This window comes from Streptomyces sp. NPDC033270 (assembly GCF_055576575.1).
The window spans coordinates 1-57,318 of sequence record NZ_JBVIRA010000020.1 but is presented as its reverse complement, the minus strand read 5'-3'; the positions used below and the strand labels follow the sequence as shown (position 1 = coordinate 57,318).

Sequence of the window (57,318 nt, the reverse complement as noted above, 5' to 3'; positions counted from 1 at the left end):
CGTGGGGCCGCGGCGGATCAGTTCGCCGAGCGTGCGCCGCACACCGGTGTCGTACTCGGCGAAGGTCCGGCGCAACAGCGGCAGTACGTCCGGGAACGCGGCGTCCGGCACGCCCGTCAGCCAGCCGTCGACCAGCGCGAGCAGCCGTTCGTCGTGGACCAGGAGCATGCCGCCGTCCCCACCCGCGCCGCCGGCGAACCCCTCGATCCAGCCGGCGGCGTCGGCGGGCGCGGTGCCCGGTGACAGGGCGAGCCGCATCAGCCGCTCGGCTCCCCCGTCGCCCAACTCGCCGTCGTCCAGCAGGAGCCGGGTGGCCCGGCCGCGGATCACCCCCGCTACGGCGTCCCGTTCGCTGACCGCGCGCAGCACCTGGGCCCAGCGTGCCCGCAGGCCACCGGGCTGCGTCGGGGGCGGGGCGAGGAGGGCGACGGCGTGGTGCGTGGCGTCGAGATGGCCGCGCATCTCGGCCGCGCCGTCCGCGTCCAGGCCGAGGCAGGCCGGCGGCAGTCCGACGAAGATCCGCTCGGCCAGGCCCGTCGCCACCTCGCGGAGCGCCGCGGCGTCCGTTCCGCGCACATCGCCGTAGCGCACGGACCGTACGAGTGCGGGCAGCGCCTGCGCGAGATGGCCGACGTCCGCGTCGAGCGCCGCGCGGTCCGCCAGCGCGCGCATCACCAGTGGCAGGGCGTCGGGGAGCTGGGCGAGCAGACAGTGCTCGGCGAGCGCGGTCACCTCGGCGAGGGTGGCCGCCCCGGATGCCTCGGACGCGGCCTTGGCGGTGGCCGCGGCGTGCACGGTCGTGCCCCACATGCCGGCCTCCGCGACCCGCACCGCCAGCTCCGGTGCCCAGCGCAGCCGCCAGGTCTCGCGGAAGGTGCCGGTGCTGCCGCGGGAGCGGGCGGGCTCGCCCCAGGGGATGCCGAGCAGCCGCAGCCGGTGCAGCAGGCGGCTGCGTCCGGCGTCGGTCTCCTTGCGCAGGTCGAGCTCCAACTCCCGTTCCAGGTCCTCCGGTTTGAGGCGCAGGGCCCGCTGGCTGCGGGCGATGTCCCGCTGCAGCGGGACCGCGGGGGCGTCCTCGGGGACCTCGCCCAGCACCTCGCCGACCACCAGCCGGTCGTGGATCAGCAGGGACGGTGCGTCGGTGCCGTCGCCCATGACGGCCCGGACGGCGTCGTCCAGCTCGGTCAGTCCGGCCAGGGGGCGGCCGCGGACCGTGGCCAGTGCCTCGGCCAGCCGGACCGCTTCGATGACATGCGCCGACGAGACGGCGTAGTCCTCCTCGCGCAGCAGTCCGGCGACCCTGGTCAGCCAGCGTTCGACGGGGCGGTCGGGGGCGCTGAAGAGATGGCCGTACCAGCCGGGGGAGGCGATGCCGGCGCCGTAGCCGCTGCGGCGGGAGAGCCGGCGGTGCGTCCATGGCACCCAGGTCACCGCCGTCTTCACCTTCGGCAGGCCCTTGAGCAGCCGGCGGTCGGCGGCGATGGTGGTGCGCCGCGCCAGCGCCGGGACGTGCCAGGCCCCGCACACCACGGCGAGGTCGTCGCCGAACTCCCGGCGCGCGGCCCGCAGTCGGAGCCGCATATGAGCCTCGCGCACCAGGTCGGTGGAGGTGCCCGCCGAGCGAGGGGGTCCGTCCTCGGTCGGGGGCTCCTCCGCGGCGGAGCCGGGAGCGCGGGGGTGTCCGCCGTCGTCGTACGTCTCGCGCAGCGCCCCCATCGCCTCGGCCACCGCCGCGAACGGGGCGAGCGCGTCCGCGCCGGGCCCCGCGCCGTCCCGGCGGTGCTCGACGACGTCCTCCCACCAGCGCTCGGGGTCGTCGTAGCCGGCGGCCTCGGCCAGCGCCCGGATCGGATCGACCCGTACGTCGGCGGCGTCGGCGGCGTCGTCCGCCTCGTCGGCATCGGCCCGGGCAGCGCCGTCCGGCTCGTCGGCGGCCAGGGAGTGCGCCGCCGGCAGGTCGATGAAGCGGACGGGGACGCCGCGCTCCAGCGCCCAGCGCATCGCCACCCACTCGGGGGAGAACTCGGCCAGCGGCCAGAACGCCGCGCGGCCGGGGTCGTCCAGCGCATGGGCCAGCAGCGCGACCGGCGGCCGCATGTCCTCGTGCGCGGCCAGCGGTACCAGCGCGTCCGCCTCCGGCGGGCCCTCGATCAGGACGGCGGCGGGTGTGCACTGATCCAGGGCGGCCCGCACCGCCCGCGCGGATCCGGGGCCGTGGTGCCGCACGCCGAGCAGCACCGGCCCGCCTCCGCCGCCCGCCCGTCCGCCGCGCTCGCTCATGCGCCCACCTCCCGGCAGGCGCGGTAGAAGTCCTTCCAGCCGTCGCGCTCGCGCACCACGGTCTCCAGATACTCCTGCCATACGACGCGGTCGGCGGCCGGATCGCGGACCACGGCGCCCAGGATGCCCGCGGCCACGTCGCCGGAGCGCAGTACGCCGTCTCCGAAGTGCGTGGCCAGGGCGAGGCCGTTCGTCACCACCGAGATGGCCTCGGCCGTGGAGAGGGTGCCGGACGGCGACTTGAGTTTGGTGCGGCCGTCGGTGGTGAGGCCGTCGCGCAGTTCGCGGAAGACCGTGACGACCCGGCGGATCTCGTCCATGCCTTCGGGGGCGGGCAGCTCCAGCGAGCGCCCGATCTGTCCGACCCGGCGCGAGACGATGTCCACCTCCTCGTCCGCTGTGGCGGGCAGCGGCAGCACGACGGTGTTGAAGCGGCGGCGCAGCGCGCTGGAGAGTTCGTTGACGCCGCGGTCGCGGTCGTTGGCCGTGGCGATCAGGTTGAACCCGCGGACGGCCTGCACCTCCTGGCCCAACTCCGGGATGGGCAGGGTCTTTTCCGACAGGATCGTGATGAGCGTGTCCTGGACGTCGGCGGGGATGCGGGTCAGCTCCTCGACCCGGGCGGTCATGCCCTGCGCCATCGCGCGCATCACCGGGCTGGGCACCAGCGCCCGGCGGCTGGGGCCGTCGGCGAGCAGCCGGGCGTAGTTCCAGCCGTAGCGGATCGCCTCTTCGGGAGTGCCGGCGGTGCCCTGCACCAGCAGGGTGGAGTCGCCGCTGATCGCCGCCGCCAGGTGCTCGGAGACCCAGGTCTTGGCGGTGCCCGGCACGCCGAGCAGCAGCAGTGCGCGGTCGGTCGCCAGGGTCGTCACGGCGACCTCGACGATCCGGCGCGGGCCGACGTATTTGGGTGTGATGACCGTGCCGTCGGCGAGTGTGCCGCCGAGCAGGTACGTCGCCACCGCCCAGGGCGAGAGCCGCCAGCGCGCCGGCCGCGGCCGGTCGTCGGCGGCCGCGAGGGCCGTCAGCTCCTCGGCGAAGGTGTCCTCCGCGTGCGGCCGGAGCGCTTTCGCGCCGTCGGCTGCCGGCGCGGGGGCGGTCGGGTCGTCAGGTGTGTCGATGGTGGTCTCGGACATGGCTCCCCCTCGTCGCAAGGACTGCGGCCGACACCGCGAAACCCCGCCGGCCGCTTGCGTGAACAACCCTGCACCACGCCACTGACAACGACCTCAAAAGCAGCCTCTGACCTGCACATTCATCGTCTTCTCAGCGCGCTCTGCGGCGATTGTCAGTGGTGCGTCGTAGCGTCGGAGACATGAATCCGCAGGGGGAACGCTGGACGACGGATCAGGTGCTCGCACTGGCACCTGACGAGGCATCGGGCAGGGCCGCCGGCAGGCTCGCGGCGGCCGGGACGTGGTCGGGGACGGGCGCGGGCGGGGGTGCGGTGTGGGGGCTGTGCGAGGGCAGCGGAAAGCAGCCCTACCAAGCGGTCGTGGACATCGAAGGCCCGGCCTTCAGGTGCGGTTGCCCGAGCCGGAAGTCTCCGTGCAAGCACGCGCTGGGGCTGCTGCTGCTCTGGGCGGGCGAGGAGGGAGCGGTGGCGGCCGAGGAGGGGGCGGTGGCGGCCGGGGAGCCGCCGCAGTGGGCGCAGGAGTGGCTGGTCGGCCGCCGCGAGCGCGCCGGGCGGGCGGAGGGTGCGCCGTCGGACGGTGGCGCGGCGTCGCGCGCGCCCGGTGACGCGGAGGCCGCCAGGCGGCGGGCGGAGCGCCGGATGGGGCGGATCGCCGCGGGCGCCACGGAGTTGGAGCGGCGGCTGGAGGATCTTGTGCAGTCCGGTCTGGCCTCCGCCGGCGGGGGCACCTCGGACTCAGGGGGAGGGTCCTGGGACGAGACCGCCGCGCGCATGGTCGACGCCCAGGCGCCCGGACTCGCCGCGCGGGTACGCGAGTTGGGGTCGCTGACCGGGTCCGGCGCCGACTGGCCGGCCCGGCTGCTGGAGGAGTGCGCGCTGGTGCACCTCCTCGACCAGGGCTTCCTCGGCATCGAGCGGCTGCCCGCGCCGCTCGCGGCGACGGTCCGTTCGCGCGTCGGGCTCACCACGGAGGCGGCGGAGGTGCTGACCGGCCCGGAGGCGGCGACGGTGCGGGACCGCTGGCTGGTGCTCGCCCAGCAGGACGGCGAGGACGGCGCGTTGACCACCCGCCGCATCTATCTGCGGGGCGAGCGGACCGGCCGGATGGCGCTGCATCTGTCCTTCGGCGGTGCGGGCCGCCCCCTGGAGGTGACCCTGCCGCCCGGCCTGGTGCTCGACGCGGACCTGTCCTACTACCCGGGCGCCCGCCCGCTGCGCGCCGCCCTGGGCGAGCGGCACGCCCCGGCGGCGCCGGGGCCGGTGCCGCCGGGCTGCGGCGTCGACGCCGCCCTGGCCGCGTACGGCGACGCGCTGCGCGACGACCCGTGGCTGGATTCCTGGCCGGTGGTGCTCGCCGATGTCACGCCGGTTCCGGGCCGCGACGGCGAGGGCTGGCAACTGGCCGACGCGGACGGGGAGTCGGCGCTCCCGCTGGACCCGCGCTGCCTCGGCCGTACGGGCCTGTGGCAGCTGACCGCCATATCGGGCGGTGCGCCGCTCACGGTCTTCGGCGAGTGCGGCCACCGCGGCTTTCTGCCGCTGACGGCCTGGGACCCGACCCCGGTGGCCCTGTGACGCCGGCCCGCGGCCGCGCCGGCCGCGCCCGTTGTGGCACCAGCCCGTCCGTACACCCCATCGACCACCGATGCCTGGAGGAAGGGCATGACGACCACCACCAGCCCTGACACGACCACCGTCCCTGACACCGCCGACACGACCACCGGCCCTGACCCCGCCGACGCGGCCGCCCGGCCCTCGGCCCCCGCGCCCACCGCGACCGCCCCGGCTCCCTGGCCCGATCTGGTCAGCGCGGCGCTGCTCGGCACCGAGCGGCGCCGACCGCCGGTGGCGGTGCGGGCCGGGCAGCCCGCCGCGGCCGCGCTGCTGGACGCGGCCGCGGTGAGCACGGTGCGCCGGCGCGCCGCGCTGCGCCCCGCACCGGCCGGTGAGCGGCCCGCCCCGGCCCCGGCCGATCCGCGGCCCCCGCTGCCGCCCGCCGCGCGCCGCAGGCTGTCGCTGCTGCTCGCGGACCGCGGCGGCGCGGCGGTCGGCAGCCGCCGCGGCACGGCCCCCGATCTCACCGAACTGCTGCCCCAGTGGCTGGCCGCCGCCGACGGCTACGGCTACCGCGCCCCCGACGCACTGCTGCCCGCGCTGCTCGACGCCGCCCGGGCCCGTACGGACCTCCGTCCCGCCGCGCTCTCCCTGGCGGGACCGCGCGCCCTGTGGCTGGCGCGGCTCAACGACGCCTGGCGGTTCGCGCTCCGCGGGACCGGGGGCCCGGCCGCGCTGCCGGGGGGCGGCGACGTCGAGAGCGTGCGGCGGCGCTGGGAGGAGGGCCTGTTCGCCGAGCGGGTCGCCCTGCTGACGGCGCTGCGCCGCCGCGACCCGCGGGAGGGCCTGGGCCTGCTGCGCACGACGTGGGCGACGGAGCGGGCGGAGGACCGGCTGATGTTCCTCGACTCGCTGCGCGAGGGCCTGTCGCCGCCCGACGAGCCCTTCCTCGAAGAGGCGCTGTCCGACCGCAGCCGCAATGTGCGCGCCACGGCCGCCGAGCTGCTCTCCGCGCTGCCCGGTTCCGCGCTCGCGGCCCGCATGGCGCGACGCTCCCGTACCTGCGTCGGACTGGACCGCACAGCCGGCGCGGCGGTGATCGCCGTCGAGGCGCCGCACGAGTGCGATGCGGGCATGCTGCGGGACGGCGTCGCGCCCACACCGCCCTCCGGGCGCGGCGAACGGGCCTGGTGGCTGGGCCAGTTGGTGGAGGCGACGCCGCTGGAGGGCTGGCGGGCGCGATTCGAGGGCCGCGACCCGGTGGCGATCGTCGCGCTCCCGGTGGCCGACGACTGGCGTACCGAGCTGCACGACGCCTGGTGCCGCGCCGCCGTGCGCCAGCGCGACGCCGAGTGGGCGCGGGCGCTGCTGGGCGCGCCGGCCGCGCCGGCCCAGGCCGCCGAGGTCGCCCCGGCCGGCTCGTCGCGGGATCTGACCAAGCTGCTGACCGTGCTGCCGGAGGAGGAACGGGCCCGGTGGGTGGCGGAGTTCATCGCCGCGCACGGCCTGTCGGACGCCTTCCGGATGCTCGGCGTGTGCGCGGTCCCCTGGGCCGAGCCGCTGGGCCGGGCCGTCGTCGACGCCCTGGACATCGCCCGGGACGCGGGGAGCTACCCCTGGAGCTTCAGCGGGGTGATGGGGCTTGCCGAGCGCTGCCTGGACCCGGCCGCGGCGGACCGGCTCGACATGCTCACCGCGGTCACGGACGAGCCGGAGGGCGCCTCGCCGGGCTCCGGCGGCTACTGGTCCGAGGCGTTTCAGCGGCTGGTCGGCACGCTGCGGCTGCGTGCCACGATGCGTGCCGAGCTGGCCCCGCCGCCGTCCCCGGGCGACGCGAACGAGAGCCGGGGCGCGTGATGATCGTCCGCGCCCCGGCCGCGCGCCGCCTTCCCACCGCGCTCGGCCGCGCCTCAGACCGCCAGCGAGCGCACGTTGGCGTTGACCCACTCCACGATGGAGGCGGTCGTCGCGCCCGGGGTGAAGATCTCCGCGACGCCCTGCGCCTTGAGCGGGGGGATGTCCGCCTCGGGGATGATGCCGCCACCGAAGACCTTGATGTCGGCCGCGTCGCGCTCCTGGAGGAGTTCGATGACCTTCGCGAAGAGGGTGTTGTGCGCTCCGGAGAGGATGGACAGCCCGATCGCGTCGGCGTCCTCCTGGATGGCGGTGTCGACGATCTGCTCCGGGGTCTGGTGCAGCCCGGTGTAGATCACCTCCATACCGGCGTCCCGCAGCGCCCGCGCGATGACCTTGGCCCCCCGGTCGTGCCCGTCCAGGCCCGGCTTGGCCACCACCACGCGGATCGGCCCCGACCTGCCTGCCGCGCCCTGGCTCCCCGCTTGCGCCCCGTCCTGCCGAGCCACACTCATCACTGCCTCCAAGCCATGCACGGCACTGTGGTGCCGCCGAGCCGACAATCGATCGCGCGACCGCGATCCGGCGGCCACGAGCGTGAACGAACGTTATCTCCAGCATCGCTTACCCAGCCGTTTCGTGACATCCGGGGAGGGGGAAATCACACGTGGGACACGTTCGCTACGCGCCGCGTTCCGCGTGTCGTCACACCACGGCCACGTGGTGCGGTGCGCGCGGGCCGGGCGCCCGGGGAGCCGCAGCCGGGCCACCGCGCCACGGGGCGCGCATCAGGGCGAGTACGCCGCATGCTCGCCTTCGCAGCCCACGGCTTCCCGCGAGGGCATACGGGGGACGAAGGCGCCTCCCGCATGCCGTTCGGGAGGTCGGCCATGCAGGTCCTGCCCTTGCTCAGCACACCCCTTCTGATCGCGCGCGCCGTGCGCGCACCCCTGCGGTGCGCGCGTCTGCTCCCGGTGCGCTCCGCGCGCCTGCTGGCCCGCAGCACGGTCGTGGAGCTGGCGGTCCTCGCCGGCCATATGCTCCTCTATCCGACCGGCATCCCCCGCGAGCGCCCGCTGCCCCTGCCCACCACCGCCGATGCCCCCGTGCTGCTGCCGACGGAGGGCCGGGCCCGTCCCCCCGTCCTGCTGCTGCACGGCTTCATCGACAACCGCTCGGTCTTCGTGCTGCTGCGCCGCTCGCTGCTGCGTCACGGCTGGCGCCATGTCGAGGCGCTCAACTACTCCCCGCTGACCTGCGATCTACGCCGGGCCGCCGAGCTGCTGGGCCGCCATGTGGAGGAGGTGTGCGTACGGACCGGCCACCGCCGGGTGGACCTGGTGGGCCACAGCCTCGGCGGGCTCGTCGCCCGGTACTACGTACAGCGGCTCGGCGGCGACGCCCGCGTCCGCATGCTCGTCACGCTCGGCACACCGCACTCCGGCACCCGCGTCGCACCCCTGATGTCGGCGCACCCGCTCGTCCGGCAGATGCGCCCCGACTCCGAGGTGATAGCGGAGTTGTCGCTTCCGGCGCCGCACTGCCGGACGCGGTGCGTGGCCTTCTGGAGCGAGGAGGACCAGGTGATGGTGCCGGCCACGACAGCCAGAATCGATCACCCGGATCTGCTCGTGCGGAACGTGCGCGTCCTTGGTGTCGGGCATCTCGCGCTACCGGTCAACGGCGCCGTCGCCGCCGGAATACGTGAGGCGCTGAGCCCTGCGGAGGCAGCCGGGGAGGGGGGCGCGGACGCCGTTTCGGTGGCCTGACCGCCTCCCCCGGCATGACACGGAGTCGAACACCAGTCGAACGGGGCGCCAAGAAGTCGCATGCGGGCTGCCGAAAGGCGGCCAAATGCCCGGTCTTGCCGAGCCCGGTTCCCGTGGAAGATTGTCGCCGTCGCGTACCGCCGGGTACAGTCGCCGCTAATTCTCCTGCTGCCGAGGCGAAAGAGAAGTTGGTGAACGACCGTCACCCATCGGAAGGCCCACTTCCGACCGGCTCCGCTTCCGACGCCTCGTATGCGCACTATCCCGCCTACGACGCCTACGGGCAGCAGCACTCCGGGACCGGCAGCGCCGGTTACGGTGACGGCGACCCCCTCTTCGGCTCGCTCCCCGGCTCCTACGACACCGGGACGTACGACACCGGTTCCTATGCGACCGGCGCCTATGACGCCGTCACCTATGACGCCGGGACGCACGGCAGCGGTTCCTACGACACCGGCAGCCACGACACCGCCGCGTACGGCGCCGGCGTATACGGCACGGGCGGCTACGACACCGGCGCGTACGACACCGGGGCCTACCCGACGGCCACGGGCGGCGGCTACGCCACCGGCATCCACGACACCGGCAGCTTCTCCTCGACACAGTGGGACACCGGCGCCTACGAGACCGGCGGCGCCGCGGGCTACGACCCGTATGCGCACACCGCGTACGACACCCTGGCACCGGGCGCGGCCGCCTACGCCTCCGCGCACGAGTCCGGCGCCTACGAGGCGGCCGCCTATGAGGCCACCTCCTACGGGCACGGCGGATACGACACCGGCAGCCACGACACCGGCGCGTACGACACCGGCAGCTATCCGACCGGGACGTACGAGACAACAGGCGCATATGAGACGGCCGGTGGCTACGACACCATCGGCCGGCAGGCCACCGCGGTCGAGGAGACCGCCGCCTTCGAGGCCGCGGCCTTCGACACCTCGGGCTTCGAGACCCAGAGCTATGAGGCCACCGCGATCTGGCCGGCGGCCGACCAGGAACTGATCGCCGGAATCCCCGCACAGGCCGGCCCGCCGCCGGGCGACACCGACCAGTGGGAAACCGCCACTTGGGAAGCGGCCGAACCGCACGACGACGGCTCCGGCGTCGACGGCGGCATCGACGACGACGGCAGCGCCCGCTTGGACGAGGCCGCCGCCGTGGCGGACGCCATGACGCAGGCGATGCCGGTGACCCCCGCCGACCCCGCCCCCGCCGGCCGCCGGGTCACCGGACCGCCGGCCGGGAAGGCCGTCCGCGGCCGGGGCCGGCGGCGTCCGGCCAAGCGGTCGGCGCTGCTGACCGTCGCCGTTCCGTCCGTCGCCGCCATGGGAGTGTGCGGGGTGGCGGCCGCGTCCGTCGCCGGTATCGGCGGGGACGACAAGGACGAGACGACCACCCAGGCCGCGGTCGACCCGGGGGCCGTCAAGCCCTCCGCGGCCAACAAGAAGCTCGACACCCAGCTCGCCGGGCTCAGCGCCGGCGCCGACGACTTCCGCGACCGTGCCAGCCGCACCCAGGAGCGGATCGACCTCAAGGAGCGCCAGGCGCTGGAGCGCAAGCGCAAGGCGGAGGAGGCGGCCCGCAAAGAGGCGATGCGGCCCAAGTTCGTGCTGCCGGTCAATCAGCACGGGCTGAGCGCGCTCTTCGGCCAGGCCGGTGTGAACTGGATGTCCGTGCACACCGGCATCGACTTCCCGGTCGACTACGGCACCCCGGTCCTGTCCGCCACCGACGGCACCATCCGCACCCAGTGGAACTCCGCCTACGGGAACATGGCGATCGTGACCTCGCCCGACGGCACGGAGACCTGGTACTGCCATCTGAGCAGCACCAAGATCCGCTCCGGGTCGATCAAGGCCGGTGACCAGATCGCCTACTCGGGCAACTCCGGGAACTCCACGGGACCGCATCTGCACTTCGAGGTGCGGCCCGGCGGGGGCTCGGCGATCGACCCGCTGCCGTGGCTGCGCGGCCACGGGCTCGACCCGAACTGACCGCTGCCGTACCGTTCCTGCAACGTCAGGCGGGCCGTTCCCGCAGCGTCGGGCCGGCGCCGCTTCCCCGTCCTGAGCCGGCCCCCGTCCCGCCCGCCTACAGCTTCTCGACGGGCGCGTACCGCAGCAGCAGCCGCTTGGGCTTCTCGCCGCCGAAGTCGATGGTCGCCTCGGCGTTGTCGCCGCTGCCCTTGACGCCGACGACCGTGCCGAGCCCGAAGCTGTCGTGGGTGACGCGGTCGCCGACGGTCAGCGAGACCACCTCGCGGTCCTTGGTGCGCCGGGTCGCGAAGCCGCTCGGGCCCTTGGCGCGGGCCGACGAGAGCGTGGCGCCGACGCCCCCGCCGAAGCCGCCGGTGCCGCTCCTCGACGTCAGGCCGCCCATGGACGCCGAAGGCGTCGCCGGACCGGTCCGGCGCCATTGCACGTAGTCGACCGGGATCTCCTCCAGGAACCGGGAGGGCGGGTTGTACGACGGCTGGCCCCAGGCGCTGCGCATCGTCGAGCGGGTGACGTAGAGCCGCTCGCGGGCGCGGGTGATGCCGACATAGGCCAGCCGGCGCTCCTCCTCCAGCTCCTTGGTCTGGCCCAGTGCCCGCATGTGCGGGAAGACGCCGTCCTCCATGCCGGTCAGGAAGACGACCGGGAATTCCAGGCCCTTGGCGGTGTGCAGCGTCATCAGCGTGATGACGCCGGACCCCTCCTCGTCCTCGTCGGGGATCTGGTCGGAGTCGGCGACGAGCGCGACCTTCTCCAGGAACTCGGCGAGCGTGCCGGCGCCCTCCTCCTCCCCGCGCTCCTGCTCGAACTCCAGGGCCACCGCGGCGAGTTCCTGGAGGTTCTCGATCCGGGTCTCGTCCTGCGGGTCGGTGGAGGCCTGGAGCTCGGAAAGGTAGCCCGTGCGCTCCAGGACGGCTTCCAGGATCGTGGCGGGCCCGGCGCCGGACTCGACGATCGTGCGCAGCTCCTCCATCAGGACGTTGAAGCGCTTGACGGCGTTGGCGGAGCGGGCCGCCATGCCGTACGCCTCGTCGACCCGCCGCAGCGCCTGGGGGAAGGTGATCTTCTCGCGTGACGACAGGGCGTCGATCATCGCCTCGGCGCGCTCGCCGATGCCGCGCTTGGGGACGTTGAGGATGCGGCGCAGCGGGACGGTGTCCTCGGGGTTGGCGAGCACCCGTAGGTACGCAAGGACGTCGCGGACCTCCTTGCGCTCGTAGAAGCGCACCCCGCCGACGACCTTGTAGGGCAGACCGACCCGGATGAAGATCTCTTCGAAGACCCGGGACTGGGCGTTGGTGCGGTAGAAGACGGCGACGTCGCCGGCCCTCGCGTCGCCGGCGTCGGTGAGGCGGTCGATCTCGTCGGAGACGAACTGCGCCTCGTCGTGCTCGGTGTCGGCGACATAGCCGGTGATCTTGGGGCCGGCGCCGGCGTCCGTCCAGAGGTTCTTGGGGCGGCGGTTCTCGTTGCGCTCGATGACGGCGTTGGCGGCGGACAGGATCGTCTGGCTGGAGCGGTAGTTCTGCTCCAGCAGGATCGTCGTGGCGTCCGGGTAGTCCTCCTCGAACTGGAGGATGTTGCGGATCGTGGCGCCGCGGAAGGCGTAGATCGACTGGTCGGCGTCACCGACGACGCACAGTTCGGCGGCGGGGATGTCGGCCGTTCCCCTGCCGACCAGCTCGCGCACCAGGGTGTACTGGGCGTGGTTGGTGTCCTGGTACTCGTCGACGAGCACATGGCGGAAGCGGCGGCGGTAGTGCTCGGCGACGTCCGGGAAGGCCTGCAGCAGATGGACCGTCGTCATGATGATGTCGTCGAAGTCCAGGGCGTTGGCCTCGCGCAGCCGCGCCTGGTACATCGCATACGCCTCGGCCAGCGACTTCTCGAACCCGTCGGCCGCCGTCTGGGCGAAGGTCTCCTCGTCGATGAGCTCGTTCTTGAGGTTGGAGATCTTCGCGCTGAAGGACTTGGGCGGGAAGCGCTTGGGGTCCAGGTCCAGATCGCGGCAGACCAGCGCCATCAGGCGCTTGGAGTCGGCCGCGTCGTAGATCGAGAAGGAGGAGGTGAAGCCGAGCTTCTTGGACTCGCGGCGCAGGATGCGCACACAGGCGCTGTGGAAGGTGGAGACCCACATGGCGTTGGCGCGCGGGCCGACCAGCTGCTCCACGCGCTCCTTCATCTCGCCCGCGGCCTTGTTGGTGAACGTGATCGCGAGGATCTGGCCGGGGTGGACATGGCGCTCGGCGAGCAGATGCGCGATGCGGTGGGTGAGCACCCTGGTCTTGCCGGAGCCGGCGCCCGCGACGATCAGCAGCGGGCCTCCGGCGTGCACCACGGCGGCCTTCTGCTCGTCGTTGAGCCCCTCCAGCAGCGCGGCCGGGTCGACGGGCGGGCGGGCGGCGCCGTCGCGGTAGTACGCCTCGGTGTGCACGGGCGCGTCGAACCTCCCGCCGAAGAGGTCGGCGGGGACCTCCTCCGGGACCGGCTCGTGCTCGTCCTCGGGAGGCGGCGGGTGCTCCTCCTCGCCCTTGGGGCCGAGGTCCGCCAGAAAGCTGTCGTCAAAGAGGCTGCTCATCGCCCACCGAGTCTAGGCCGCCGCACTGACAGCGCGCCGGGGAGTACGCGATTGTCCGCGCCGGGGCAGGTCAGCGGCCGGAGGCGGAGCAGCCGGGTGCCGGCCGCCTACCCGAACCCGACATCTGACGCAACACCCCCCGCAGCGCGTTCAGGTCACGAAAAGGTTTCGGGCATATCGAACATCAGCCTTCACAGGAGCCACACGAATTGGCTAACGTCCTCGCTCAGGCAGCCCGCCTCCCCGCGGTCGACAGCTTCCGCACGGGCCGCCCGCGCCGAGTCCGGCCCTGCCAGCAGGCACCCGGAGCCGGGGACCCACCAGCACCACCGGGGTGAATCGATCCAGCGGCCGTCGTCGGCGACCGCACGGACCGTAGGGCAAGCCTTCCGTCAGCGACACCGCCCGAACCCGACAGCTAACCCGGTAGGCGGTCACGGAAGGAGTTGCCGGCCTTGGCGTCCCATCGCAAGCCGCGCACCAGCGTTCTCATATCGCCCGGGAGCCGTCGTACGGCGGCCGGGCTCACCACCGCCGCGCTCGCCTCGGTCACCCTGCTCTCGCAGTCCGCCGACGCCGCCCCCAGGGCGCCCAGGCCCTCCATCGAAGAGGTCAAGCAGAAGGTCGACGGCCTCTACCGCCAGGCCGAGGTGGCCACCCAGAAGTACAACGCCGCCAAGGAGCGCGCCGACCACCAGAGCGCCACCGTCGACGGTCTGCTCGACGCCGCCGCCAAGCGCGCGCAGCGGATGAACGAGTCCCGGCGCGAACTGGGCACCTTCGCCTCGGCGCAGTACCGCACCGGCGGCATGAACCCGACGGCGCAGTTGATGCTCGCCAAGGACCCGCAGCAGTTCGTCGACCGCAGCCACCTCATGGAGCGCCCAGCCGGCAGAAGCAGGCGGTCACCGACTACCAGGAGCAGGCGGCGGCCGCGGCGCGGCAGCGGGCCGCGGCCACCAGCAGCCTGGAGAAGCTGCAGAAGTCGCAGGCCGCGCTGAAGGAGTCCAAGCAGTCCGTCCAGGAGAAGCTGGCCGAGGCCCGGCAGCTGCTGTCGCGGCTCACCGCCCAGGAGAAGGCGCGGCTCGCGGAGCTGGAGCGCCAGAAGGAGGAGGCGGCCCGGCGCAAGGCCGAGGAGGAGGCGCGCCGGCAGCAGGAGCGCGAGCGCCAGCGGCAGCACGACGGCGGCTCGACGGGCGGACAGACCGGCGGCGAGACCGGCGGTGGCACCAGCGACGGCGGCTCCACCGGGGACTCGAACACCAAGGCGGAGAAGGCGCTCGCCTTCGCCCGCGCCCAGATGGGCAAGCCGTACGTCTGGGGCGCCACCGGGCCCAACTCCTATGACTGCTCGGGGCTGACGCAGGCGGCGTGGAAGGCGGCCGGGGTCGATCTGCCGCGGACGACCTGGGACCAGGTCAAGGTCGGCCAGCGGGTGGCGACCAAGGATCTGCAGCCCGGTGACCTGGTGTTCTTCTACGACGACATCAGCCACGTCGGCATGTACATAGGCGGCGGCAAGATGATCCACGCTCCCAAGCCGGGCGCCAACGTCCGGGAGGAGTCGATCTACTACATGCCGATCTACGGAAGCGTCCGCCCGGCCTGAGGCAGGCCCCGCCTCCCCGCGGACCACTCCTCCCCCGAGGCGCCCAGGGCGCCCGGCAAGGCCACCCCCCACGGCCACCCCCCACACGCCACCGCGCGGCCATCGGCTCCGGATTCCGGAGCACGGTGACCGCGCGGTGTGCCGTAGTGGCCGGTGCCGCCGTCAGGTCCAGAGCACCGCGATGAAGATGTTGGCGATCGTGAGCGCGCCCACCGCGCCGAACAGCGGTGCGGGGACCTTCTCCTCGTCCCGCTTGACGTAGACCAGCGCCAGGATCACCACCAGTACGGCCATCTTGATGCCGATCTTGATGTTGTTGACGGGGTGGTCCTGGGCCTGGTTGAGGCCGACCAGCACGATGCCGGTGACCAGCATCGTCAGCGCGCCGTGCAGCATGGCCGGCACGAAGCGGGCGGTACCCGCGCCCATCGCCTTCATCTGGGTCAGGAAGCCGCCCAGCAGGGAGGCGATGCCGATGATGTGCAGGCCGACGAAGACATTGATTACTACGTCCATAGTGCTGGATCGTAGCCGCCGCATAGCACGGCCCTTCGGGCAGGGCGTCCGCAATCGCCGCTTCGGTCACGGCAGACCGGTCCCGGTGGGCAGGCGGCGGCGGTGCGATCACCCGCGCTCCGGCCGCGGTCGAAAGCGAACAATGCCAGCCAACCGGACTCACCCCCGTGACGCCCCGGCTTAGCGTCCTCCTCCAGGCGGCCGACATCCCGCCATCGCCGGCCTCCGTGCCGGTGTTCCGTCGGCCGCCCCGCCGAGAGGTGCGGCGGCGGTCGGCTCCCCCGTTGCCGACCGCCGCCGGACCCACGGCCCGAAGGGAAGGAAGTGACGGCCACCGTGGCCTCGCACCGCAAGCCCAGGCAGCATCCGCTCGCCGCGCTCACAGGCGGTTCGCGCAGCGCGCGCACCGTCCGTACGGCCGCCACCCTCGCCCTCGCGGGCGCCGCCACCGCCACCGCCTTCGACGGCACCGGCCAGGCGGCCCCCTCCCCCACCCCCGACCAGGTCAAGGACCGGGTCGACGCGCTGTACCAGGAGGCAGAGGTGGCCACACAGAGCTACAACGGCGCCAAGGAAGCCGCCGACACCGCACGCGAGGAGCTGAGCAGACTGCAGGACGAGGCCGCCCGCCGGACCCGGAAGCTGAACACCGCCCGCGCGGAACTGGGCGCCGTGGCCGCGTCCCAGTACCGCTCCGGCGGTATGGACCCGACCCTTTCGCTGCTGCTCTCCGAGGACCCGCAGCGCTATCTGGACGGCGCCGCGGTGCTGGAGCGCGCGGGCAGCCATCAGGCGGCCGCGGTGGCCGGTTACGCGCGCCGGCTCGGCAGCGTGCGGCAGGTCCGGCAGCGGGCCGAGGACACCGCGCAGCGGCTGGTGTCCACCGAGACCGGGCTGAAGAAGCACCGGGTCACCATCGTCCGCAAGCTGGACGCCGCCGAGCAGCTGCTGGACCGGCTGACCGCGGAGCAGCGGCGTCGGATGGCGGGCGCGGACGGCTCCCGGGGCGGCGCCCGCGCGGACCGGGGAACGGGCCGCGGTGACGGCCTGCTCGGCGGGATCCCCGCCGGCTCGGCGGCCGCGCTGGCCCCCGACTCCCGGGCCGCCCGCGCCGTCTCCTTCGCCTACTCCGCCCTCGGCAAACCGTACGTCTGGGGCGCCACGGGCCCCTCCGCCTACGACTGCTCGGGCCTGACCCAGGCCGCCTGGGAGTCCGGCGGCGTCTCGCTCCCGCGCACCACCTACACCCAGATCAACTCCGGCCCCCGCGTCGACCGCTCCCAACTCGCCCCCGGCGACCTGGTGTTCTTCTACACCGGCATCAGCCATGTGGGCCTGTACATCGGCGACGGCAAGATGATCCACGCGCCCCATCCGGGCGCCCCGGTACGCATCGCGCCGATCGACCAGATGCCGTTCGCGGGGGCCACCCGGCCGGCGTAGGGCCGCCGGGCCGGCGTAGGGCCGCCGGGCCGGCGTAGGGCCGCCGGGCCGGCGCGGGCAAGCCGGGCCGGCCCGGGGACTTCCGGTGGAGGGGTCAGGGCTTCAGCTGGGTGCCCAGCCACCGGAAGATCTCCGGCACCTGCTGGCGCCAGACCGCCGTGGTGTGGCCACCCGCGTTCGCCGCGATCTGCCGCACGGTCACCGTCGTCGGCAGCTTCGCCAGCTGGCGCAGGCCGATGCCCGCCTGGTAGCCGTCGCCCGCGGCGCCCGAGACGTACAGCGCCGTACGGGGCGGCCGGCCGGCGGCGTTGGCGGACTTCAGGATGTGGATCGGGTTCGACGAGATCCGCAGCTGGGGGTCCTTGCCGGCCAGGGAGTCCGGTTCTAGGGCCGGGTCGTTGTAGCCGGACATGGCGACCGCGGCGCGGTAGCGGTCGGGGTGGGCCAGGGCGAGCTTGGTGGCGCAGTGGGCGCCCGCCGAGTAGCCGGCCAGGGCCCAGGAGTCGGGCTTGTCGCCCACCCGGAAGTTGTCGACGACCATCTTGCGGACGTCGACGGTCAGCCAGCTGTCGGCGTTGACCTTGCCGGGGATGTTGACGCAGCCGGTGTCGGCGCCGGTGAGGAGGTTGGTGCGCGGCGCGACCAGGATGAACGGCTTGACCTCGCCGCGCTGCATCAGCGGCCTGAGCTGCTCGGCCACGTGCAGGGACCCGAACCAGGCCTTCGACGAGCCGGGGTAGCCGGGCAGCAGCTCGACCACCGGGAACCTGGTGTTCTTGTAGGCGGGGTCGTTGTACTGCGGCGGCAGCCATACGTACACCTCGCCCCGCACGCCCGAGATGCGGCCCTCGAGGTCGGTCATCTGCACGCCCGCCCCCATCCGCGCGTCGTCGCCCGGGCGGAACCGCTGGAGCTGCTTGGGCTCGTTGTTGATCTGCTGGCCGCCCATGCCGTCGGGGCCGAGGTCCTTGGCGACCGCGACATGGCTGTCGGTGCCGAGCAGATCGCCCCAGGTGTCGTAGAGGTTGTTGGCGTTGTTGACCAGGACGAAGACCAGGGTGATGGCCGTGACCTGGGCGAACAGCAGCATCAGCAGCCGGGCGAGGCCGCGTACCAGGCGCGGCCCGGCTATTCGGCCCCACAGGGCGAGCGGCAGCACGACGGCGACGATCAGCAGCGCGACCGAGGTGAGGAAGAAGGGCGTGCCCGTCAGGCTCATCGGGATCTCGCTTCCAGGACGACTACGCGAAGGACGTGGGGATGGTTCGGGCCCCGCCTTCGGCAGTGAGCCTCTCCGCGCCCTTAGATGGCGATCCGCGTGGTCCTGGTTGCCCGGCTCAGGTCCTTCTTTGCCCCTTCCCACGCCCTTCCGCCCCTGGCGGCAAGCCCTCGGCCCTGGCCGTGCGTGCGCGGGCGGCCTGACGCCCGCCACCGGCCAAGCCGCAGGTCAGGGCGCCAGACCAGGGCGTCAGACCAGGCGCCGGGCCGCAGCCCAGCGGGTCAGCTCATGGCGATTGGACAGCTGCAGCTTGCGCAGGACCGCCGAGACATGCGACTCGACGGTCTTCACCGAGATGAACAGCTGCTTGCCGACCTCCTTGTACGCATAGCCGCGGGCGATCAGCCGCAGGACCTCGCGCTCGCGCTGGGTGAGGCGGTCCAGGTCCTCGTCGATCGGCGGGGCGTCGGTCGAGGCGAAGGCGTCCAGCACGAAGCCGGCCAGCCGAGGGGAGAAGACCGCGTCGCCGTCGGCCACCCGGAAGATCGCGTTGACCAGGTCCGTGCCCGTGATCGTCTTGGTGACATAGCCGCGGGCGCCGCCGCGGATGACGCCGATGACGTCCTCGGCCGCGTCGGAGACGGAGAGCGCGAGGAAGCGGACCGGGCGCTCGGCGTCGGCCGACATCGCGGCGCAGCGGCGCAGCACCTCGACACCGCCGCCACCGGGGAGGTGGACGTCCAGGAGGACGACCTCGGGGCGGGTGGCGGTGATGACCGTGATCGCCTGGTCGACGTCGGCGGCCTCGCCGACCACCTCGACGCCGGTGCGCTCGGTCTCGCCGATCTCGGCCTGGACGCCCGTACGGAACATCCGGTGGTCGTCGACGAGTACGACCCGTACGGTCCGGCCCTCGGCCGCCTCGCCGCCGGTCCCGCCCTGCTGTGCGCCCTCGCTGGTCATGTCTTCCGCCCGTCCGTTGGTGTCTGCCCCGTCATCATCCCGCGCCCCGGCCGGCGCCGCCGCAACCGGCCGCGGCCCGCCCGGCTCCGCCGGCGGCCGGCTGGGCCCCCGGCGCGGCTCGGTCGTCCCCGTCATCCCTCACGCTCCGCCGCGGCGCGCTCCATCTCCAGCTCGACGACCGTGCCACCCTCGGGGGCGGCGCGCAGCCGGGCCGTGCCGCCGTTGCGCTCCATCCGGCCGATGATGGACCCCCGCACGCCCATGCGGTCGGCGGGGACCGCGTCCAGATCGAAGCCGGGGCCGCGGTCGCGCACCGAGACGAAGACCGTACGGCCCTCGACCTCGGCGAACACCTGCACCGCACCGCCCTCGCCGCCGTACTTGGCGGCGTTGACCATCGCCTCGCGTGCGGCCTGCATCTGGGCGTCCAGCGCGTCGTCCAGCGGGCAGTCGCCGACGACCACGACCTCGATGGGGACGCCGTGGTCGTCCTCCACCTCGGCGGCGGCCTTGCGGACCGCCTCCGCCAGGGTGGCCGGCTCCTCGTCCTCCTCCTTGCCGCGGCCCTCGGGTTTGTAGAGCCAGGCGCGCAGTTCGCGCTCCTGGGCGCGGGCCAGGCGCGCCACCTCCCTGGGGTCGTCGGCGTTGCGCTGGATCAGGGTGAGGGTGTGCAGGACGGAGTCATGGACATGGGCGGCCACCTCGGCACGCTCCTGGGCGCGGATCCGCATCAGCCGCTCCTCGGAGAGCTCCTGCATCATCCGTACGAGATAGGGGCCCGCCAGCAGCGCGATGCCGACGACGACGGCGAGCGCCGCCTGCAGCACCGAGCCCAGATGCCGCACCGAGCCCTGCAGCACGACGATGCCCGTCACCCCGACGCAGACCAGCAGCACTCCGGCCGCGCCGCGCAGCACCGGCAGCAGGGCCTTGCGGCGGCCGAGCTCCAGCCACTGGGCGCGGCGGGCGTTGTCCGCCTGGCGCCACACCAGGGCGACACCGGCGCCGATCAGCAGCACCGGCCACAGATAGCCGTTGGCCTGGCCGAGCTGGAACCTGGAGGCGATGACGGCGGCGCCGATCAGCAGCGCGATCAGCGCGAAGACCTGGCCCTTGTCGGGCTTGTGGCGCAGCAGCCGCCGCTTCTCGTCGCCCGGGGCGTGCGGGCGGTGCTCCACTCCGCCGACGCCCAGCGGGACGAAGAACCAGAACGCGGCGTAGAGCAGGGCGCCCATGCCCTCGGCCATGAACAGCGCCACGAACACGACCCGCACCCAGGAGACCGGCAGCCCGAGATGCCCTGCCAGACCGCGCGCGACACCGCCGAGCAGCCGCCCGTCGGCGCTGCGGTAGAGCTTGCGCACGGGTGGGTCGTCGGGGTCCGGCGCCGGGGCGTAGGCCGTCTCGGCGCGGGGCGGGGCGGTGGTCATGTGCCCGATCGTCACACGCCGCGGGGGCCGCGGCATCAGGGGCGACCCTGAACCCGTCCCTGACGTTTCACCGGGCGGGTCGGGGGCGGGTCAGCTCTGCTACTCGTCCCTGCGGAAACCGTCCTTCACGGCCGAGAAGACCTTTTCGTACTTCCCCCAGTTGGCATCCGGCGCGGACACGTAGATCGCGTACTCCTTGCCGCCCTCGCGGCCGAAACCGAGGTCGATGCCGCGGTAGGTGCGGGCCCGGCCCCCGAAGGTGAACTCCCAGATCGCGGCGGGATCGCCCTGGAAGACGGTGTCCTGCATCCGCAGCCGGGAGTACACGGGGTACTGCTGCTTGAAAGCGGCCTCGACGGCCTTGAAGTGCTCCACCTGATCCGCCGAGGAGAAGTCCAGGACGCTGAGGGTGAGCCGTGCGCGCTCGGCCTCGGAGGAGTAGACGATCTGCCGGCCGCCGTCCTTGACCTCCCGCTTCCAGTCGCTGGGCACCGGGAAGCTGACGCCGAGTGCGGACTCGGTGGCCTTGCGGTAGCCGTCCGGAAGGGGCGGCGGCGGTCCGACGCTGTTGTCCGGGACGCTCGGGAGCACCGGCGCGCCCTTGTCAGCCGATTCCTTGCCGCCCGCTTCCTTGGACGGGGCGGAGTCCGCGCGGTGCAGCATGTACCAGGCCGTGCTCGCGCCACCGCCGACCGCGAGTACGCCCACGACGCTCCAGGCGACGACGCGGGCGCCACGCCGCTTTCGGGGTGCCACGCCGCCGGACAGCGACTCCGTACGGCCGTCGTCGGACCGCCCGACGAGGCCGCCGTCCGGGACGGCCACCGGGCCGGTCACGGCGCCGCCGTCACCTGCGTCCTGCCCCTCGGCCCTACGGGCCCCGGCTCGGCCGTCCGAAGGGGCCGCACCGCCGGTGGGCCGCACCGGACGTGTCGGTGCCTCCGTCCGCGGGTCCGGCGCGGCCCGCTCCGCGTCCTCGCGGCCGACCGTCCCCAGGGCGAGTGTCGGCCAGCCCATCAGGGCCGTCTCCGCGTCGCCCTCGGCCGCCCGCAGCGCCTGTTCGACGACCTCGGCCGTCGGCCGGTCCGTCGGCTCCTTGGCGAGCAGCGCCTCGATCAGCGGGGTCAGCGGGCCGCCGTTGCGCGGCGGTTCGAACGGGTCCATGGCGATCGCGTACGCCGTCTCGACCGCGGTGTTCTTCCGGAACGGGGGCCGTCCCTCGACCGCCTGATAGAGCGTCGCCCCCAGCGCCCACAGGTCCGAGGCGGGGCCCGGTGTGCCGCCCTTGACCCGCTCGGGCGCCAAGTAGTCGATGGAGCCGACCAGCTCGCCGGTCTTGGTGAGCGTCGAGGTGCCGGTGGCGACCGCGATACCGAAGTCGGTGAGCACGACCCGGCCGTCTTCACCGAGCAGCACGTTGCCCGGCTTGACGTCACGGTGCAGCACACCGGCGGAGTGTGCGGCACGCAGCGCCGCGATCATGCCGCGGCCGATCCGCGCGACCTCGCGCGGGGTGACCGAACCCCCTTCCCGGGCGGCCTCCTTGATGGCGTCGCCCAGCGTGGTGGAGGGGACGTACTCCATGACGATGCAGGGCAGGCCGGCGTCGTCCACGACGTCGTGCACCCCCACCACGTTGGGGTGGTTGATGCGGGCCGCGGCCTGCGCCTCCCGGGTGGTGCGTTCATGGCGGGTCGCCAGTTCGTCGGGCTCCAACTGCGGCGAGACGTGCAGACGCTTGACCGCGACCTGGCGCCCGAGGACTTCGTCCCGGGCCCGCCAGACGGTGCCCATACCGCCCTGGCCTATCCGTTCAACCAGGCGATATCGCCCGGCGACCAGTCGCCCCTCGTCCACCGACGCCGCCTCCGCCACCGCACGCCCCTCCGGAAACCCGTACGTATCCAGGGCGCAACGATAGTCTCCGACGTCGGCGAACAGCCCTCCGGCCACCGCGCGTCCGCCGCTGTCCTCCGTCCGGGGCCGGGCGCCCGTGGCATATGCGAACCCGCGAGGGGTTTCGGGACCCCCCTGGGGCATGTCGGGGGTGCCGGCGGCGGATCTCAGGGATCCGCCAGGGTTCCCACGGATGCCGGAGCCGCGGCGATCTTGTCACCATGGCTCCATGAACGAAGCAGCCCCCGCCGCGGAGCCGGCACCCTCCGGCCCCGTCGACCCCACCCCGCCGGCCGCCCCACTGCGCCGCAGTCGGCGGCACAAGGTCATCGGCGGCGTGTGCGCGGGGCTGGGGCGGCAGTGGGATCTCGACCCGGTGATCTTCCGGATCGTGCTCGCCGTGCTCGCCGTCGGCGGCCTCGGGCTGATCGCCTACGGCTTCGCCTGGCTGCTCGTCCCCCTCGACGGCGAGGAGGAGAACGAGGGCCGCCGGCTGCTCTCCGGCCGTGTCGAGGGCTCGGCTCTCACGGCCCTGCTCTGCGCACTGGTCGGCTGCGGGCTGTTTCTGACGACCCTCGCCAAGGGCAGCATGATGTCCTTCGCCATCATGCTGACGCTGGCGGTGGCCGGCTCCGCCTACTGGTCCAAGCGGCGCCGCCAGGCGCAGGCCCAGGGCCCGGAGTCGATGGACGCCGCCACGGCTCAAGCGGTCGCCGACGCCCCGCCGGAGACCACCGCGCCCCCCGCGCCGACCAGTCCCTCGTGGTGGCGCGCCCCGCACGCCAAGGACACGGCCGGCCAGGGCTATCTGTGGGGCCCCGAGCACACCCCCCTCCCCCTCGACATCAGCTACCGAAGTGAGCACGGCGCCGCCGCGCCCACCGCGCCGCACCGGCAGGGCGCCTGGTCGGGTGCGGGCCGCCCGCCCGGCCCGGCCGTGCCGCCGCACGGCGCCCACCCCATCGGCTCCCCGCGCGGGGCGCGCCGCGACGGCCGCCCGATCGGCGGCTGGACGTTCCTTCTCGCGCTGGGCGCAGGAGCCGTCACCGCCCTCTCCGTCTCCCGGCACGAGAGCCTCGCACCGTCCGTCCAGGCGGGACTGGCCGCCGCACTGGTCGTCTTCGGCCTGGGGCTCGCCCTCAGCGCCTGGCTCGGCCGCACGGGCGGCGGCACGGTGTTCCTGGTGGTCGTGACGGCCGTACTGCTGGCGGGCGCGACGGCGCTGCCCGACAACATCACCGCCGACTGGCAGCGCCGCACCTGGACCCCCACCACCCTCGCCGCCGTCCGCCCGCACTACGAAGTCGGCTCCGGCGAGGGCCGGCTGGACCTGTCGGAGCTGCCCCTCAAGGACGGCCGTACGGTCCGCACCAGCGCGGAAGTGGGCGCCGGCCGCCTCCAGGTGACGCTGCCGCAGGGCGTCACGACCCGCCTCCACATCTCGCTCGGCCTCGGCGACATCCAGCTGCCCGGCGAATCGCCCCATGACGTGGACCTCTCCGCGGGCGGCGAGGAGCGGACCCTCACCCTGCCCGCCGAAGGCCTGAAGAAGGGCGAGAAGCCGCACGGCACCCTCGACCTCGACCTCGACCTCGGGGCCGGCCAGGTCGCCATCCAACGCCCCGCCCCCACCCCCACCCAGCCGACCGCACCAACCGCGCCCACCGCCCCCGACGAGCCGACCGCCCCCACCCGCCAGGGAGCCCCCTGATGATGCGCCACCGCTTCGAGCCGGCCCGCCTGATCTCCGGCCTCACGGCCCTCACCCTCGGCACCGCCTACGGCCTCGACGCCCTCGGCATATGGCACGCGCCCGGCCCCTGGCTCTTCCTCGCCCTCCCCGCGGGCCTGCTCCTCGCCGGCATCACCGCCGCCCTCTGGGCGACGGCCCGCCGCCGCACCCGCCCCGCCGACGGGGCGGAGGCGTCCTAGGGGGTGACCGCAAAGTCCCGCCTGACCGATCGGACGGGCCGGCCCTAGCCGAACAGCTGCGCCCCGTGCCGCTTGCGGCGGTTCTCCCACGCCGCGTCCAGGGAGAACCTCGGAGTGCCGGCCAGCAGGAGGGGAAGCCAGGCCATCAGATAGGCGAGGTCGCTGCCGTAGTAGTACGGCGTGGTCGACCAGCTCACGGTGAGCCAGAGCGTCAAGGAGATCAGCGCGCCGCCGAACGCCGCCAGCCGCCCCAGCAGTCCCGCGAGCGTGCCCAGGCCCACCGCCAGTTCACCGGCGGCGATGGCGTAGCCGAAGCCCACGGGGCTCTTCTGCGCGAGCTCGACCAGCTGCGGCAGCGCCGCCGCGTCGTGGACCTGGTCCAGCAGCGCGCCGAGCGACCCCTCGCCCCCGGCCGCCAGGAACGCCGGGTCCATGAGCTTGTCCACCCCCGCGTAGAGGAAGGTGACGCCCAGAAAGACGCGCAGCGGCAGCAGCGCATGACGCGCCAGCCGCGCGCGCAGCCCGGCGCCGACCCCTTCGACACCCGCTCCTGCCAAGTCGGCACCGACCGTGCGATGTGCATGCACCATGACGTCCGCCTCTCCGTTGCCACCGGGAGCAGACGATTGTGCCCGCGCCCGCGCCTCACGGGGAGATACGTACGGATGAGCGCAAGAGGTTCAACCAACCGATGCACTTCGGGCGACGGAAACACACAGAATCGCCACGCACGGCCCCCGCACGGCCCCATACGGCCCCCGCGCGGCCCGCCACACGGCATCCGCACGACGGCTGACGGCTGACGGCTGACGGCTGACGGCTGACGGCTGACGACGACAGCCAACCCCCGAACCACCGACGGCTCACGACTCACGGCTCACGGCTCACGGCTCACGGCTCACGGCTCACGGCTCACGGCTCACGGCCGACTATGGACCCCGCCCTCAGTCCAGGACGTCGAGCGGAAAGCCGTTCGACTCCACTCCCGCCGCCGTGATCACCCGGACCTGCACCCGGCCCGGTTCCACATCGACCGGTACCGGAACCGTCAGCACCCCGTCCGTCGGGTTGGCGAAACCGCCCGGCACCGGCACCAGCGGGACCGGGACATGGACCCCGCCGATCCGCACGACGGTGCGGGCGAGCCGGTCGGGCGTCGTGGCGCCCGGGGGGACGAAGCCGGCGCCGCGGATCTCGATGTCGTCGCCAGTACGGACGGGCGCCGCGAGGTCGCCGAGCTCACGGGAGCGGACGACGGAGAGGATCACCGGACGGCCACCCGCCACCAGCTTCCCCATGAGATACGTCGCCCCGGAGAGGGCCACCAGGACCACCAGGGCCCAGGGCAGCCGCGGCAGTTGCCCGGGCCGGTCGGCCAGCCGCACCAGGGCGAGCACCGCCACCGCCGCGTTGACCAGGACGTACTGCACGTCCAGGAAGCTGCCCCGCCCCGCGTCGTCGGTCAGCAGGTCACCGGCGCGCGGCCGCTCCGCGGGGACCTTCTGCAGCCGCCCCGACCGCACTCGCGCGGCCACCACCCCGTACGCCAGCACGGCCACCCCGCATCCGAGGGCGAGCGCCGCCAGCAGCGCGCCACAGCGGTCCAGTGCCAGGCCCTGGAGCAGGCGGCGCCGCTCGCCCGGGGCCGCGGCGGCCAGGCGTACGGCCGCCGTCACCACGGCGTACAGCACCACGCCCGCCCACCCCGCGGCGACCGTCCGCGAGGTCGACAGCCGGCCGTCCTCGCCGATCAGCGGTGCCAGCGCCCCGCCGTGCGCACCGTGCCGCAGGGCCGCCAGCGTCAGCCCCAGCGCCAGGACGACGGCCGCGACCAGCCCCGCCGTACGGCCCGCCGTCCAGCTGCCGCCGATGGCGGTCAGCGCCTGCCCGAGCAGCAGGGCCACCACCGCGCTCCAGACCACCAGCAGGGTCCGCCACCGTACGGCGGCCAGCCAGCTGACCCTCTCGGCGGTGCCGCGCCTGGCCAACTCCCGTGCGGATAGGGTCAGTTCGTCGGACACCCACTGCCGGGCCGCACCGGCGGAGCGCGCGAGCCCGGACGGCACGCCGCGTCCGGCGGCGAAGTCCTCGCGCAGCGCGACGAACGCGGCGACCGCCCGCCGGTGCCCCGCACGGGCGCCGTGCGGGCATCGCCCGCAGCGGCACTCACCGCCGTCGGCGCGCTCCGCGCCACCCTCCGGCCCGCCCGCTCCGGCCGTCCTGCCCGCCGTCTCAACCGACACGTCCGCTACCGCCCCGCCGCCACTCGCCACCAACTTGCCGCATGTGAAGGGGAATTGTGCCTCATGCGATCGGGGTGGACACCAAACGTCCAGCTGGCGGCGGGGGCGGGGCGCATCGGCGCGTTGACGCCAGGCGGCGTATCCGTACAACTGACCGCCTGCCGACCGCACAAACCCGGCGCCTACCCCGTTCGGGCGAACCGGGGCACGGCGACGGCTGAGCCGCCCGCGCCCTGCGCAAGCTCTCGCCGTGTGCCAAATACACGGATCTCAGGGACCGCGCCAGGGACAGCGCCGCCGCGCCGGACGGCGCCGCGGACGAGGCCGACTCGGCGGCACCGCCCGCCGCAGGACCGGCCTCCCGGCCGCCACCCCCCTCGTCGCGTGCTCCGCCTTCCTCGCCTTCCTCTCGTTCCTCCTCCTGACCGGGCTCACCGCGCTCTTCGCGGCCGCACCACCGGCGACCGCCCATGACCGGCAGCCCCGGCGGCCCACCGGCGACAACTGCGCCTTCGCCGGGACCGCGCCACCCGTGGACGTACCGACCGGCTTTCCCATGCCGCACGGCTGGCACTTCCCGTGCACCAAGCCGACCCACCCACCGAAACCCACGCCCACACCGAAGCCCACACCCAAACCCACGACCAAACCCACAGCCAAACCCCCGCCCACCCCCCGTCAGCGCTCCCCCAGACCGGCGCCACCGCCGCCCGCGCCACCGCCGCCCACGCCGCCACCGCGGCCGACACCGTCACCGCCCCCACCGCCACCGCCCCCGCCCCGCGCCCGCCCCACTCCGCCGCCGCCCAAGGTCCATCGCAGTCCGGCGCCGTCCGCGCCCGCGCTGCCCCGCAGCTATGCGCGGGCGTCCCGCCCACCGCACGAGGGGCGCTCCATCGTGACCACGACCCTGCTGATCACGGCCCCGGCCGTGCTGGCCGGCGCCGCCCTCCGTCCCCGTTCCAGAGCCTCGTCCGGTTCCGCCGGACGCCGTTCCTCGTAGGAGGTCCCCATGTCGCAATGGCTGGTGCTGGGCATCGCCATGGCCGCGGTCTGCGGCGTCGTACTGATCATCACCGTCCTCAAGGAGCGCCGGATCGCCGAGGACGACGATCCGACCGAAACACCCGATGTGATCGAGTATCTGACGATGATGGTGGGGGTGGTGTACGCGATCGTGCTGGGCCTGGCCATCGCCGGAGTCTGGGAGGCCAGGAGCGCGGCCGAGGACACCGTACGGACCGAGGCGCAGGCCCTGCACGAGGTCAGCGCGCGGGCCCGGGCCTACCCCGGGCCGGTGCGGGACCGGATCCGCTCGGACGTCGACGCCTATGTGTCCCATGTCGTGCACAAGGAGTGGCCGGTCATGTCCGAACAGGGGCAGCTGACCCGGCACGGCACCGAGCTGCTGACGAAGGTGCGGGCCGATGTCACCGACTACCACCCGGCCAACGACTTCGAAGGGCAGTCCTACCAGCCGCTCGTCGACCAGGTCGCGGTGGCCGACGGGGCGCGTTCCGCCCGCGGGGACGCGGCCGACTCCACGCTGCCGGGGGAGGTGTGGTTCGGCCTGGTGATCGGCGGTGCCATCTCCATCGGGGTGATGTTCACCCTGCAGATCCGGCGCTCGGGGCGGGAGCTGCTGATGGCGGCGCTCTTCAGCGCGCTGATCGCCTTCCTGCTGTTCCTCGTCTGGGACTTCGACTCGCCGTTCAGCCGGGGCATCTCCGCGAGCGCCGACCCGTTCTTGGACCTCTTCCCCCATCTGTGACCGCTCCCGCTCTTCCAGCCGTTCCGCGGGGCACCGACCCGCCCCGCGGAACGGGCCGGGCCGGGCCCCAGGCGCGTCCGGCTGATCGAAGAGTTCCGGTCCAGTCACAGGTAACCGGTCCAGTCACGGGATCCGGTCCAGCCACAGCGAACCGGCCCAGCCACAGGGCTCCGGTTCAGTCGAACAGATCCGGTTCGCTGCGCACGATCTGCTGGTAGAGCGGCTGGTAGTTGATCCAGGCCACCAGGTCGTTGCCCAGCTGCTCGCGGGTGTGGACGGCGTTGTGGTGCTCGATCGGGACCGGCTTGCCGGCGGCCTTCGCGGTCAGCTGGACCTGGCACGAGCGCTCCATCGTGATGAACCACCACGCCGCCGCGTCCACCGAGTCGCCGACCGTCAGCAGCCCGTGGTTGCGCAGGATCACGGCCTTGTGCGGCCCGAGGGCGGTCGCGATCCGGCGGCCCTCCTCCTCGTCGACCACCACGCCCGTGTAGTCGTCGAAGAGCGCATGGTCCTCGTAGAAGGCGCAGACGTCCTGGGTGATCGGCTCCAGCAGCTCGCCGAGCGCGGACAGCGCCCTGCCGTACGTGGAGTGACTGTGGGCCGCGGCGACGACGTCGGGGCGGGCCTGGTGGACCTGTGAATGGATCGCGAACGCCGCCTGGTTGACGTGGTGGCGGCCCTCGACGACCTTGCCCTCGGCGTTCACCAGGATCAGGTCGCCGACCGTGATGAGCTTGAACGACATCCCGAACGGGTTGACCCAGAAGCAGTCGGTGAACTCCGGGTCGCGCGCGGTGATATGGCCCGCGACGCCCTCTTCGAATCCGAAGCGCCCGAAGAGCCGCAGCGCCGCCACGAGGCGCTCCTTGCGGTGGCGTCGTTCGGCCTCGACGGTCCCGTGCGTCGGCGGCATGGCGAAGTGCAGCTGGTCGGTGGGTATGGGGGTGGGCTCGGGCATCGCGGTTCTCCTCCTGGCACATGCGGCTCTTGGTGCGCGATGCGGAAGCTACCCTCCGGTACCGCAGGTAACCAGGGCCGCGACAGGCCCGGTTGGCGGCCGGCGGCATCATGTGGGCAGCACGTACCGCAGCATCGAGCACCGGGAACGGCACCAAAGGGGCGCGCCATGAGGGCGATATCGGTCAGCCAGGACATCAACGCCACACCGCAGCAGATCTTCGCCGTCCTCAGGGACCCGGCACGCCATGCCGAGCTGGACGGTTCGGGCATGCTGCGCGGCCGGCCCCAGGGCCCCTCGCCGCTGGGTCCCGGCGACCGGTTCAGCATGGGGATGGCGCAGGGGCGGATCGCGTACCGGTCGGTGAACGCCGTGGTGGAGTACGACCAGGACCGGCTGATCGCCTGGGAGACCTGGGGCGAGCTCCGCGGCCGCCGGCTGGTCGGCGGACAGCGCTGGCGCTACGAGCTGACGCCGCCGCAGGACGCCGCGTCCGGGGGCGCCACCCGGGTCACCCACACCTACGACTGGTCCCGCGCCCGCCTCCCCCGCCTCGTCGTCGAGCTGCCCGGCTACCCCCGGCGGATGGGCCCGGCGATGGCCAGGACACTGCAGCGGCTGGCGGCGGCCGTACGGGACTGAGCCGGCGGCCCTAGGGACGCGAGGGGGCGGGCCGGGCGGCGTCGACGTACCCCTGGGAACGACGACGCCGCCGCTCGAACGATCGAGCGACGGCGTGATCGGCGACCCCGGCGGAGATCAGCAGTGGATCACCGGGAGGTCGGAGAGGTCGGAGGGGAGGTCACTCCCACTCGATGGTGCCCGGCGGCTTGCTGGTCACGTCCAGCACCACGCGGTTGACGTCCGGGACCTCGTTGGTGATGCGGGTGGAGATGCGGGCCAGGACCTCGTAGGGCATACGCGTCCAGTCCGCGGTCATGGCGTCCTCGGAGGAGACCGGGCGCAGCACGATCGGGTGGCCGTACGTGCGGCCGTCGCCCTGGACGCCGACCGAGCGGACGTCGGCGAGCAGGACCACCGGGCACTGCCAGATCTCGCGGTCCAGGCCGGCCGCGGTCAGCTCCTCGCGGGCGATGGCGTCGGCCTCGCGCAGCAGGTCCAGGCGGTCCCTGGTGACCTCGCCGACGATGCGGATGCCGAGGCCCGGGCCGGGGAACGGCTGGCGGTGGACGATCTCGTCGGGCAGGCCGAGCTCGGTGCCGACCATCCGCACCTCGTCCTTGAACAGCTGGCGCAGCGGCTCGACGAGCTCGAACTCGATGTCGTCGGGGAGGCCGCCGACGTTGTGGTGCGACTTGATGTTGGCGGTGCCCGTGCCGCCGCCGGACTCGACGATGTCCGGGTAGAGCGTGCCCTGGACCAGGAACGCGACTTCCTCGCCCTCGGCGCCGGCCTCGGCCACCAGCTCGGCCTGGGCCTGCTCGAAGACCCGGATGAACTCCCGGCCGATGATCTTCCGCTTCTGCTCGGGGTCGCTGACCCCGGCCAGCGCGTTCAGGAAGCGCTCCTCGGCCTCGACGACCTTCAGCTGGACGCCGGTGGCGGCCACGAAGTCCTTCTCGACCTGCTCGGACTCACCCTTGCGCATCAGGCCGTGGTCGACGTAGACGCAGGTCAGCTGGTCGCCGATGGCCTTCTGGACGAGGGCGGCGGCGACCGCGGAGTCCACGCCGCCGGACAGCCCGCAGATCGCGCGCTTGGTGCCGACCTGTGCGCGGATCGCGGCGACCTGCTCCTCGACCACGCTGTGGGTGGTCCAGTTCGGCTCGATGCCCGCGCCGCGGTAGAGGAAGTGCTCCAGGACCTGCTGGCCGTGCGTGGAGTGCATGACCTCGGGGTGGTACTGGACGCCGTAGAGCCGCTTCTCGTCGTTCTCGAAGGCGGCGACCGGCACCACGTCCGTGGACGCGGTGACCGTGAAGCCCTCGGGGGCGGCGGAGCAGGCGTCGCCGTGCGACATCCACACCGACTGCTCGGCGGGGGTGCCCTCGAAGAGGGTGGAGGCGGCGCGGGAGACGGTCAGCGGGGTACGGCCGTACTCGCGGGCGCCGGTGTTGTCGACGGTGCCGCCGAGGGTGGTGGCCATGAGCTGGAAGCCGTAGCACATACCGAAGACCGGCACGCCGGCCTCGAAGAGCGCACGGTCGAGGGAGGGGGCGTCTTCGGCGTAGACCGAGGACGGGCCGCCGGAGAGGATGATCGCCTTCGGGTTCTTGGCGAGCATCTCGGCCACCGGCATGGTGGACGGCACGATCTCGCTGTAGACCCGGGCCTCACGGACACGGCGGGCGATGAGCTGGGCGTACTGTGCGCCGAAGTCGACTACGAGGACGACGTCCGGGGCAGCGGCAGGGGGCGCTGTGGGCACTTCGGCGGCCTTCCGGCGGTGTGGAGCGGGGTTGGACTTTCGATTCTAACGGGCTCATACTGAGCGCCATGTCCAAGCAGCTGACCTTCGTCTTTACCTATGGCACCGGCCCGTCCGGCTGCCATGGTCGTGCTGCTTGATCCACTGACGAGCAAACTTCCCAGGCGCCCCGGGCCGACAAGGTCCGGGGCGTCTGCGTCTGTCCGGACCGGTTGAACGGCCCCGGGGCCACTCACCCCAGGAGACACGGACATGAGCCCCCAGACCGCCGCCACCGCCCCCGCCGCCCCCGACACCGGTGCGCGCACCCCCGAGGCGGCCGGGATCATCACCGACGCCCGGCGCCGGATCGACGACCTCGACGGCCGGATCATCGGCCTCGTGCAGGAGCGCATGGCCGTCTCGGCCGTCATCCAGCGCGAGCGGATCACCTCCGGCGGGCGGCGGGTGAACCTCACCCGCGAGATGGAGATCCTCGCCCACTACCGCGACCAGCTCGGCAAGCCGGGCACGGCACTGGCGATGACCCTGCTGGAGCTGTCCCGGGGCCAGATCTGAGGCGCGCCGGGGCGGGGGCGCGCCGGGGGCCGGGCGTGCCCGCGCCGGGCGGTCCGGTGGCCGGTTCACGCCGTCGGCCCCGTGGCCGGTTCGCGCCGTCGGTCCAGGTGGCCGGTTTTGATCGGTGTTCGGTAGGTTTGGCGGGCGAGTGGAGTATGGGCGGGCGCACGGCAAGAGAGCGCGCGCCCGGCGCAGCTGCCGGATCTGAGTTCGGTTGCCGACTCACCCGTACGGCGCGTGACCGGCCGCCGCGGGGCTTCGTTGTTCCCGGTGCCACGCCAGCCAGGCGCGGCCTGCAGGACTACGCGTAGACGCCGCCCCACGGGCGGAAGACCGGAACGATGAGACATCGGCCGCTTGCCGCGGTCCGCGTCGTGGGACCTCGTTCCGGAGCCGTGGCCGGTCAGCAGGGGACAGCAGCCCGGTCACATCCGATGGGGTGGTCGGTCCTGGGGACGCCCGGGACCGACCGCATCCGGTCGAAACGGTTGCGCCAGGTGAGGCGTATCCAGGACGATGCTTGACGAACGACCTACCGCTCCCGGTACGTACGGACCTGTGCACCACCAATGGTCCGACCACCGGGGACGCGCACCATCAAGCACCACTTATGAGCCAGCGGCGCTACCCCCCCCAGCGCCGCCCGTCGGTGCCGGCGCTGCCCTGACGCCGGCACCGAAAGCCAAGGGCCCCGTGGCCGTCCGCACCCCCCTCGCGGACGGTATCCGGGGCCCTTCGCTATGCGGGGCGCGGGCAGGGCGCGCGAGTGCCGCCGGGCCGGCCGGTGCGACGGCTGTGTGTTTCCTGTGAGGCGGCTGTGAGGCATGTGATCGGCGTCACGGCGAAAATCTCGTTCAAGCGAACAACCTTTTTTGGCCATGACCGGTCATGTACGTGCAATCGCACGGCCACCCCGCGCCCCACCGCGACGGCCCGCCACCAACTTGTGCCCATCGAGGGCACTTTGGACCCCGAGAGGTCTTCTCGATGAAGCTTCGCCGTGCCTTGACGGCCGCCGCCACGACGGCTGTCATAGCCCCCGCCGCCCTGATGGCGGCCCCCGCCGCGTTCGCGACCGGTGCCGACACCGAGACCAGCGTGAGCGCCGAGCCGACACCGGGCGGCTCGGACCAGCCCGACGCCCCCACCACGCAGCCGGAGACCCCGGCCGCCGGCGAGGAGACCGCGCCGAGCGAGGACACCACGGCCGGCGACGGCACCGAGTCCGGTACGGAGACCGGCACCGGCGACGAGGTCGAGCCGACCGCCCCGGCCAGCCCGAGCGGCGACACCAAGCCCACCGGCTCCCCCGAGCCGTCCACCTCGGCCAAGCCCACCGCCAAGCCGACCGAGGACCCCGACGAGGACCCGACCTGCGCCAAGCAGTCGGAGGAGACCGCGATCAGCACCGAGCTGCGCGGCCTGCCCAGCAAGGTCGTGGCCGGCTCCGGCTGGAAGAACTTCACCTTCCGGGCCACCAACACCTCCGACAAGGCGATGAAGTCGGTCGACGCGTATGTCGCGCTGGGCGCCATCAGCACCGACACCATCGACGACGTCTCCAAGCTGCTGACCGTGCAGTGGTACGACGAGGACTCCCGCACCTGGGAGTCCATCACCGACGAGGACGGCTACTTCGCCTCCGTCGAGGGCCTGAAGCCCGGTGAGTACGCCGACGCCAAGCTGCGCCTGAAGGTCGACGCCAAGACCCCGGGCAGCTACGGCTTCGCGTTCACCATCGGCGCGTACCACAACGAGGACGACGTCTGCGGCTTCTCGGACGTCTCGCAGTACGACTTCGACGTCCTGGTCGCGGGCAGCAAGCCGGGCAGCGTGCCGCCGGCCAAGAGCAAGCCGGGCAAGCACAAGGGCAACAAGCCCGCCCCGCAGGGCGACCTGAAGGACCTCCCGGTCACCGGCAAGCTCGCCGAGACCGGCTCCTCCTCCGCCCTGCCGACCATCGCCCTGATCGGCGGGGTCGCCATGGCCATCGGCGCGGGCGCGGTCTTCGCCGTCCGCCGTCGCAAGACCTCCGGCGCCGCGGCCGCGTAAGCAGCGGCGGTAGCGGACGCGAGGGGCCGCACCCGGCGATCGGGTGCGGCCCCTCGTCGTCGGCGACGCCGATTTACGTCAGGGACCTACTTCTTCGGCGGCACCGTGGGCACGGCCAGGAACGGCAGGTCCAGCGCGCCGAAGGCCTTGGCGGGGACGGCGGGGCGGACCGGCTCGACGGGGGCCAGCCGCTGGTAGGCCCGGCCCGGCGCGGGGCGCGGGTCCGCCTCGCCCTTGTTGGGCCACAGGGACATCGCGCGTTCGGCCTGCGCGGTGATGGTCAGGGACGGATTGACGCCGAGGTTGGCGGAGACCGCCGCGCCGTCGACGACCGAGATGCCCGGATGGCCGTAGAGGCGGTGGTAGGGGTCGATGACGCCGGAGTCCGCCGAGTCGCCGATCGGGCAGCCGCCGAGGAAGTGCGCGGTGAGCGGGGTGCCCATCAGCTCCCCGACGTTGGAGCCCGCGAAGCCGTTGATCTCCTCGGCCAGCAGCGTCGCGGCCCGGGTGGCCTCGGGTATCTGGTTCGGGTTCGGGGCGCCGTGGCCCTGGCGCGCGGTGAGCAGGCCCTTGCCCAGGCCCTTCGGCTTCCGGTACGTCGTCAGGGAGTTGTCCAGGGACTGCATCACCAGGCCGATGATGGTCCGCTCCGACCAGCGGCGGTTGGACAGCGAGCGCAGTGCGAGGACGGGGTGGCGGGCCATGTTGCCCAGCCAGCCCGCGACCCGCCCGGCGGGCCGGTAGGGGACCTGGAGGATCGTCAGTCCCCCCATCGCGTTGGAGCCCTTGCCGTAGCGGACCGGCTCGATGTGGGTGTGGTCGTCGGGGTGGATCGACGAGGTGATCGCCACGCCCCTGGTGAAGTCGGCCTTCGCCGCGCCGTGCCGCCGCCGGTAGCGGCGGTCGTCGGTCTGCGCGCCCACCAGCGCCTCGGAGTTGGTGCGGGTGAGCGCGCCGAGCCGGCCGGAGAGGTACGGCAGCAGCCCGCTGTCCTTCATGCGGTGCAGCAGGGTCTGCGTGCCGTAGGTGCCGGCCGCGAGGACGACCCGGCGGGCCGTGAACGTCCGCGCCGTGCCTTTCTTCTTGTTGTCCGTCGGCAGCGTCTTGACGGCGAAGCCGCCACGGGAGTCCTCGGTGACGGCGACGACCGAGGTCATCGGGTGGATGACGGCCCCGGCCCGCTCGGCGAGGTAGAGGTAGTTCTCGTTGAGGGTGTTCTTCGCGCCGTGCCGGCAGCCCGTCATGCACTCGCCGCACTCGGTGCACGCCCTGCGGGAGGGCCCGGCGCCGCCGAAGTAGGGGTCGGCGACCTCCGCGCCGGGCTCGGCCCTCGCCTCCCCCGTCGCGTCGTGGCCGTCCCCGAAGAACACCCCGACCGGCGCCATGTGGAAGGAGTCGCCGACGCCCATCGCCTGCGCGGTCGCCTTCAGATGGACGTCGGACGGCGTCATCGTCGGGTTGAGCCGCACGCCCAGCATCCGCTGGGCCTGGTCGTAGTACGGCTTCAGCTCCGCCTGCCAGTCGGTGATGCCCTTCCACTGGGGGTCGTCGAAGAACGCCTTCGGCGGGACGTAGAGGGTGTTGGCGTAGTTGAGCGAACCGCCGCCGACCCCCGCGCCCGCCAGGACCATCACCTTGCCCAGGAGGTGGATGCGCTGGATGCCGTACAGGCCGAGCGCCGGGGCCCACAGGTACTTCTTCAGGTCCCAGGAGTTCTTCGGGAGCGTCTCGCGGGTGAAGCGGCGGCCGGCCTCCAGGACGCCGACCCGGTAGCCCTTCTCGGTCAGCCGCAGGGCCGACACCGAACCGCCGAAGCCGGAGCCGACGACGAGCACGTCGTAGTCGTAGCCGTCGGACGCCTCGGACGCCTTGCTCTCGTTCCGGGCAGAGTTCTCCTGGGGCACTGGCTCTCCCTGCTGGTTCGATGGGGTACCTCCCGGCCGAGCGGAGCCGAGAGTGGGGGAGGGTGGCTGGGCTACCGCGGGCCGTTCACCTCAGGCGCAGCGCCTTCATCGCGCGCAGGCTGCGGGTCATGAACCGGGCGTACTTCTCGTCGGTCATCCCGAAGGACGGCGCCAGCGGCATCAGCCTCTGGTGGGCGACGGTCTGGGCCTCGGTGTACTTGAGGATGCCCTCGGACCCGTGGCGCCGGCCCAGGCCGGAGTCGCCCATGCCGCCCATCGGGGACTGGACGCTGCCGTAGCCGGCGGCGTAGGACTCGTTGACGTTGACCGTGCCGGTGCGCAGCCGGGCGGCGACCGCGCGGCCGCGCCGGCCGTCCTTGGACCAGACGCTGGAATTGAGGCCGTACGGCGTGGCGTTGGCGAGCGCCACCGCCTCGTCCTCGTCGCTGAAGCGGTAGACGGAGACGACCGGGCCGAAGGTCTCCTCGCCGCAGACGGCCATCGGGGCCTGGACGCCGTCGAGGATGGTCGGCTCGTAGAAGAGCGGGCCGATGTCGGGGCGGGGGCGGCCGCCGGCGACCAGCACGGCGCCCTTGGCGACGGCCTCCTCGACATGGCGGGTGACGGTCTCCAGCTGGCGCTCGCCGACCAGCGAGCCCATGTCGGCTCCGTACGCCAGGGAGTTGCCCAGCCGCATCGCCTTGGTGCGGGCGGCGAAGCGCTGCAGGAAGTCGTCGGCGATGGACTCGTGGACGTACAGCCGCTCGATGGAGATGCACAGCTGGCCGGCGGAGGAGAAGCAGCCGCGGACGGCGCCGGCGGCGGCCTTGTCCACATCGGCGTCCTGCAGCACCAGCATGGCGTTCTTGCCGCCGAGTTCGAGGGAGACGCCGATCAGGCGGGCGGCGGCGCCCTGGGCGACCTCGCGGCCGGTCCGGGTCGAGCCGGTGAACGAGACGTAGTCGGCGTGCTCGACGACGGCGGGGCCGACCACCGGGCCCTCACCGATCACGACCTGCCAGACGTCTTCCGGCAGCCCGGCCTCGATGAGCTGCTCACGGGCCCACAGCGCGGTCAGCGCGGTCTCCGTGTCGGGCTTCATCACCACGGCGTTGCCCGCGACGAAGGCCGGCAGGGCGTCGCCGACGGAGAGTTCGAAGGGGTAGTTCCAGGGGGCGATCTGCCCGACGACGCCGCGGGGCTGGCGGAGTTCGGTGACCTTGGTGAGGGTCGGTACGACGCCGGTGTGGCCCTTGGGCCTGAGGTAGGCGGGGCCCTTGCGGCCGTAGTGGCGGGCGGCGACGGCGACCGCCTGCACCTCCTCGTGGGCGTGCAGCCGCGCCTTGCCGGTCTCCAGCTGGATCAGGTCGAGCACCTCGGCCTGGCGGCGCAGCACCAGGTCGTGGAAGCGCAGCAGGACCGCGGCGCGCTGCTTGAGGGGGACCTTGGCCCAGCGCTCCTGGGCGGCGCGGGCGCGCTCGAAGGCGGTGGCGACGTCCTCGGGGGTGGACTCCGGCAGGTCGGCCAGCTTTTCGCCGGTGAACGGGGTGTGGTTGGCCGTGCGCCCGCTGCCGATCACGGCGCGGGTGAGCCGGGCGGCGACCTCGGGGGTGACCACGTCCGCGGCGGTACGGACGCCGGCCGGAGCCGGCGCGACGGGGTTGCCTCCCCCGCCGGCGGTGGGAGCTTCGGCGGGGGCCCCGTCGGCGGCGGAGACGGGGGTCCCTCCCTCGCGAGCGGAGCCGAGCGTGGAGGATGTTCCGGTGTCCTGCGAGTCCGTCATGCGGGCGAGCGTATTCCTCCCCGGACGCTTTGTGTACCCGGCAGTAATAGGTTTTCACGCGGCGCCCACCATCGCGCCAGTGTTTGCTGGCCACAAGGGCGCTGGTCTGGGACGACCGGGAGCCTTGGCACCGCGTCCGCCGCCGGCGGGCCGTTTCGCCCGCGGTTACGCCCCGGACAGCCGGAACGCGTCGATCGCGGTGTCGAAGTGGCGTTTGGCCTCCGTGCGCGAGGCGACCGGTGAGGAGATCCAGACGTCGATCATCTTCCCGCCCTCGTCCCAGCTGAGGTCGTAGGTGTAGCGCGAGCCGCCGTCCGCCGCGCTGCCGTCCCAGACGAACTCCCACAGCCCGGCCTGCAGGCCGTTGTGGGTGGTCTCGGTGACCTGGCCCTGACGGTAGCCGCGGTAGTCGGCGGGGCCCCGCGCGTCCGCGGTGCGCATCGCGCCGATCGGCCCCTGCGGCACCTGCCGCTGGAGCTGGACGCCGATCCGGAACCGCTTGCCCTGGGAGTAGTAGTAGACCCGGTCGTTCTCGTAACTGCGGGTGAAGCCGTCCGGGACGGCGAGCGCGAAGCCGACCGGGTCGCGGACCAGGCGGTATCCGGCGGGGATCCGCTCGGTGGCGCCCGACGACGGCGCGGAGGTGACCGGGGCGGTGGGCGTCGGCGTGCCGGGCTTCTTCGTGGGCTTGTCGTGCGAGGCCTGCTGCGAGTGGCCGGGGCGGCCGGCCCGGCCGCCGCCGTCGCCGCCGGTGCCGGCCTGGTTCATCAGCAGGGCCGTGATGCCCGCGCCGGCGCCGCCGATCACCACCACCGCGAGCGCGAGGAGCAGCGCGGTGCGGGTGCGTCCGGTGTGCGGGCGGGCGGCGGCGGCCAGCGCCCGCTCGTCGAGCGCGTCGCGGATCGGCATGCCCGGCGTGCGGCCGCCCGTACGGCCGACGGGCGGTCCGGCACCGGCGGGCGTACGGCCCGGGCCGGGACCGGGCGAGGTGCGGGGCGTCGCAGCCAGGCCCAGGGGGTCCTCGCTGGGCGGGTGCTGGCCGGCGAGCCCGCCGTCGGGGCCGTCGTAGGAGGGGGCGTGCGCTCCCGGTCCGGGCAGCGGGGCCGCGACCGGGCCGGCGGCCATGGCCCCGGGGCCGCGACCGGGCCCGAAGCCCCCGAGCCCGCCCGCCCCGCGCCCGGGGACGCGGCCCGACTGCAGATAGCCGCGCAGCAGCTGCTCGGTCTCGGCCACGCCCAGCCGGCGCTCCGGATCGCGCTCCAGCAGGCCGCCGACGACGGTCTGCAACGGGCGGGCGGACTCCGGGAGTTCGATCTCGTCGTACACGACGGCGTGCAGCACGCCGCCCAGCGAGTCGCGCTGGAAGGGCGACTGGCCGCTGAGGGCGGCGCACAGCAGCACCCCGAGCGACCAGAGGTCGGCCTCGGGGCCGGCGCCGCGCCCGGCCATCCGCTCCGGCGCGGTGTACTCGGGCGAGCCGACGAAGCCGCCCGCGTCGGTCAGCGTGGCGACGCCGGGGACCTGCGCGATACCGAAGTCGGTGAGCACGACCCGGCCACTGCCCGACTCCATCAGGACGTTGGCGGGCTTGATGTCGCGGTGCAGCACCCCGCGGGTGTGCGCGGCACGCAGCGCACCCAGCAGCGCCACGGCGATCCGCGCCGCCTCACGCGGGGCGACCGGCCCGCCGCTGTGCAGCCGGTCGGCCAGCGACGCGCCCTCCACCAGCTCCATCACGATCCACGGCCGGCCGTCCTGCTCGACGACGTCATGGACGACGATCACATTGGGGTGCTTGATCTGGGCGACGGTGCGGGCCTCGCGCATCGCCCGCTCGCGCTGCACCCGGGCCTCGGGCCCGTCCGTCTCCTCGTCCAAGTGCAGCTCTTTGACCGCGACTTGACGCCCGAGCAATTCGTCGGTGGCCCGCCAGACCGTACCCATGCCGCCGCGGCCCAGCCGTATTCCCAGGCGGTACCGGCCACCGATCAGTCGGCCCTCGCCCCCGAAGATCCCCATGGCTCCATCTTGCCGCACCGCCGCCCGCCCGAGGGGGGCGGCACCCCACGCAAACGGCCTCACGGCCATGCCCTGCCGCTGACCTGGACCGCTGTGGTCCACTGCTCCTATGGAGGCAGTTGTCGCAAGCGTCGTGGCCGTACTCGGCACCCTGCTGGGTTCCGGCATCACCCACCTCTTCCAGGGCCGGGCGGCCGACCGCAGCGAGCGGTTCGCCCGCGCGGAGCGGCTGCGCCAGGAGCGCATCGACGCGTACTGCGCCTACGCCGGGGCGCTGCTGGATTACCGCCGGGTCCTCGTCCACCGCTGGTTCGTCCTCCACGAGGACGACCGCTGCGACGAGGACTCCCCGCAGCTGCGCGAGGAGGTGTACAAGACCCGCTACACGGCCCAAGAAGCCATGTTCCGGGCGCAGATGGTGACCGACGACCCCCGGATACTCGACCGCGCCGAGCAGGTGATGGCGGCGGTGACCGAGCTGCACTGGGTCGACGACCGGGAGGCCCTCACGGAGGCGCGGGCCACCACCCGCCAGGGCATACGGGACTTCCTCGCGGCAACGGCACACCAGGTGCGCTGAGCACACGAATCGCCCCGTCCGACACACGGGGTGGAACCTCCACCGGCTCTGTCACCGTCCTTGACACAGTGAGGCATCCGTACGGGACGGGCCGGTGCGGCGGCTGCGAGAGGCGGAGCGGGGGTCGGCCATGGTGATGCAGGACGGCGGAACGGTGGACGTCCGGCCGGGCACCGACCCCGGACGGGCCGCCCCCGAGCACCGCGGCGCCTACCTCGCGACCGGACTGTGCCTGGCGCTCTACGCCGGCACGCTGCTCGCCTGGATCGTCTACGGCATCGCCCAGGGCGACGGCACCGTCTTCGACTTCCTGGAGGGGCTGTTCAACCCGGGCGCCTCGCCCGTGTCCCAGGTGCTCGGCCCCTACGAGTGGTCCTTCACGGTCGTGTTCGCGGTGACCTCGGGGCTGGCCCTGGCGCAGCGGCGGGTGGCGCGCTCGGCCGCGCTGCTGTCCGGCGCGCTGCTGCTCGCCGTCTCCCTGCGGGAGGCCGTGGGCCTGTTCGACGCCGGCTACCGCACCCAGTACGCCCACGACGAGCTGGGCGGCTGGGCGCTGGCCACCCGCGGCCTGGGGCTGGTGGTGGCGCTGGTCGTGCTGGCGCTGCTGCTCCCGGCCGCGGAGGGAGGAGGCGGCGAGCGCCGGCGCACCGGCCTTGCGGCGTCCTGGCGCCGCTCCTCGCGCATCTGCGGCGTCCTGCTGCTGTTCATGGGCCTGGCCCGGCTCGGCTGGACCGTGCGGGCCCTGACGAGCAGTGGAACGGACGTGGTGCACTATCTGCGCGGCGCGGTCGACGGCTCCGTCCTGGGCACGCTGGATCTGGCGGCGTCCACCGAGTTCACCACCATCGCCTCGGTCATCACGCTGCTGGTCCTCGGGGCGCTGGCCCTGCGCGGGCGGCGCGACGTGCGCGGTGCGCTGCTGCTGTTCGCGGCGGTCGAGCTGTATCTGACCGTACGGACGGTGGTCTGGCTGACCGTGACCGACTTCTTCAACCGGTCCTTCGAGACGACCGAGGGGGCGCTGTCCATGGCGACCACGGCCTACGGACTGGCGGCGATGACGTCGGTGGTGGTGCTGGCGACCGGCCGCGGCTTCGGGCCGTACGGCGGAATGCTCGCGGAGGGCTTACGCACGGCGCGGACGGGGCGTTTCTAAGGCCCGTCGGGGAGAGCGGGCGGCGGAGCCCGGAGGGCCGTACGCCGGTCTTGGGCGGGCATTTGGGCGGTGCGGGGGAGATCCCCCTCCGAACCGCCCCCGCACGCCAAAGACGGCCGCCGCGTGTGGGGGTCGCGACGGCCGCCGATGTGAACTGCAACGCGTCCTGGGCTTGTGGCCTCTTCAGTGGTGCAGCATGTGGACCACTCTGCCTGTGGGGGGCTCCTCATGGCATCCTCCCGAGGTCGCGGGCTCACCCCCGCCGCTCGGCGGGGGTGGGGGTCCGTCGATGGGCGGGCCCGGGCGGGTGGGGTACGGAGCCGCGCAGCGACGGGCGGTTCCGCGGACTCGGATGGGTGTGAACCAGCAGGAATCAGAAAGGGGCGGCCGGTGATCCGTGTCGCTGTGGTGGACGACGAGCGGCTGGTCAGATCCGGACTGCGGATGATCCTGGGCACCGCCCCGGACATCGAGATGGTCGCGGACTGCGGAGGCGCACAGGCCGTGGAGACCGTGCTGCGCTGCGCGGCCGAGGTCGTACTGCTCGACATCCGGATGCCGGACGTCGACGGGCTGACCGTGCTGCGCCGGCTGCGCGCCGCCCCGAACCCCCCGGCCGTGGCGATGCTGACCACCTTCGACGCCCAGGAGTACCTGACCGCGGCGCTGCGCGAGGGCGCGGCCGGCTTCCTGCTCAAGGACTCCGACCCGGAGCAACTGCTGCGGGCCGTACGCACCCTGGCGGCGGGCGGCAGCGTGCTGGATCCGGGGGTGACGCGGGCGGTGATCGGCGGCTATCTGACCGCCGAGGACCAGGCCGCCGCGGCACGGGCGGTCAGCGGGCTGACGCCACGGGAGTCGCAGGTGCTCGCCCTGCTCGGCGAGGGGCTGGGCAACGCCCAGATAGCCGACCGGATGGGGCTGGCCCCCAGTACGGTCAAGGACCATGTACGGGCCCTGCTGGGCAAATTGGGCGGGATCAACCGCATACAGGCGGCGATCGTCGCCGACCGCGCGGGCCTGGTGAGCGGCGCTCCCCGGGGGGCGTGGTGAGCGCGGCGGGCGGCGGGCGGCTGCTCGCCCGGGGGACGGCGGCCTGGCGGGCGCTGTCAGGGGGCACGTGGGGGCGGCGGGCCCGCCCGGTCACCCTGGTGGTGGTGCCGGTCCTGCTGGCGATCGCCGACGCGGTGCTGGTCAACGGCCTGGAACTGGCCCTGGAGCTGGGCGTGTCGGTGGTGGCCGCGGCGGCCCTGCTGCTGCGCCACCGCTTCCCGCTGCCGGTCTTCCTGGTCACCCTTCCCGGCCTGTACATCGGCTACATCTGGTTCGCGCCGATGATCGCGCTCTACACGCTGTCCGCCCGGCGGCCCGGCCGGGCGCGGCTCGGGATCTGCGCGGTGCTGCTGATCGCCGCGCACTTCTTCCCGTATCCGATCTCCGACTTCGAGCTCACCGAGTACCGCGAGAACACCCTGGTGCTGATCGACGCCTGCGTCACCTCGGCCACACCGATCGCCCTGGGCCTGCTGGTGCGCACCCGCCGGGAACTCGCCTCCCGCGTCGAGGACCTGACCCGCAGCCTGCGCCGCGAGGACCGGCTGCTGGCGGACCGGGTCAAGACCACCGAACGGGCCCGGCTCGCCCGGGAGATGCACGACGTGGTCGCCCACCAGGTCAGCCTGATCAGCCTGCAGGCCGGGGCGGTGCAGGTCAGTACGGAGGACGAGGCGGCGCGCACAGGGGCCCGGACGATCCGGGAGCTGTCCGTGCGGACGCTGGAGGAGCTGCGGCACATGGTCGGCGTGCTGCGCGCGGACGGCGGTGTGGCGGCCGAGGCGCACGGTCTGGCGCCGCAGCCCGACCTGGAAGAGCTGCCGCGGCTGATCGAGATGAGCGCGCTGGACGTGACGTACGAGGGCGGTGTGGTGGCCGGGGCGAGCGGCGCGAAGACCGTGGAGCGGGCCGCCTTCCGTACGGTCCAGGAGGCGCTGACCAACGTGCGCAAGCATGCGCCGGGGGCGCGGGTGCGGGTCCGGGTCGACCCCGTGGAGGCCGTCGACGGGGGGCGTGGCGCCTCGGGCACGGCGGACGGGGAGGCCGGGGCGGACGCGGGCCGTACGGCGCCGGGGCTGCGGGTGGAGATCCGCAACGGGCCGCCGGACGCGACGGCGACGGTCCCCGCGCTTCCCGGGGGCGGCCATGGCCTGGTGGGGCTGCGCGAGCGGGCGCAGAGTCTGGGCGGGACGCTGGAGGCGCGCCACACCTCGGACGGCGGCTTCGTCGTACGGGCGGAGTTCCCCTACACGGCGGGGTGAGCCGGGCGGGGAGAAGCGTGGTGCGCGGGGCGCTGCGGGGCCGGGTGGCGCGGGCGGCCCGGTGGTGTCAGGCGGAGAGCGGTGCGGCGGCCTCGTCGACGGCGGTGTGCAGGTCCGGGTAGACCTCGAAGAGCCGGCGGACGCCGAGCGCGGCGAGCACCCGGTTGACGTGCGAGCCGTCGACGGCGCCCTGCGCGGGCAGGATCAGCCGCAGCCGCCCCTGACAGGAGCGCATGAGCCGGCGGGCGGCGATCAGCACGCCGACGCCGCTGGAATCGCAGAACCGGACCTCGGAGAGATCGAGTACGAGCGATCTCCGGCCCTCCGCCACCGCATCGTGCACATGCTGGCGCACCGCAGGCGACGTGACCAGGTCCATCTCGCCGGAGACCTGGAGTACGGCCCAGGGGCCCTGTGCGTCCTCTGCCACCTTCAACGACACGCGCTCGAAGCCTTTCGCTCGCTTTCGGACTGGATGTGTCCGGTTGCGTCCGAAACTCATCCTTCCCCGGCTCGACTGCCCGGCCTCGATGCCCTGAAACACTGACGAATCCTTGGCGCGTCCGCGGCGCAACAAGCCGTTGCCACCCAAGGCTATGCCCAGGAGGCGGGGGCAATTCGCCGGCACCTGATCACACCCGGATAACAGATCACCTCATACGAGCGTGAACGCTCCCCGATCGAGCGGGTTCCCGCACCGACGCCCAGCATCGCGCCACGCCGGGCGGCGGCCACCACCGGACGCGTCGGCCGCCGCCCGGCAAGGGCTCCGGCCGTCAGCTCTTACCACCCGCGTCCCCCTCAGGGTTCGGTTTGCCGCAAAGGAGCGTGCATTGTCGGACCCGCGCATTACATTCGATGACACGGCGAAATCTGTGACCGTGCACACAGATCTGGGCAAGAGGTGTGCAGGAGTGACGACTGAGGTGTGAGCCTGCAGGCGACGGGCAGGGATGGGGGTCCGATGGGACACGACGCGCCACCGCGGTGGGACAGGCGGATGCAGCAGCGGCTCGCCCGCGGCGAGGCGGCCGCGCTCGGCGAGCTCTACGACCGCTTCGCCTCGCTCGTGCACAGCCTCGCCTACCGCGTCCTGGACGACGAGGACGCCGCCGACCGCATCACCCGCGAAGTCTTCGGCTACGTCTGGGAGCACCCCGACACCTACGACCCCAAGCAGGGCCCGCTGCGCTCCTGGGTCGCCGGCATCACCCGCCATCAGGCCGTGGCACGGCTGCGCCAGACCGAGGCCGCCTCGGCGCGCGACGGCGGCGAGGACGCCCCCGCGCCCGCCGAGATAGAGCAGAAGATCCGCGACGCCTCCACGGCGGCCCGCGCCGACTACATCGTCACGTCCATGCCCGCGCCGCTGCGGGCGGCGCTGGAGCTGGCGTACTTCCAGCGCCGCGACTACCGCCAGACCGCCGCCGACCTCGGCGTCACCGAGGACGAGGCGCGCCGCCGGCTGCGCCTGGGCCTGCAGTTGCTGTCCACCGCCCACAACCACCAGGTCCTGCCGCCCGCCCACCGCACCACCTACGCGTCGAGCACGGTACGCGCCACGTCCGCCACACCCCGCCTGCCGCAGCCGCCGCACGCCCGGCACAGCGGCCCCGGCTCCGCTTCACCGCCCGGCCCGGGCCGCGGACGGGCACTGTGAACGGCCCCGGCGAGTGGGACGACCGCGAACTGCCCGGCGGCCCCGGTGAACGGCCGCGGATACCGGGACCGCGCGCCGCCGCCGAGGACCGCGGCCCACTCCCGGACCCGCCCGCCGCACCCGCCGGCGCTCCGGCGGGCGATCCCGGCGCGGGCGCCATCCCCCGCCAAGACTCCCCGCGCGCGAACTCCCCGCGCGAACCGGAAGCCGAGCCCGTGACCGACCCCGCCACCGCACCCGCCCCACTCCCCACACCGGCGCCCGCCCCGCCGCACCGCGTACTGAAGTCCCTGCTCGGCGCCTGGGCACTGGCGGCCTGCTCCCCCGAGGAGACCGCCGCCGTGGAGGCGCATCTGACCGACTGCGCCTCCTGCGCGGACGAGGCGCTGCGGCTGCGCGACGCCGTCGGACTGCTGCACCCGGCCGACAGCCTCGACCTGGATCCGCTGCTGCGCTCCCGGGTGCTGGAGGGCTGCCTGGGCCGCCGGCCGGCCCGTATCCCGGTGCCCGAGTGGGCGGTGCCCTATGACGCGGAGACCGCCAAACTGGACGCGCTGCTGCGCGACATGGGCGAGGCGGAGTGGCGCGCCCCGGTGCGGCTGCGCTGGTTCGAGGGCGAGCGCCCCGTAGAGCGGCAGACCACCGTGGCCGGTGTCATGGGGCATCTGATGGCGGTGGACGGCCTGGTCGCGACGGCGCTCGGCCTGCCCGACCCGCTCGGCACCGCCGCCCCGCCGGGCGCCCCGAACCCCCTCATCCGCACGGAGACGTTCTGGCGGGCCGCCGACACGGCCCAGAGCCCGCTGGCCACCCACGGACCGTGGCGCGACCAGAGCTACTCGCTGATAAGGCAGGTGTCGTTCGCCGGCGGCAAGGTCGCCGAACTCGCCGTGCCCTACGGCGACTTCCAGCTCGCGCTGCGCGACGCGTTTTTGGACCGCGCCTTCGAGTGCTGGGTGCACGCCGGCGACATCGCCGAGGCGGTGGACTATCCGTACGAGCCCCCGGCCGCCGGGCATCTGCACCGCATGGTCGACCTCGCCGCCCGGCTGCTGCCCAGCGCACTGGCCGACCGCCGTCGGGCCGGGCTCGCGTCGCCGCCGCAGCGGCTGGTCGAGGCGGGCGCCCCCGGCCGGACGCTCCATCTGGAGGTCGAGGGCAACGGCGGCGGGCACTGGTACATAGCGCTGGACTCACCGGCCGCCCTCGGCACACCGGACCACACCGTCGCACACATCGCCCTGGACAGCGACGAGTTCTGCCAGCTGGCCGCCGGCCACATCTCCCCCGAGGAGGCCGCCGCGGGCCAGTACGGCGAACGCGACGCGATCCGCGACGTCCTCTTCGCCACCGCGTCGCTGTCCCGCCTCTAGCGGGTGTCTCTTCGATCTCCGTGGGCCTGCCCCGTCGGACAGAGGCGCTGGGGCTCGCCGGTAGGGGCGGGTTGTCCGTAAGGGGGGTTGCCCGTAGGGGGCGGTCGAACATGTCCCGTAGGGGGTCCGAGGGCCCCCTCGGGGCCACAACGTGAGCGGTGTGGAGGGTATTCCGGCTGTTACGCGAAGACGACCGTGCGGCTGCCGTTCAGCAGCACCCGGTGCTCGCTGTGCCACTTCACCGCTCGCGCCAGCGCCTGGCACTCCACGTCCCGGCCGATCGCCACGAGCTGGTCCGGCGTGACCTCGTGGCCGACGCGCTCGACCTCCTGCTCGATGATCGGGCCCTCGTCGAGGTCCGCGGTCACGTAGTGCGCGGTGGCGCCGATGAGCTTCACGCCCCGGGCGTGGGCCTGGTGGTACGGCTTGGCGCCCTTGAAGCTCGGCAGGAAGGAGTGGTGGATGTTGATGATCCGGCCGGACAGCGCCTTGCACAGATCGTCGGAGAGCACCTGCATATAGCGGGCGAGGACCACCAGCTCGACGTTCTCCGCCTGCACCAGCTCCAGCAGCTGCGCCTCGGCCTGCGCCTTGGTGTCCCGGGTGACCGGAATGTGGTGGAAGGGAATGTCGTACGAGCCGACCAGCTCGGCGAAGTCCGTGTGGTTGGAGACCACGGCCGCGATCTCGATCGGCAGCGCGCCGATCCGGGAGCGGAAGAGCAGGTCGTTGAGGCAGTGCCCGAACTTGGACACCATCAGCACGACCCGCATCTTCTCGTCGGCCCGGTGGATCTGCCAGTCCATGCCGAAGGAGTCGCCCACCGCCGCGAAGCTGGCCCGCAGCTTCTCCACGCTCACCGACGCGTCCGCGCTGAAGTGGACGCGCATGAAGAACAGTCCGGTGTCGTGGTCGCCGAACTGCTGGCTGTCCTCGATGTTGCAGCCGGTGATGAAGAGATAGCTGGACACGGCGTGCACGATCCCCTGCTTGTCCGGGCAGGACAGCGTGAGGACGTACTGATCGTTCCGGCCGTGCTGACCGGACTGGGTGGGCTGCGACTCACTCATGCCGAAACCTCGCTGCACTCGGCCTCGCATACGCTCGACGCGCACCCTTCAATGACTCGCTCGCTTCGCTCTCTCATGACCTCATAGGGTCGCACACCCGCGGAGCAGGTCAGGCCGGGGCGTCCGCCTGACCGGTCATGATGGCCAGCACCTCCAGCGAGCGGGGCGCGGCGTCGGGGTCCTCGCCGTCCGCCGCCGCCAGCTGCACATGGGCCTCACGGGCCGCCCGTACGGCCTCCGGCCAGCCCTGGTGCGCCATGTACGCGGTCACCGGGGCGTCCGCGCCGACCTGGTGCATGATCCGCAGCACCCGCAGGACGGCGACGTCGACCAGCTGGGCCTCCTGGGCGTCACGGAAGATCGTGCCGATGTACTTGTCGGCGGACCAGTTGTCCAGCCAGGTGTCCTCGACGAGCCGGTAGACGGCGTCGGTGACATCCCCGTATCCGGGCCGGCCGGCCAGCCAGGTCTCCTGGTGGAACACGGGGTCGGAGAGCATGTGCAGCGCGGAGCGCACATTGCTGCGCCAGCGCCACCACGGCATGTCGTTGAGTGGCATGCCGCCCATGGTGGTCGAGCGGCGGCCGCGACGGGAAGACTTCTCCGAACCTTGCACAGTATTCGATCGTACGTTCTTCGCTGTTGATCTCCCGCGGCCCCCCGGAGTTCACCTCCACGTCACCACCCGTTGCCCTTTCGTCACTCGGACGTTCCTGCCGGGACGGAAGGCTGCGGTGCCATGACCGGACGGCGACGCTCCTCCTCCCGCCCCCTGCGCCACGCTCCCGCGGTCGCGATCGCTTCGGTGGTGGCAAGTACGGCGGCCATCGCGTCGTTACTCGCCGGCTGCGGCTCCCTCCCCGGATCGGGGGGTTCCGGGGAGAAGGAGCCGATCACGGTGATGACCTGGGCGCCCCAGGACACCAAGGCGACCAATATGCCGGGAATGCCGGCCATGGCGCAGGCGTACGCCCGCTGGGTCAACTCCCGCGGCGGCATCAGGGGACACCGTCTGCGGGTGCTGACCTGCAACGAGCGCAACGACTCGGTGGCCGCCGCGCAGTGCGCCCAACGGGCGGTGAGCCAGGGCGCGCTCGCCGTCGTCGGTTCCTACAGCCAGTTCGGCCGCCAGATCATGTCGCCACTGGAGGTCAAGGGAATCCCGTTCATCGGCGGCTACGGCGCCTCCGACGAGGAGTTCGAGAGCCCCCTGTCCTACCCCGTCAACGGCGGCCAGGCCTCCCTGCTCGCCGGCAACGGCCGCCAGCTGGCGGGCGACTGCCGGCACGTGGCGCTGGTCCGCCCCGACACCATCCAGGGCGACCAGATGCCCTCCCTGCTCAACTCCGGCCTACAGAGCGGCAGCCGGAAGCCGGCCAAGGACATCAAGGCACCCGAGGACGGCACCGACTACTCCGCGGAAGTGACCCGGGCCCTTGAGCAGGTGGGCGCGGACCCGGCCGTCTACGGCAGGGCGAAGGCGGGCGGCGAGGCGCCGGGCGCCTGTGTGGCGGCCGCGCTCGGCGACCACACGGACGCGTTCTTCGACTCCTTCCGCCGGCTCCAGGAGGACAGCCCCAAGGTCCGGGTCGCCTCCGTACTCGGCAGTGTCGGCCAGTCCCTGCTGAACCGTACGGGCGGTATGTCCGGGCCATTGGAGGGCGCCGACATCACCGGCTGGTACCCGGTCGCCGACGACCCCCGCTGGAACCCGATGCGCAAGGTGATCAACGACTTCGCCTTCGAGGACAACCGCGTCGACCCCGCCGACCAGGGCGTCCAGACGACCTGGATCGCCTACACCGTCCTGCGCGCCCTGATCGAGGAGCTCGACGACCAGGGCGTCGAGAACATCACCTCGCGCGGACTGCAGACGACGCTGGACCGCGGCGACCGCGCCGTCGACACCGGCGGCCTGACCCCCAAGCTGCGCTGGCGCGAGGACGACATGCTCGCCGTCCAGGACTTCCCGCGCATCGTGAACGCCATGGTGACCTACCAGGTCGTCCGCAACGGCGAACTGGTCGCCCAGCGGGGCGGCTTTGTGAACGTCACCAAGACGCTGGAGCGGCGGCAGACGGACGACTGACCGGCCGCCCGGGGAGGCGGAAACGCCCTGGGGCCCGGCCCACCGGACCGGCCCTCGCCCCGGGCGGCCGCTCAGAGCTGCTCGGGGCGGCGCTCCGTCAGGCCGTACTTCTGGGCGAGCGGGTTCCAGATCTGCGCGGCCTGCTTCTTGGCCGCGGTCGCCTGGCCGCTGGCGGCGTTGCCCTGGGCGGTCTGCCGGGTGACCCGGGCCTTGCCCTTGTGGCAGCCCTTCTTCCCGCCGACCTGGCCCGCCCAGGCCGCGTAGTGGTTGTCCGCGGAGGCCGAGGACTGCCAGGCCTTGGTGAGCGCCGCGGTCAGCTGCGCATGCTGGGGGATCTTGTCGACGGGCAGCTGCTGCAGCCGTTTGACCAGGTCGTTTCGCTGCCCGGCCGCGGCCCGCAGATCCTTCGCCGCGCCGGCGAGGTTGTCGCAGGACTTGATGCTGTTGACGGCGCCGATCACCGACGCGCGGCTGTTGTTGCTGTCGCCCAGCAACGCGTCCAGGCCCTTGGCCTGGGCCTCGGCCGGGTCGGTGGTCGGCTTCGGCTTCTCGTCCTTGGCGTCGGCGTCCTTGGCCGCGCTGCTCCCGGGGCCGGGCTTCTTCGCGGTGTCGTCGTCGCCGCCGCTCAGCGCCCAGCCGACGCCGAGGCCGGCGCCGGCGAGCGCCACCACGACGAGGCCGATGATCACGGCCGGGGCGAGGCGCCGCCGCCCGCCGCCGGCGTCGTCGTCATACGGGGCGGCCTGCTGGTCGTAGCCGCCACCGGGCGGGAACTGCTGGCCGTAGCCCTGGCCCGGCCCGCCGTACGGCGGCCGGCCCGGGTCCTCGAAGCGGGGCAGCTGCGCGGTGGAGTCCGGCGCGCCCGTCTGCTGGACGCCCGGCCCGTCGCGGAACAGGCCGTCGAACTCGGCGGGCGTGGCACGGTCGCCGGGCGCGCCCGGGCGGACGCCGTACGGCGCGCCCGGAGGCGGGGCCGGCGTGCCGGCGCCCACCGGGGCGATCAGCTGGGTGGCCTCGGAGTCGCCCGCGGCGCCGGGCATCGGCTGGGACTGCGGCATCGGCCGGCCCTGGGGGCCGCCCTGCGGCGGCTTGATGGCGCGCAGCATCGTGGTGGACTCGTCGGGCGTCTCGGGGCGCGCGGCCGCCTCGGGCGGCAGCGGCGCGGCACCCGGCCCGCCGGACCGTGCGTCGAAGGGGGGTATCAGCGTGGTCGCCTCCGCGTCGCCCGCGGCGGGCGGCAGCGGCGCGGCCTGCTGCGGCGTCGCCCGCACCAGCTCCCCCGTGGGGCCCGGCTGGGGCTGGGACGACATCTGGGGCTGCGACGGGGCCTGGGGCTGGTACGGAGCCTGAGGCGCCTGGCCGCCCTGCTGGCCGTACGGCAGGGGCGGTGCCTGCTGCCCCGGCACCTGCGGGGCCGGCGGCAGGGGCGGCATCGACGGCTGCCCCTGGGGCGGCGCCGGGAAGCCCTGGCCCCCCTGGGGCGGCGCCTGCGGCGGCATGGGGGCCTGCGGGGCCTGCGCCGGCGGCTGAGCGTAGCCCGGCTGCTGGCCGTACCCCTGCCCCTGGGCGGGCTGCTGCCCGTACGGCTCGGGGGCGGGGGCGGCCTGCTGACCGGGGCCCCAGGGCTGACCCCAGGGCTGGCCGGCCGGCGGCGCGGCCTGCTGGTCGGGCACCCACGGCTCACCGTTGGCGGGCAGCACAATGCCCTCTCGCGCGGGACCGGCCGCAGGATTCTGCGGGTCGTGGCCCTGTCCGCTCTGCGTCACCGTGACTCCTACCAACGTGCAGACCTACGGAATCGTCGGCTGCACGCTACCGGTTCGCAGCGACGTTCGACCACGCCCCCTGGTCACCGTGCGGATCCACCCCCTCTCCCGAGATCGTCCGCCCGCCGCCACGGGCCCGTCACGCCGCCGCGGCCCGCAGCTCCAGTCGCGCGCTGAACTCCCTGACGACCGGTTCGTCCCGATAAGGCTCCAAACGCAGCTGAAAGTCCTCCAGATACTCCGAGCCGCGGTCCGAGCGCAGCCCGCTCAGCAGCTCCACCGCCTGGGTACCCGTATGGCAGGCCTGCTCGACCTCGCGCTGCTGCACCTGGGCGCCGGCCAGCAGCAGCATGCCGATGGCACGGCGCCGCGCCCGGCCCTGAGGATGCCCGTTCAGCGCCTCCTGGGCGCGCTGGCCGGCGGGCCCGGGCTGCCCCAGGTCCCGGTGGCAGTGGGCGAGTTCGTCGGCCAGATACGCCTGGTCGAAGTGCGCGATCCACACCGGGTCGTCGCCCGCGTCGGTGGCCTGCTGGGCGCGCTCCATCGCGGCGACCGCCCGGCCCGCCACCACCTGGAAGGCCCGGCCGTCGCCCATCAGGGCGTGCCCGCGCGCCTCCGCCGCGCAGAACATCGCCTCGGTGCGCGGTGTGACGTGCCCGCGGGCGCCTTCCTGCGCGGCGCGCGCCAGTTGGGCGATCTCCCGTGAGTTGCCGAGCGAGGCGGCGAGATGGCTCATGCTCGCGGCGAGCACATAGCCGCCGTAGCCGCGGTCGCCGGCCGCCTGGGCCAGCCGCAGCGCCTGGATGTAGTAGCGCTGTGCGAGACCGGGCTGGCCGGTGTCGACGGCCATATAGCCGCCCAGCTCCGTCAACCGGGCCACCGCGGCGAACAGTTCCCGCCCGACGGACTCCCGGTAGGAACCGGCCAGCAACCCGGAGACGACACTGTTGAGGTAGTGCACGACGACCGGCCGGACGTGCCCGGCGCCGAAGCGGTGGTCGAGTTCGCTGAGCGCCGTGGTCATGGCGCGCACCGCCTCGACGTCCGAAACCCCGACCCGGGCCCCGGCGTTCCGGGCGACCTGGGTGTCCGCACCGGTGATCAGCCAGTCGCGGCTGGGCTCGACCAGCGCCGAGGCCGCGACCGTGGAGCCGCTGAGGAAGTCCCGTCGGCCGACATCGCTGCGCCACAGCTCGCAGACCTGCTCGATCGCTCCGAGGACGGTCGGCGAGAACTGCAGCCCCACCCCTGACGCGAGGTTCTTGCCGTCGGCCATCCCGATCTCGTCGATGGTGACCGTGCGGCCCAGCTTGCGGCCCAGTGCCTCCGCGATGACGGCCGGGGCGCGGCCGCGCGGCTGCTGCCCGCGCAGCCAACGGGCCACGGAGGTCTTGTCGTAGCGCAGGTCGAGACCGTGTTCCGCACCGCACATGTTGACGCGGCGGGCGAGCCCCGCGTTGGAACAGGCGGCTTCCTGAATGAGCGCCTGCAGCCGCTCATTGGGCTGCCGCGCGACGAGTGGCCTGGCGGCCATGCTTGTACCCCCTGGTTACTGCTGCGCGTTCGCCGTCGAACGCCGTTCCCCGTGATCGATGCCCCGCGAATATCCCGGATATCCGAGAGTTCCCGGATACGCGTGATGGGCGGGATCTGATGGATACACGCTTTGCAGCGGATGCCGGTTCATGAGCGGTTTGTGCAAGGTTCCGGGCATCCCGTGCGAAGCGCTGTTCACCGAATCCGGTCACACGCGTGGGTCACGCGACTGCTTTTGACGATCGGGGAATGGTGCGGCGGCGCTCGTGCGCAAAGAGCGGCACCGCCGTGCAGGGCCTCCCCCTCATACACCGCGGCCTGCCGCCGGGCGGCCTCTCCGCCCGTCACGCAGGTGGCTACCCGCTCACCGGGCCCCACCCGCACACGCGCCCCCACCGGTGCATCCATGCGCCCCACGTGCGAGAACGATGCGCCGGGCAGCTCATCCATTCAGCCGTAACCCTTGGTGACACGGAGAGTTGTCATATGCGTGGAAGAGACCATCGGAGTCACAGGAGCCTCGCAGATCCCCAAGCAGCGCGGCGAGCAGCTGCTCGAAACTGCGGTGCGTTACGCGGAAGAGCGGCATTGGGACGTGTTCCCCGGCGCATGGCTGGAGCACGACGGCGAGAGGCTGCGCTGCTCGTGCGAGGCCGGCGACTGCGCCGCGCCCGGCGCGCACCCCACCGCGCCCGGCTGGGCCGGGCTGGCCAGCGGCAGCGCGACGGCGGTCCGCCGCATGTGGAGCAAGCAGCCGCGGGCGTCGATCCTGCTGCCGACGGGCCGGGCGTTCGAGGCGCTCGACGTACCCGAGACCGCGGGCTGCCTGGCGCTGGCCCGTATGGAGCGGATGGGACTGACCCTCGGCCCGGTCACCCGCACCCCGGACCGCCGGATGCTCTTCCTCGTCCTGCCCGGTGCCGCGGTCAAGGTCCCCGCCCGGGTACGGGAGATCGGCTGGGCACCGGCCGGCCTCGACCTGATCTGCCGCGGCGAGGGCGAGTACATCGCCGCCCCGCCGACCCGGGTGGGCGCGCACGGCTCGGTGCAGTGGGCGCGCCGCCCCACCGCCACCAACCGCTGGCTGCCGGACGCGGACGAGCTGATCAGCCCGCTCGCGTACGCCTGCGCCCAGGACGCGGCGGCGGTCCGGGCGCGCTGACCCGCGTCCCGGCGCCGCCGCCCCCGGCCCCACGGCGCCCGCCTGTCGGTACCTGCTCGTATCGTGGGATGTCGGACGGGGGTCAGGACGGCCCCTGCGGGGACGTCGAAGGGCAGGACCGGTGGCCAACGAGCCGGAACACCACGAGGGGCGGGCCGCGACGGCACCGCCGCAGCACACATCGGCCGCCGCTTCGGGCGGGTCGGCCGCGGCGGGGGCCGCGGGCGGCCCGCCCGCAGTGCGTATCCAGGGGCTGTGGAAGAGGTTCGGCGAGCAGATCGCCGTCAACGGCATCGATCTGACGCTGCCCGCCGGCCGCTTCATCGGACTGGTCGGCCCCAACGGCGCGGGCAAGACCACCACCCTGTCCATGGTGACGGGCCTGCTGCGGCCGGACTCCGGGCAGGTCGAGATCGGCGGGCACGACGTCTGGCAGGACCCGGTCGCCGTCAAGTCCCGGATCGGTGTGCTGCCGGAGGGCCTGCGGCTCTTCGAGCGCCTCTCGGGGCGCGAACTGCTCGGCTACACCGGGCGGTTGCGCGGCCTGCCGGGCGACGAGGTCGACAAGCGGGCCGACCAGCTGCTGGACGTCCTGGACCTGTCCGGCTCCCAGCACAAGCTGGTGGTGGACTACTCCACCGGTATGCGCAAGAAGATCGGGCTGGCCGCGGCGCTGCTGCACAACCCCGAGATCCTCTTCCTCGACGAGCCCTTCGAGGGCGTCGACCCGGTGTCGGCGCAGACCATCCGCGGCGTACTGGAGCGCTACACCGCCTCCGGGGCGACGGTGATCTTCTCCAGCCATGTGATGGAGCTGGTCGAGTCGCTGTGCGACTGGGTCGCGGTGATGGCCGCCGGGCGGATCCGGGCGGACGGGCCGCTCGACGAGGTGCGCGGCGCGGCCCCCTCGCTTCAGGACGCCTTCCTCGAACTGGTCGGTGCGAACGACCGCGCCGCCGGGCAGAGCCTGGACTGGCTGGGCGGTGGCGGCGCCCGATGAGCACCGAATCCACCGCGGTGGCCGCGCGGCCGGCCGCCGCGCCGTCCCCGACCGCCGTCTTCGTACGGCTGAAGCTGTCGCTGCTGCGCAACGGGCTGCGCCAGTCGACCGGGCGCACGCTGGCGTACGTCGGATCCGTCCTCGTCGGCCTGCTGTTCGCCGCCGTCGTCGTGCTGGGGCTGACCGCGCTGCGCGGCAACGCCCACGTCGGAGCACTGGTCGTGCTGCTGACCGGCCTGCTCACGCTGGGCTGGGCGGTGATGCCGCTGTTCTTCCCCGCCTCCGACGAGACCTTGGACCCGACCCGGCTGGTCATGCTGCCGCTGCGGCCGCGCCCGCTGATCGTCTCGCTGCTGGTGGCCTCGCTCGTCGGGATCGGCCCGGTCGTCACCCTCGCGCTGGTGACCGGCGCGGTGATCGCGGTGGCCAAGGGAGCGGTCGGAGCGGTCGTCGGCGTCGTGGCCGTCGCCCTGGTGGTGCTGGTGTGCGTCTCGCTGGCGCGCGCGGTCGCCACGGCGTCGGTGCGGCTGCTGACCAGCCGCCGCGGCCGCGATCTCGCCGTCCTGAGCGGACTGTTCATCGCGATCGGCGCACAGGGCGTCAACATCGCCGCCCAGCGACTGGGCCGCCCCGACGGCCTGTCCGTACTGGAGCCGCTGGGCGATGTGCTGCGCTGGGTGCCGCCGGCCTCGGCCGTCAGCGCCGTCGAGGACGCCGGAAACGGCGCGTACGGGCGGGCGCTGGCCGGGCTGGCGCTGGCGGCGCTGGCACTGGCGGCACTGCTGTGGTGGTGGCAGCGCACCCTGACCGCCCTGATGACGTCGCCGGACTCCTCCACCCTCCAGGCGGTCGAGAAGGACAGCGCGCGCCGTTCCGGCACGGGCGAGCGGGGGCTCGCGCGGCTGCTGCCGGACGGCCGTACGGGCACGGTCATGCTCCGCACGCTGCGCTACGCCTGGCGCGACCCCAAGTCGAAGATGTCCTGGGCGACGTCGATCGGCGTCGGCCTGCTGGTGCCGATCGTCTCGTCCGTGCAGGGCAACGGCAGCATCTACACCGCGTTCTCGGCGTCCGCGCTGCTCGGGATGCAGATGTACAACCAGTTCGGGCAGGACACCTCGGCGTTCTGGATGGTCGCCTCGACGATCGCCACGCGGCGGGACGCCTATCAGGAGTTGCGGGCCCGTGCACTGGCGCTGGCAATGGTGGCCGTCCCGTACGTCACGCTGGTCGTCGTCGGCTCCGCGGCACTCATCGGGCCGTGGTCGGACTTCGTGGAGGTCTACGGGCTCTCGCTGGCCGTGCTGGGCGCCCTGATGGCCACCGGCGCGCTGTCGTCGGCACTCTTCCCGTACTCGATCCCCTCGGAGGGCAACAAGAACGTCGCTCCCGGGCAGGGCGCCATCGCGTGGTTCAGCCTCTTCGGCGGCGTACTGGTGGGCGCGGTGCTGTGCTCGCCGCTGCTGGCGCTGACGATCTGGCTGCACGTCGCGGACCTGCACGCGCTGCTGTGGGTCCTGCTGCCGGTCGGTGCGGTCTACGGCGCGGTGATCGCCGAGCTGGGCCTGCGGGTGGCGGCACCCCGCGTGGCCCGTCGGCTGCCGGAGATCCTGGGGGCGGTCAGCAAGGGGTGAGCCGGTGAGCCCCTAGGTCGTGTCCGCAAGGTCCCGTCGTCCGCCCGTAGGGCGGGGCCTGCGGCGTCTGGTGCGTGCGATCGCAAGGCGGAGGGTCGTCCTCGTAGTGGGTCTACGTGGACGAT

Annotated in this window: 42 protein-coding genes, 1 pseudogene and 1 riboswitch (1 of these 44 only partly in view); of the genes and pseudogenes, 22 read left to right on the top strand and 21 right to left on the bottom strand. The window is 73.4% G+C overall.

Annotated features, from left to right (window positions below):
• Window positions 1-2,280, bottom strand: the 5' portion of a protein-coding gene (locus ACZ5XZ_RS25680; protein ID WP_468981932.1) for a DUF5682 family protein. The gene continues 276 nt to the left of window position 1, outside the view; 2,280 of the gene's 2,556 nt are visible here — the first part of the coding sequence; it begins with the start codon at window positions 2,278-2,280; its stop codon lies beyond the left edge, outside the window.
• A complete protein-coding gene (locus tag ACZ5XZ_RS25675; protein ID WP_468981929.1) occupies window positions 2,277-3,416 on the bottom strand; it encodes an ATP-binding protein in 1,140 nt (379 codons plus the stop codon). Before ACZ5XZ_RS25675 ends, ACZ5XZ_RS25680 begins: the two co-directional genes overlap by 4 nt.
• 179 nt (window positions 3,417-3,595) lie before the next feature.
• On the opposite strand from ACZ5XZ_RS25675, the gene ACZ5XZ_RS25670 reads away from it, so the two are divergent.
• Complete coding sequence (locus tag ACZ5XZ_RS25670; RefSeq protein ID WP_468981927.1) at window positions 3,596-4,990, top strand: SWIM zinc finger family protein; 1,395 nt, start codon at window positions 3,596-3,598, stop codon at window positions 4,988-4,990.
• 87 nt (window positions 4,991-5,077) lie between these two features.
• Window positions 5,078-6,826, top strand: coding sequence for a DUF5691 domain-containing protein (locus tag ACZ5XZ_RS25665; protein ID WP_468981924.1), 1,749 nt, complete (start codon window positions 5,078-5,080; stop codon window positions 6,824-6,826).
• A 53-nt stretch (window positions 6,827-6,879) separates the two neighbouring features.
• Here ACZ5XZ_RS25665 and ACZ5XZ_RS25660 read toward each other — a convergent pair whose 3' ends face one another.
• The gene (locus tag ACZ5XZ_RS25660) at window positions 6,880-7,338 is read right to left on the bottom strand and encodes a cobalamin B12-binding domain-containing protein (RefSeq protein ID WP_384487115.1); all 459 of its coding nucleotides are present in this window, start codon (window positions 7,336-7,338) and stop codon (window positions 6,880-6,882) included.
• Window positions 7,339-7,713: 375 nt separating this feature from the next.
• Between ACZ5XZ_RS25660 and ACZ5XZ_RS25655 the strand changes: the two genes are divergently transcribed.
• Together ACZ5XZ_RS25655 and ACZ5XZ_RS25650 are read left to right on the top strand one after the other, a co-directional pair.
• Complete coding sequence (locus ACZ5XZ_RS25655; RefSeq protein ID WP_468981920.1) at window positions 7,714-8,592, top strand: esterase/lipase family protein; 879 nt, start codon at window positions 7,714-7,716, stop codon at window positions 8,590-8,592.
• Between the two features lie 191 nt (window positions 8,593-8,783).
• Entirely contained in the window at window positions 8,784-10,586 is a 1,803-nt protein-coding gene (locus tag ACZ5XZ_RS25650; protein WP_468981918.1) for a M23 family metallopeptidase, read from the top strand.
• A 97-nt stretch (window positions 10,587-10,683) separates the two neighbouring features.
• On the opposite strand, the gene pcrA is transcribed toward ACZ5XZ_RS25650, so the two are convergent.
• Window positions 10,684-13,164, bottom strand: coding sequence for a DNA helicase PcrA (gene pcrA, locus ACZ5XZ_RS25645; RefSeq protein ID WP_468981915.1), 2,481 nt, complete (start codon window positions 13,162-13,164; stop codon window positions 10,684-10,686).
• 265 nt (window positions 13,165-13,429) lie between these two features.
• Window positions 13,430-13,612, top strand: a riboswitch (cyclic di-AMP (ydaO/yuaA leader).
• 7 nt (window positions 13,613-13,619) lie between these two features.
• Here pcrA and ACZ5XZ_RS25640 point away from each other — a divergent pair.
• Window positions 13,620-14,773: pseudogene (locus ACZ5XZ_RS25640) on the top strand (C40 family peptidase).
• Between the two features lie 162 nt (window positions 14,774-14,935).
• Here the strand turns inward: ACZ5XZ_RS25640 and ACZ5XZ_RS25635 are convergent.
• Window positions 14,936-15,289, bottom strand: a complete 354-nt coding sequence (locus ACZ5XZ_RS25635) for a hypothetical protein (protein WP_468981914.1) — start codon at window positions 15,287-15,289, stop codon at window positions 14,936-14,938.
• A 324-nt stretch (window positions 15,290-15,613) separates the two neighbouring features.
• Here ACZ5XZ_RS25635 and ACZ5XZ_RS25630 point away from each other — a divergent pair, with 324 nt between their 5' ends.
• A complete protein-coding gene (locus ACZ5XZ_RS25630; RefSeq protein ID WP_468981911.1) occupies window positions 15,614-16,732 on the top strand; it encodes a C40 family peptidase in 1,119 nt (372 codons plus the stop codon).
• A gap of 94 nt (window positions 16,733-16,826) precedes the next feature.
• On the opposite strand, the gene ACZ5XZ_RS25625 is transcribed toward ACZ5XZ_RS25630, so the two are convergent.
• The 4 genes from ACZ5XZ_RS25625 to ACZ5XZ_RS25610 form a co-directional block, all read right to left on the bottom strand.
• Complete coding sequence (locus tag ACZ5XZ_RS25625) at window positions 16,827-17,951, bottom strand: alpha/beta hydrolase (RefSeq protein ID WP_468981908.1); 1,125 nt, start codon at window positions 17,949-17,951, stop codon at window positions 16,827-16,829.
• 249 nt (window positions 17,952-18,200) lie between these two features.
• On the bottom strand, window positions 18,201-18,914 hold the full coding sequence (locus tag ACZ5XZ_RS25620; protein WP_384425207.1) for a LuxR C-terminal-related transcriptional regulator: 714 nt from the start codon (window positions 18,912-18,914) through the stop codon (window positions 18,201-18,203).
• Between the two features lie 131 nt (window positions 18,915-19,045).
• On the bottom strand, window positions 19,046-20,344 hold the full coding sequence (locus tag ACZ5XZ_RS25615) for a PspC domain-containing protein (RefSeq protein WP_468981905.1): 1,299 nt from the start codon (window positions 20,342-20,344) through the stop codon (window positions 19,046-19,048).
• A 99-nt stretch (window positions 20,345-20,443) separates the two neighbouring features.
• On the bottom strand, window positions 20,444-22,138 hold the full coding sequence (locus ACZ5XZ_RS25610; protein ID WP_468982160.1) for a serine/threonine-protein kinase: 1,695 nt from the start codon (window positions 22,136-22,138) through the stop codon (window positions 20,444-20,446).
• A 331-nt stretch (window positions 22,139-22,469) separates the two neighbouring features.
• On the opposite strand from ACZ5XZ_RS25610, the gene ACZ5XZ_RS25605 reads away from it, so the two are divergent.
• Window positions 22,470-23,951, top strand: coding sequence for a PspC domain-containing protein (locus ACZ5XZ_RS25605; RefSeq protein WP_468981902.1), 1,482 nt, complete (start codon window positions 22,470-22,472; stop codon window positions 23,949-23,951).
• Window positions 23,951-24,172: a hypothetical protein gene (locus ACZ5XZ_RS25600; RefSeq protein WP_468981900.1), complete on the top strand. Its 222-nt coding sequence runs from the start codon at window positions 23,951-23,953 to the stop codon at window positions 24,170-24,172. The genes ACZ5XZ_RS25605 and ACZ5XZ_RS25600 overlap by 1 nt, the downstream gene beginning before the upstream one ends.
• Before the next feature lie 44 nt (window positions 24,173-24,216).
• On the opposite strand, the gene ACZ5XZ_RS25595 is transcribed toward ACZ5XZ_RS25600, so the two are convergent.
• Together ACZ5XZ_RS25595 and ACZ5XZ_RS25590 are read right to left on the bottom strand one after the other, a co-directional pair.
• On the bottom strand, window positions 24,217-24,762 hold the full coding sequence (locus ACZ5XZ_RS25595; RefSeq protein WP_468981897.1) for a TQO small subunit DoxD: 546 nt from the start codon (window positions 24,760-24,762) through the stop codon (window positions 24,217-24,219).
• A 354-nt stretch (window positions 24,763-25,116) separates the two neighbouring features.
• Complete coding sequence (locus ACZ5XZ_RS25590) at window positions 25,117-26,415, bottom strand: hypothetical protein (RefSeq protein ID WP_468981894.1); 1,299 nt, start codon at window positions 26,413-26,415, stop codon at window positions 25,117-25,119.
• Window positions 26,416-27,427: 1,012 nt separating this feature from the next.
• On the opposite strand from ACZ5XZ_RS25590, the gene ACZ5XZ_RS25585 reads away from it, so the two are divergent.
• Window positions 27,428-28,186, top strand: coding sequence for a bestrophin-like domain (locus tag ACZ5XZ_RS25585; protein WP_468981892.1), 759 nt, complete (start codon window positions 27,428-27,430; stop codon window positions 28,184-28,186).
• A 175-nt stretch (window positions 28,187-28,361) separates the two neighbouring features.
• Here the strand turns inward: ACZ5XZ_RS25585 and ACZ5XZ_RS25580 are convergent, their stop codons facing one another.
• Window positions 28,362-29,147, bottom strand: coding sequence for a class II aldolase/adducin family protein (locus ACZ5XZ_RS25580; RefSeq protein WP_468981890.1), 786 nt, complete (start codon window positions 29,145-29,147; stop codon window positions 28,362-28,364).
• A 168-nt stretch (window positions 29,148-29,315) separates the two neighbouring features.
• On the opposite strand from ACZ5XZ_RS25580, the gene ACZ5XZ_RS25575 reads away from it, so the two are divergent.
• Window positions 29,316-29,789: an SRPBCC family protein gene (locus tag ACZ5XZ_RS25575; protein ID WP_468981888.1), complete on the top strand. Its 474-nt coding sequence runs from the start codon at window positions 29,316-29,318 to the stop codon at window positions 29,787-29,789.
• A gap of 160 nt (window positions 29,790-29,949) precedes the next feature.
• Here ACZ5XZ_RS25575 and guaA read toward each other — a convergent pair whose 3' ends face one another.
• The gene (gene guaA, locus ACZ5XZ_RS25570; protein ID WP_468981885.1) at window positions 29,950-31,536 is read right to left on the bottom strand and encodes a glutamine-hydrolyzing GMP synthase; all 1,587 of its coding nucleotides are present in this window, start codon (window positions 31,534-31,536) and stop codon (window positions 29,950-29,952) included.
• 252 nt (window positions 31,537-31,788) lie between these two features.
• Between guaA and ACZ5XZ_RS25565 the strand changes: the two genes are divergently transcribed.
• Complete coding sequence (locus tag ACZ5XZ_RS25565; protein ID WP_468981882.1) at window positions 31,789-32,094, top strand: chorismate mutase; 306 nt, start codon at window positions 31,789-31,791, stop codon at window positions 32,092-32,094.
• A 987-nt stretch (window positions 32,095-33,081) separates the two neighbouring features.
• On the top strand, window positions 33,082-34,146 hold the full coding sequence (locus ACZ5XZ_RS25560) for an LAETG motif-containing sortase-dependent surface protein (RefSeq protein WP_468981879.1): 1,065 nt from the start codon (window positions 33,082-33,084) through the stop codon (window positions 34,144-34,146).
• 86 nt (window positions 34,147-34,232) lie between these two features.
• On the opposite strand, the gene ACZ5XZ_RS25555 is transcribed toward ACZ5XZ_RS25560, so the two are convergent.
• The 3 genes from ACZ5XZ_RS25555 to ACZ5XZ_RS25545 all read right to left on the bottom strand — a co-directional run bounded on the left by ACZ5XZ_RS25555 (window position 34,233) and on the right by ACZ5XZ_RS25545 (window position 39,852).
• On the bottom strand, window positions 34,233-36,050 hold the full coding sequence (locus ACZ5XZ_RS25555) for a GMC oxidoreductase (RefSeq protein WP_468981878.1): 1,818 nt from the start codon (window positions 36,048-36,050) through the stop codon (window positions 34,233-34,235).
• An 85-nt stretch (window positions 36,051-36,135) separates the two neighbouring features.
• Window positions 36,136-37,833, bottom strand: coding sequence for a succinic semialdehyde dehydrogenase (locus ACZ5XZ_RS25550; RefSeq protein WP_468981876.1), 1,698 nt, complete (start codon window positions 37,831-37,833; stop codon window positions 36,136-36,138).
• A gap of 165 nt (window positions 37,834-37,998) precedes the next feature.
• Window positions 37,999-39,852, bottom strand: a complete 1,854-nt coding sequence (locus tag ACZ5XZ_RS25545; RefSeq protein ID WP_468981874.1) for a serine/threonine-protein kinase — start codon at window positions 39,850-39,852, stop codon at window positions 37,999-38,001.
• A gap of 109 nt (window positions 39,853-39,961) precedes the next feature.
• On the opposite strand from ACZ5XZ_RS25545, the gene ACZ5XZ_RS25540 reads away from it, so the two are divergent.
• The 4 genes from ACZ5XZ_RS25540 to ACZ5XZ_RS25525 all read left to right on the top strand — a co-directional run bounded on the left by ACZ5XZ_RS25540 (window position 39,962) and on the right by ACZ5XZ_RS25525 (window position 43,903).
• Window positions 39,962-40,432, top strand: coding sequence for a hypothetical protein (locus ACZ5XZ_RS25540; protein WP_468981871.1), 471 nt, complete (start codon window positions 39,962-39,964; stop codon window positions 40,430-40,432).
• A 130-nt stretch (window positions 40,433-40,562) separates the two neighbouring features.
• Window positions 40,563-41,588 carry a hypothetical protein gene (locus ACZ5XZ_RS25535; RefSeq protein WP_468981869.1) on the top strand — a complete coding sequence of 342 codons (1,026 nt, stop codon included), beginning with the start codon at window positions 40,563-40,565 and terminating at the stop codon, window positions 41,586-41,588.
• A gap of 390 nt (window positions 41,589-41,978) precedes the next feature.
• Window positions 41,979-42,641: a response regulator gene (locus ACZ5XZ_RS25530; protein WP_468981867.1), complete on the top strand. Its 663-nt coding sequence runs from the start codon at window positions 41,979-41,981 to the stop codon at window positions 42,639-42,641.
• A 20-nt stretch (window positions 42,642-42,661) separates the two neighbouring features.
• Window positions 42,662-43,903 (top strand): sensor histidine kinase, encoded by a 1,242-nt coding sequence (locus ACZ5XZ_RS25525; protein ID WP_468982158.1) that lies wholly within the window; start codon window positions 42,662-42,664, stop codon window positions 43,901-43,903.
• 67 nt (window positions 43,904-43,970) lie between these two features.
• On the opposite strand, the gene ACZ5XZ_RS25520 is transcribed toward ACZ5XZ_RS25525, so the two are convergent.
• Window positions 43,971-44,345: an STAS domain-containing protein gene (locus ACZ5XZ_RS25520; RefSeq protein ID WP_384425161.1), complete on the bottom strand. Its 375-nt coding sequence runs from the start codon at window positions 44,343-44,345 to the stop codon at window positions 43,971-43,973.
• 522 nt (window positions 44,346-44,867) lie between these two features.
• Between ACZ5XZ_RS25520 and ACZ5XZ_RS25515 the strand changes: the two genes are divergently transcribed.
• Together ACZ5XZ_RS25515 and ACZ5XZ_RS25510 are read left to right on the top strand one after the other, a co-directional pair.
• Window positions 44,868-45,563: an RNA polymerase sigma factor gene (locus ACZ5XZ_RS25515; protein ID WP_468981864.1), complete on the top strand. Its 696-nt coding sequence runs from the start codon at window positions 44,868-44,870 to the stop codon at window positions 45,561-45,563.
• Window positions 45,560-46,936, top strand: coding sequence for a zf-HC2 domain-containing protein (locus ACZ5XZ_RS25510; RefSeq protein WP_468981862.1), 1,377 nt, complete (start codon window positions 45,560-45,562; stop codon window positions 46,934-46,936). Before ACZ5XZ_RS25515 ends, ACZ5XZ_RS25510 begins: the two co-directional genes overlap by 4 nt.
• A 179-nt stretch (window positions 46,937-47,115) precedes the next feature.
• Here ACZ5XZ_RS25510 and purU read toward each other — a convergent pair whose 3' ends face one another.
• Complete coding sequence (gene purU, locus ACZ5XZ_RS25505) at window positions 47,116-48,006, bottom strand: formyltetrahydrofolate deformylase (protein ID WP_468981861.1); 891 nt, start codon at window positions 48,004-48,006, stop codon at window positions 47,116-47,118.
• 109 nt (window positions 48,007-48,115) lie between these two features.
• Entirely contained in the window at window positions 48,116-48,574 is a 459-nt protein-coding gene (locus ACZ5XZ_RS25500) for an SCO4402 family protein (protein ID WP_468981858.1), read from the bottom strand.
• Window positions 48,575-48,745: 171 nt separating this feature from the next.
• Between ACZ5XZ_RS25500 and ACZ5XZ_RS25495 the strand changes: the two genes are divergently transcribed.
• On the top strand, window positions 48,746-50,095 hold the full coding sequence (locus ACZ5XZ_RS25495; protein ID WP_468981855.1) for an ABC transporter substrate-binding protein: 1,350 nt from the start codon (window positions 48,746-48,748) through the stop codon (window positions 50,093-50,095).
• 71 nt (window positions 50,096-50,166) lie between these two features.
• Here ACZ5XZ_RS25495 and ACZ5XZ_RS25490 read toward each other — a convergent pair whose 3' ends face one another.
• A complete protein-coding gene (locus tag ACZ5XZ_RS25490; protein ID WP_468981853.1) occupies window positions 50,167-51,861 on the bottom strand; it encodes a flagellar basal body-associated FliL family protein in 1,695 nt (564 codons plus the stop codon).
• 139 nt (window positions 51,862-52,000) lie between these two features.
• Window positions 52,001-53,395, bottom strand: coding sequence for a transcriptional regulator (locus tag ACZ5XZ_RS25485; RefSeq protein ID WP_468981851.1), 1,395 nt, complete (start codon window positions 53,393-53,395; stop codon window positions 52,001-52,003).
• Window positions 53,396-53,887: 492 nt separating this feature from the next.
• Between ACZ5XZ_RS25485 and ACZ5XZ_RS25480 the strand changes: the two genes are divergently transcribed.
• The 3 genes from ACZ5XZ_RS25480 to ACZ5XZ_RS25470 all read left to right on the top strand — a co-directional run bounded on the left by ACZ5XZ_RS25480 (window position 53,888) and on the right by ACZ5XZ_RS25470 (window position 57,193).
• Window positions 53,888-54,559 carry a bifunctional DNA primase/polymerase gene (locus ACZ5XZ_RS25480; RefSeq protein WP_384425146.1) on the top strand — a complete coding sequence of 224 codons (672 nt, stop codon included), beginning with the start codon at window positions 53,888-53,890 and terminating at the stop codon, window positions 54,557-54,559.
• Between the two features lie 121 nt (window positions 54,560-54,680).
• On the top strand, window positions 54,681-55,559 hold the full coding sequence (locus tag ACZ5XZ_RS25475; protein ID WP_468981849.1) for an ABC transporter ATP-binding protein: 879 nt from the start codon (window positions 54,681-54,683) through the stop codon (window positions 55,557-55,559).
• A complete protein-coding gene (locus tag ACZ5XZ_RS25470; protein ID WP_468981847.1) occupies window positions 55,556-57,193 on the top strand; it encodes a transporter in 1,638 nt (545 codons plus the stop codon). Before ACZ5XZ_RS25475 ends, ACZ5XZ_RS25470 begins: the two co-directional genes overlap by 4 nt.
• Window positions 57,194-57,318 lie beyond the last annotated feature (125 nt).

What these genes read in the sequence shown, in the direction of transcription:
- ACZ5XZ_RS25675 (WP_468981929.1), bottom strand. Translation starts at nt 3,416, where the DNA reads ATGTCCGAGACCACCATCGACACACCTGACGACCCGACCGCCCCCGCG.
- ACZ5XZ_RS25670 (WP_468981927.1), top strand. Translation starts at nt 3,596, where the DNA reads ATGAATCCGCAGGGGGAACGCTGGACGACGGATCAGGTGCTCGCACTG.
- ACZ5XZ_RS25665 (WP_468981924.1), top strand. Translation starts at nt 5,078, where the DNA reads ATGACGACCACCACCAGCCCTGACACGACCACCGTCCCTGACACCGCC.
- ACZ5XZ_RS25660 (WP_384487115.1), bottom strand. Translation starts at nt 7,338, where the DNA reads ATGAGTGTGGCTCGGCAGGACGGGGCGCAAGCGGGGAGCCAGGGCGCG.
- ACZ5XZ_RS25655 (WP_468981920.1), top strand. Translation starts at nt 7,714, where the DNA reads ATGCAGGTCCTGCCCTTGCTCAGCACACCCCTTCTGATCGCGCGCGCC.
- pcrA (WP_468981915.1), bottom strand. Translation starts at nt 13,164, where the DNA reads ATGAGCAGCCTCTTTGACGACAGCTTTCTGGCGGACCTCGGCCCCAAG.
- ACZ5XZ_RS25635 (WP_468981914.1), bottom strand. Translation starts at nt 15,289, where the DNA reads ATGGACGTAGTAATCAATGTCTTCGTCGGCCTGCACATCATCGGCATC.
- ACZ5XZ_RS25625 (WP_468981908.1), bottom strand. Translation starts at nt 17,951, where the DNA reads ATGAGCCTGACGGGCACGCCCTTCTTCCTCACCTCGGTCGCGCTGCTG.
- ACZ5XZ_RS25620 (WP_384425207.1), bottom strand. Translation starts at nt 18,914, where the DNA reads ATGACCAGCGAGGGCGCACAGCAGGGCGGGACCGGCGGCGAGGCGGCC.
- ACZ5XZ_RS25615 (WP_468981905.1), bottom strand. Translation starts at nt 20,344, where the DNA reads ATGACCACCGCCCCGCCCCGCGCCGAGACGGCCTACGCCCCGGCGCCG.
- ACZ5XZ_RS25610 (WP_468982160.1), bottom strand. Translation starts at nt 22,138, where the DNA reads ATGGGCACCGTCTGGCGGGCCCGGGACGAAGTCCTCGGGCGCCAGGTC.
- ACZ5XZ_RS25605 (WP_468981902.1), top strand. Translation starts at nt 22,470, where the DNA reads ATGAACGAAGCAGCCCCCGCCGCGGAGCCGGCACCCTCCGGCCCCGTC.
- ACZ5XZ_RS25600 (WP_468981900.1), top strand. Translation starts at nt 23,951, where the DNA reads ATGATGCGCCACCGCTTCGAGCCGGCCCGCCTGATCTCCGGCCTCACG.
- ACZ5XZ_RS25595 (WP_468981897.1), bottom strand. Translation starts at nt 24,762, where the DNA reads ATGGTGCATGCACATCGCACGGTCGGTGCCGACTTGGCAGGAGCGGGT.
- ACZ5XZ_RS25585 (WP_468981892.1), top strand. Translation starts at nt 27,428, where the DNA reads ATGTCGCAATGGCTGGTGCTGGGCATCGCCATGGCCGCGGTCTGCGGC.
- ACZ5XZ_RS25580 (WP_468981890.1), bottom strand. Translation starts at nt 29,147, where the DNA reads ATGCCCGAGCCCACCCCCATACCCACCGACCAGCTGCACTTCGCCATG.
- ACZ5XZ_RS25575 (WP_468981888.1), top strand. Translation starts at nt 29,316, where the DNA reads ATGAGGGCGATATCGGTCAGCCAGGACATCAACGCCACACCGCAGCAG.
- ACZ5XZ_RS25565 (WP_468981882.1), top strand. Translation starts at nt 31,789, where the DNA reads ATGAGCCCCCAGACCGCCGCCACCGCCCCCGCCGCCCCCGACACCGGT.
- ACZ5XZ_RS25560 (WP_468981879.1), top strand. Translation starts at nt 33,082, where the DNA reads ATGAAGCTTCGCCGTGCCTTGACGGCCGCCGCCACGACGGCTGTCATA.
- ACZ5XZ_RS25550 (WP_468981876.1), bottom strand. Translation starts at nt 37,833, where the DNA reads ATGACGGACTCGCAGGACACCGGAACATCCTCCACGCTCGGCTCCGCT.
- ACZ5XZ_RS25545 (WP_468981874.1), bottom strand. Translation starts at nt 39,852, where the DNA reads ATGGGGATCTTCGGGGGCGAGGGCCGACTGATCGGTGGCCGGTACCGC.
- ACZ5XZ_RS25540 (WP_468981871.1), top strand. Translation starts at nt 39,962, where the DNA reads ATGGAGGCAGTTGTCGCAAGCGTCGTGGCCGTACTCGGCACCCTGCTG.
- ACZ5XZ_RS25535 (WP_468981869.1), top strand. Translation starts at nt 40,563, where the DNA reads ATGGTGATGCAGGACGGCGGAACGGTGGACGTCCGGCCGGGCACCGAC.
- ACZ5XZ_RS25515 (WP_468981864.1), top strand. Translation starts at nt 44,868, where the DNA reads ATGGGACACGACGCGCCACCGCGGTGGGACAGGCGGATGCAGCAGCGG.
- purU (WP_468981861.1), bottom strand. Translation starts at nt 48,006, where the DNA reads ATGAGTGAGTCGCAGCCCACCCAGTCCGGTCAGCACGGCCGGAACGAT.
- ACZ5XZ_RS25500 (WP_468981858.1), bottom strand. Translation starts at nt 48,574, where the DNA reads ATGGGCGGCATGCCACTCAACGACATGCCGTGGTGGCGCTGGCGCAGC.
- ACZ5XZ_RS25495 (WP_468981855.1), top strand. Translation starts at nt 48,746, where the DNA reads ATGACCGGACGGCGACGCTCCTCCTCCCGCCCCCTGCGCCACGCTCCC.
- ACZ5XZ_RS25485 (WP_468981851.1), bottom strand. Translation starts at nt 53,395, where the DNA reads ATGGCCGCCAGGCCACTCGTCGCGCGGCAGCCCAATGAGCGGCTGCAG.
- ACZ5XZ_RS25470 (WP_468981847.1), top strand. Translation starts at nt 55,556, where the DNA reads ATGAGCACCGAATCCACCGCGGTGGCCGCGCGGCCGGCCGCCGCGCCG.